The following is a 57,671-nucleotide window of genomic DNA, read 5'->3' as shown; positions in this document are numbered from 1 at the left end:
AACCGATTAATTGTACTTTGTCACCCTTTGCAAGAGCATCTTGAATTGTATCAAATACAGCTTCAACTGCTTTAGAAGCGTCTTTTTTAGAAAGACCTGCAGCTTCAGCAACAGAGTTTACTAATTCTGTTTTATTCACACCATTCACCTCCTCTCAAAGGGTCATGAACCAATTCTGTAAAAAGAGTAACACATAGAAAACCGCTACGCAACTGTATTCATACCTGATTATAACCAAAAAACCAGTTTTTCACCCCAAAAACAAAAATAACAGGACTTTTCGCATAAAAACGAAAAGTCCTGTACCCTTTTTTTGACTGATAGCCCTATAAAATAAATGTCACTAGACCACGATCTCCTTCATTGACCATACGTTCAATGGTTTGACGCATACGTTTTTTCGCAGTAGGTGGAACTGCATCCATTTTATAACGAATGCCCTCTTTTAACACCTCATGTAATGGCGTACCAAAAAGCTGTGTATTCCATAATGCATCACGATCATGTAAATACGCATGATTCAAGTCCTTGAGCAGCTGCTGACTATGGAATTCAGAACCAATTAATGGTGCAAATTCTGACTCCATATCAACGCGAATAATATGATAAGAGGGTGCTTTTGCCTTCATGCGTACACCAAAGAAATTATTTTGCTTAATCAGCTCTGGCGCAGTTGGCTCAAACTCCTGCATCATTGGTAATGTTACACCATAGCCTGTTGTATCGGCATCATGAATCGCATTTTTAAAGCGTTTTTGTGCCTCCTTTGCCTCTGCCGCCTCTTTGATAAAGAGCAGCCAATCTTTTTTCGTTTCAATCGGCTCCTCCAGCCATTCATTGCAAACCGATTTGTATAATTCCCCCTGTAAGGATACCCGAATTACAGCTGTACCCACCCCAGCATCCACATCCACAACTTCACTTTGATCGATAAAATCAATGGCTTTAAAGGCATCTGAAGCTTGTTGAACATCTCGAATTTTCATCACAGAAGACAACACTTCTTCCATCGAATCAATCAATGCCACATTCAATGGATGTGTAGCATCTAATACATCTAGCCAATCCGGTTTCTCCACCTCGATTGTACGAATCGGAAATTCAAATAATGCCTCTTGCAAAATATATTGAATATCAGTGGCTCTCATTTGATCGATAGAAATGGCAATAACAGGCACATTATAACGTTCAAATAATTCATTGCGAAGCTGAACTGTTTCTTCTCTTGCTGGCATTTGGCAATTCAGCAATATGACAAATGGTTTACCAATGTCCTTTAGCTGTGCCACAATTTCTTCTTCTGCCTTCTCTGCGGCTCGGCGACTTATGCCGTTTACAGTACCGTCCGTTGTCACAACAATACCTATATTGGCATGGTCACGAATTACTTTATCTGTGCCAATTTTAGCGGCTTCCTGGAAAGGAATGGGCTCTGTATGCCAAGGTGTATGAACATATTTTGGCCCATTTTCATCCTCATAGCCCTTTGTCCCATCAATAATATAACCAACACAATCTGCTAAACGAATTTGGAATGGCATTTCATCTTCTCCAACCACAATACGAGTTGCTTGGGCAGGCACAAACTTCGGCTCAGCAGTCATAATCACTGGCCCTGGTGAACTTTGTGGCAGCTCATCTTGTGCTCGCATTCTTTCCGTTTCATCCACAATATTTGGTAACACAACCGCTTCCATTACCTTTTTTACAAATGTTGATTTACCTACACGTACTGGACCGACAACACCAATATAAACATCGCCATTTGTGCGCTCTGCAATTTCTCTAAATACTGCTTCACTCAAGGTTTCTGCCTCCTTTATCTACGCTTTTTCACTATATGCGAGCCTGTAGACAAATATGAAAAAGCCCCTCACAAATGTAAGGAGCTTCTCTGCTATTCTTTCTTTGTTTCTGCCTCTGCTTCGGCCTGTTGTTGCTGACGTTCTTTGACCTTTTGGACATCTGCATTATAAGTATCCATATCATATATCGGTTCCCCATTATCATCAACCGTATAGGGTACAGAATAGGCAGGCACGACAGGATATTTATCGACAAGTAGCTGACGAATATCATCACCAGGCTTTACTTCTGGCTTATCTTCTTTTAAGAGCTGTCCTAAATCTACAGCATAATCTACGTGTAGTTCACCGTCACCTGTCATAAAGATCGGTAATTCGACCCCAGAATAGGGGCTTTTCACCGTAACATCTGTTTTATACCCTAAGTCTTGATAATTAATTTGATAAACATTGTCTGCTGCTGCACCCTTTATAGGCAAATATTTCGTAGAGAGCTTACGAATACCTATTTCACGCATACGCTCTGCTGCATTTAAGTCTACTAATTTAACCGTTGCCTCGTTTTCAGGGTCCCAAATAATATATTGATAAATTCCACCTTTTTCATAGGCATTTCCAGGAATCGTTGTCAAATACTTCGGCATAAGTTTCTCAAAATCAATTAAATATTTAATATAGATATCTGTATCTACCTCACTATTTTTAATTGGCACAAGCCCGCCAGTTGCTTCACGGTATTCATCAACGGCACGCTGAACGGCTGCAAGTTGGTCAACATCAGGCGTTACCTTTGCTCGTTTTTCATCTTCTGGGTATGCACATCCTACTAACAGGATGGCGGTTGCACATACCAACAGGAAAGCCCTAAGTTTTTTCATGTTAACTGACACCTCATTATTTTTTATGCTGGCCACGTGGCAACTACTAGTACCATTAAAAATGTGCCAAGACCAAACAGTATGTATGCACATAAATTGACAATTGTTCGTAAAACTACATTTGAAATCTTATGTCGACCTAAATAAATCAAGCCGACTGATATAATCATAAAGCCAATGCAATAGAATGATACCCACATGATATCTAGTGCAGGCATATGCGCTAACGGCCCCATTTCAGATAACCACCTTTCCTTCAATGTCCAGACACAATCAAAGTATATTATACTATGTGCCTTTGTGAAAAAGAAATAGCTGTCCCCTAACTATCAAGAAATGGACAACCTTTTAAGGTGCATCAGCTAATAACACATAATAAGGCGTCTCAGTACATTCCCTGAGACACCCTATTTATGTCCGTTTTATGACAAGCTTAATCAAAAATTTACGATCAATGCTTCATATCATCTATTTCTCGTTTTTTCATACGCATCATTAATGCATCAACAGCCACTTTCGGTTCTACATCATTAAAAAGTACACTATAAAGCTCTGTGGAGATAGGCATCGCCACATTGTACTTTTGTGCTAATTGATAGGCTGCCTTTGTTGTACGAACACCTTCCACGACCATGCCCATTTGCTCAAGAACTTCCTGTAGCTTCATGCCTTGCCCAAGCATATGACCTGCGCGCCAGTTTCGAGAGTGAACACTTGTACATGTTACAATTAAATCCCCCATGCCCGTAAGCCCTGAGAAGGTAAATGGATTGCCACCCATTTTTACACCTAAACGAGAAATCTCTGCAAGACCTCGCGTAATCAGTGCTGCTTTCGCATTATCGCCATAGTTCAAGCCATCTGTAATCCCTGCGGCTAAAGCAATGACATTTTTCAATGCGCCTCCTATTTCTACGCCAATCACATCTTCATTTGTGTAAACACGGAAAAATTGATTCATAAATAAATCCTGTACCTTTTCAGCAGCATCTATATTGGCACAGGCTGCTGTAACGGTTGTAGGATGATGTAACACAACTTCCTCTGCATGACTTGGCCCCGAAAGCACGACAATTTCTTCCACATACTCAGTGGGTAAGCTCTCTGCTAAAATTTCAGATATTCGCTTTAAAGAATCAGGCTCAATTCCTTTAGAAACATGAACAAACAACATTTTTCGAGTTAATTCAGCTGTCAATTTCTCACAAACTTCTCGTATAGCTTTTGTTGGGACAGCGACAACAATCGTTTCGGCATGTGTAGCTGCCTTTGCTATATCGCTTGTTGCATGTAAATTTGTTGGCAATACCGTATCTGGCAAATATTTTTTATTTGTATGCAGGCTATTTATTTCCTCTGCCTGCTCAGCTCGATGTGTCCATACAAGCGTATCATGACCATTTTCTGCTAATACCATCGCAAGAGCAGTTCCCCATGAGCCTGCCCCTAGCACACAAACTTTTTCCATCCAAAAATCCTCCCTTATTGGGTTGTCTACAATCGCTTTTTTTGTAAAAAGACGCCATCTAACAAATCTGTCAGATTGGCGTATTGTATGTGTATACTGTTCTCTTATGCACGAGCACGTGTAATTAAACGAATCGGCGTTCCTTCAAAATCAAATGTTTCACGAATACGGTTTTCTAGGAAACGTTCATACGAGAAGTGCATCAGCTCAGGTTCATTAACAAAAACAACAAAAGTTGGTGGCTTAATCGCAACCTGCGTAGCATAGTAAATACGTAAACGACGACCTTTATCGCTTGGCGCAGGATTACGTGCTACGGAATCCTCAATGACTTCATTTAAAATAGAAGACTGAATACGCATTGCATGATTTTCACTTACACGTTGGATAATTGATAAGATTTGATGCACTCGCTGTTTTGTAGTCGCGGACACAAAAATAATCGGCGCATAATCCAAAAATAGGAAATGTTCACGGATTTGCTGTGTAAAGACATTCATTGTTTTTTCGTCTTTTTCAATGGCATCCCATTTATTCACAACGATCACAACAGCTTTGCCGGCCTCATGTGCATAGCCTGCAATTTTTTTATCCTGCTCTTGGATGCCCTCTTCTGCATTTAGTACTACTAAGACAACATCTGAGCGTTCAATGGCACGTAAAGCACGTAATACTGAATATTTTTCAGTAGACTCATACACCTTACCCTTTTTACGCATACCTGCTGTATCAATAATGACATATTCCTGATCCTCATACTCGTAGGGTGTATCAATCGCATCGCGCGTTGTCCCTGCAATATTGCTGACAATTACGCGGTCTTGCCCTAAGAAGGCATTGACTAATGAAGACTTCCCAACATTCGGACGGCCAATTAAAGAGAATTTAATGACATCCTCGCCGTACTGTTCTTCATCTTCTTTTGGAAAATGCTTCGCACACTCGTCCAATAAATCCCCTAAACCTAAGCCGTGCGAGCCAGAAATTGGCCAAGGCTCACCAAAGCCAAGTGCATAAAAGTCATAAATCATTTCACGCATATCGGGATTATCAATTTTATTAACCGCTAATACAACGGGTTTTTTAGTTTTGTATAAAATTTTAGCCACTTGCTCATCTGCTGCCGTTACCCCTTCACGACCATTTGTCATAAAAATAATAACGTCTGCTTCTTCAATGGCAATTTCGGCTTGTTGACGAATTTGCTCTAAAAACGGCTCGTCTCCAATTTCAATGCCACCTGTATCAATAATATTAAAATCATGTGTTAACCACTCTGCCGAACTATAAATACGATCACGTGTTACGCCTGGGATATCCTCCACAATGGAAACACGCTCTCCAACGATACGGTTAAAAATCGTTGACTTACCTACGTTCGGACGACCTACGATGGCTACTACTGGTTTCGTCATCTGTACTTCATCCTTCCAACTTCTTGTCTTTCGCTATTATACACGAAAAACGCCATTATATCATAAGAATTCACAACTAACTGGCTTTCTTCCAGAAAAAAATCCTGCATAATTATTCAAAATGAAGCGGGAACATCACTAATTTGCCTATTATGAAAGCTGGATAGCGTTTAAACGATCAAAACAATATAAACTAAAACCCCAAACCATTACGAAACACTACTTAAAGAGTTTCATCTAATAGTTTGAGGTTTATCCTGGTTAAATTCCTTTTGGTTCATCCTTTTAAAACATTTCTTCTTTATACATAAACCTCATCATAAAAGCCCAATATCAAAGCTATCATCTGAAAAAAGCAGTAAAAACCAATGCTATCAACTTAATCTAAAAAACCTTTTACTATAAAAATCCAGCATTTATCCACTATTTTTAACCATAAATTATTTAAAACAGAAACACAATAATAAAAAAATAAACATCAATTCGTAGAAGTATGGACTTCTAAACTATTTACTTGTAATTCATAACAAATCATCTCAATATCTACAGAAAACGTTTGGACAGTAAATGCATCTGATAATAATGCATCAATCGTAGAAGATGTTATTGTTCGTAGTTTTTCCTCATAAATTTGAATAAAATGATCTATCGTTGGACACTCTACCTGTACTGCTTTTGCAATACCTTGAATAATTTTTAATCGATAATAATCTTCTTTTGGCATACGAGGGATATCTAAAAGTCCTTCGCGATTCATAAAGATTTTTCGAATAGGCACTGCTGAGAAATCAAAGTATCTACCATTACTATCTGGCTGTGAAAAAGGATCAATTAACAAGGAGGCATAACGAACATATAATAAATATTCTTGATGAATAGCTGGTAATTGCTCAAAACCTTCAATATCCTGACGAGCAATACTTTCTGGATGTAATGGATAGTTATCATCAACCATAAATTTTAAAAGGTTAAGTGGTTTTATATTTAATTTTTTAATAATATCCATAATTTCTTGCCAATGATTACATAGATGATGAATCATTTCCTGGGTAATGGGACCTTCTGGATATAATTTATAGACATATTTTGGAGTATTTGTATTATCAAATATTGCCTGTAACGAAAAGTGATTCATAAATAATGGTGGATGGACATAGAGCGAAATATTTCTTGTTTCAGCCTCTAATGGCGAATCCATCACTGTCAATTGAATGTGTAGCTGTTGATATAATTCTTCTAGTATGGCTAATCGCTCAGATTGTGCTAGTGATGACCCTATATATACCTTTTTCTTAACCCCTGTTGTTACTACCTCATGGCTTGGTTCTCCTTGCAGCCATCTCGTATCACCAAAATATGTAGAAAAACTAATCACCTCTACTGAAGGATTGATTTCCCTAAAATAATTTGCGACTAAACAATTTGAACCAAATGTTGGAGAAATTAAAAGAATTGCTGTCACCTTGCTTAATACTTTTTGATCTATTTGAGCTAAGACCGATATGTAAGCATCTGCCGTGACAGATAAAATAATTGTGTCCCATTTACCCTTAACTGTAGAATAACCTTCAAAAAGATAGTCGAGTTTACTAGTCCCTTCTACGGCATGATGCTGGCTATTTTGAATATGCACGTTCACTGTTAAATCATTATGTCGAATCGCTTTATATACTAATTTCGAACGATTGGACACTCTACCAGCTATACCAATCTCGCAATTCAAGTTATTTTTAAAGTTCACTGCCAACTGCATCGATGTAGGCCCTGTTCCTACTATTAATACTCGTTTAAAGCAAGTCATATTCTTTAGCCCCTTTCCTTTCAGCCTTTTTGTATAAAGCAATATCGAAAATTTGTTGTGGGTTGAAAATTTGTTCTACTAAATGCCACTTTGTAGGGTCTACTTTTTCCATTGGATAATTAAATAATGACTTTAAGCCATTGCCATATCGCATTGCTATTACAACATCATCATTTGTTAAATCATATAATTGCGCTAAAATATCATACTTGCAACTAACTGTTGAGCTAAAAATAATATGAGTAATATTATGGATTACACTAAGCTCCTCAACAGAGCAATGATCAATTTGTATATTGAGCTCATCACCTACTTTCCCCACTACTTGCCGTCCAAGCTGCACCGCCTCCTCATCAATATCAATACCAATCACTTGTGCACCTGTTTGTTTCGCAATTAATAATGGTGTCATAGGGAAAGAGCCTGATCCAACGAGTAATACCTTTGAACTCCCTGTAACTGCAAAATGACTAAACTCCCTCTGGATACAGCTCTCAATATTTTGGAAATAATTAGTTAACTCTTCATTATGCTGTAGCAATCGAAAAGCCCTTATTTTTTCCATAATGGTTACACTATAAGCTGATTTTTGTCGTAGCTCCTCAACCAAATGATAAACCATAGGCGAAAATTCCAAACTTTCCCATATTTTCTCATTGTACGGATCTACGATAAAAGCTGAATATTGATCTATTACCCGTTCCAACTCAACATCATAATGAAGTGTTTGATCATCATGACCTATCAACTCGGTAAATTTCTCTACAAACGATTGTAAATGAGTTACAAATTCATCAACTTTTATCAATTAATTCACTCCTTTTATTACAGCTCAATATATGCCTTGCCCTGCGCTACAATTTCAACGGCCCCTTTGATTTTTATCTCCTTTTGAGCTTCTGTGTATCGTGCCAATACTTGAATCGTACCACCCGGCTGCTTAATGTCCTCTTGAATGATTTGTTTATTTTTCCATGCTAAATACGCACCAATTGTAGCAGTCCCAGAGCCACAGCCTCGCTCCCATACCATGCTATTTAAAGATGGCACATAAATTAAAGGGGCTAATTCAGCACTGTTCTCTTGGAACAATAAAACTCCAATTAGTGGTTCCCCTAACGCGACAGCTAGTAATTTAGCTAGCTGCTGTGCTTTTCCTTTCACCTCCGCTGTAAAAGATTTGACCTTCAACACAACATGCAAAAATTGCTCATACTGCGCAAAAATAATGGCCTCATCTATATCTGAATTAGCTCTCTCTACACTTGTTTGCCAAATTTTTATAGGTGTGGGCATATTGATTTGACATTTATAGTGGTGCAAGTTTTTCTCAACTCTACACCTTACTAGCTCCTCAGTTCCTGTAGTTTCAAGTATCACCTCCTCCAAATGAGGCTGTTCCGATACCAGTAAACAAGCTAAGGCCATACAAGCATTCCCGCAAAATTCACCTCCAGCCATACAAAGTTTAGCTAGTGCTTTGTCATTTGTGGCTTTTTGTATAAATCCTACTTGCTCTGCATGTACATGATCGTAGGACATCATTTTTGCTGCAATATGTGTATGTTTATCTGTTGCATATTCTGTCTTCACTAAGATTGTCATATTCTGTGTTGGACTTAATTTAATAAACTCCACTTCCTGTTTCATACATAACCTCCATCTACCAACAATCTTTTTGTATCTATAATAATTAAACAAAAATAATAGAATTACCCATTTAAAAAATAAATGATTGTTGTAAATTACAGTTACACGCTTTTCCCTACAAATATTTTTCTTCGTTCATAGGCAAATCCAACCATCAGCAAGCCTAATATAGAGCAAATGCCATACATCCATGAATAGGAGGATGCATCCGCAACGGGTCCCATTAATGCGCTTCCTAGGGACACCCCTAAATCTGCCATGGCAATAAATAAGCCTAATCGTACATTGCGATTTTTCTCTTCCAATACAAAGCTTAAATAGGTCGTTAATGTTGGATAAATTAATGCTTGAGCAACTCCCATCAAAAGAGCGCCTAAATAAAAGAAGCCAACACCGCCCTTTACTGCCAAACTCACTGAATAGGATGCTATTGTCAGCACACACATAGCGCCCATCATAAATCCTGTATGCCATCTTCCATCTGACGGAATATACTTTCTCAAGGTAAAACGACTAATCACAACAACCGCAGCTTGCAGCATTAGATAGACACCTGCATTTCCCCGTTCAACCTCTTTTGCATACAACGGAATAAAGGTTGTAACAGCTCCAAATACAATAGAAGCAACAAGCATTAATACACTACATTTAAAAAGAAATGGATTTTTGACTAACGCACTAAATGAAGTAGCAATGCCTACGTCTTCACTTGTAGCCCGCTCCTTAGGTTGCGCCCTTACAGAGTCTATTTTTGCACTAAAGCCGACAAGACCCGTTAAAATAGCAATCCCAATCATTACAAAGAAAAAGACTTCCATCCCTTGCTGCCATATCGTTAAGGCAACAATTGGTCCGATGATACCAGGGATGTATGAGAACAATGAGTAAAGTGAAATTCCCTGTGAACGATCCTTTTCCGGTAAAGCATCAATAATGCCTATCTGCAAGGCCATCGAAAAGAAAGCTGTAGATACACCTTGCATTATACGAGCAATTAAATATCCACCTACTCCTGTAAATGTATATAGAATCAAAGCTACGCCATTGACAATTAAAATAAGCTGTAGCACTTTAATTGGACCATGCTTTTGAATAATATGACCAGCCCATGGTCGAAAGAACATTGTCGTTAATAAATAAGCCCCCATAATCAGCCCGATTGTTGTATTCGTTGCTCCCCATGCCTCCCCCTGTAAAGGAATGATGACATTTAAAATAGCATTGGCACTAAAATAAAGAAGAACTAATAGATAGAGGCGTAAAAATGGCCAAGACATAGCGCCTTTCAATATAACTCTCCCCTTTAAAATGTAATGAGATTCTGTAGTAGCTTCCTCGCATAGGATGACTGAACATTCGGTAAATTTTTAGTAGCAATTGTTTCTTGCACTTGACCATCTTTAAAGATCATCATACGATCACAAATATAAGCCGCTGCCTGAAGATCATGAGTAATAAAGATATAGCCCATATTGTATTCACTTTTTAATGTTTTCAATAAATCAAGAATCTGTAATTGAACAGACACATCAAGGGAACTAATTGCTTCATCTAATAGGATAAAGGTTGGCTCTGTGGCAATGGCTCTAGCAATACATACCCTTTGTGCTTCTCCGCCCGATAGTTCATGAGGATATTTATATTTATAGTCAGGCGATAGGCCAACTTGAAGAAGTAGTCTATCCAGTAATTCATCCGAAATCTCCTTCATCTTATAGTCCCTTAAAGGTTCTAAAATTACTTTTTCAACAGAATAAAAGGGGTTAATCGAAGAACGATAATCCTGAAACACTACACTTACATGACCCTTTCGCTGCTTTCTATCGCGAATTTGTTTGCCGTGAATCGTAATTACGCCACAATCAGGCTGCTCAATACCTATTAATAGCCGCCCTAATGTTGACTTACCGCTTCCACTTTCACCAATAATCCCAAGGCATTCTCCACGCTGACATTCAAGGTTAATATTTGTCAAAATTTTACGTCTATGCTGCTTCAAAAACCCATGTGTTTTATATGATTTATCCACATTTTCTACTTTTAACAAGGTACATTCTCCCCCATCACTTTTTTAAAATGATCGTTAATAGCCCCACGTGTTGTAATTAAATATTTCGTATAGTCATGCTGAGGATTTGCAAAAATGGCTTGTACATCGCCTTGTTCAACCACCTCACCATCCTTCATGACTAAAACTTTATCCGCAATTTTTCGCACAACGCCTAAATCATGTGAAATAAAAATAATCGCACAGTTCATCTGTTGGCGTATGTTAATGAATTGTTGGACAACCTCATATTGCGAAATTGTATCCAATGCTGTTGTAGGTTCATCAGCAATCATAATATCTGGTTCTAAGGCAAGGGCTAAAGCAATCATCATACGCTGTAACATTCCCCCAGACAACTGATGAGGATATTTATGCAAAATTTCTTGTGGATTTTTTAAATTGACTTTTTCCATTACTTGCATTAATGCTTGTTCACTTTCATTTTCACTCCATCCAAAATGCGTATGCAATGTTTCATATAAATGGACTTTTATTAAACAAGATGGATCAAAAGCTGTCATGCCATTTTGTAGAATCATGCATAAATTTTTACCTCTTTTACGCTGCATATGCTTTTCTGACAGCAAATGCAACGCCTCATTTTTCAAAAAAATTTCTCCGGTTTGCTGAAGGTTTTTATTATTTAAGCGCATGATTGCACGGCTTGTAACAGATTTTCCACTGCCACTTTCCCCTACGATGGCAAGGCATTGACCTTGTTCTAATGTAAAAGAGGTATCATGGACAATCACATTCCCTGTCTGCACCTCCCAAACCTTTAAATGCCTCACTTCTAATAGCTTCATCAATTATTTCACCACCTCTTTTTCATGCTGTGCTGGTGCCTTAAACCATTTCAGCTTTTGTTGGCTTTGGTTTGATTGGCGTAATTGAGGATGTAATGCCACTTGTAATGAATCTGATAAAAAGTTAAAAGCTAATACCACCATTACAATGGCAACACCTGGTGCAATCATTAATTCTGGTCGTGTAAACATAACCTCTCTCGCTTCACTCAGCATCATTCCCCACTCTGCATTCGGGGCTTTAATGCCTAAGCCTAAAAAAGACAGACCTGATATTTGTAGAATCATGGAGCCCATTGAACTACTCGCTACAACGGCAATATCTGAAAAAGTAACAGGCAAAATATGCTTTACTATAATACTTGGATGCGACATACCAATTGCTTGTGCATATTTTACATAGTCTAATTCAACATATTGCATCACAGATGTTCGAATAATACGTGCAAACCAAGCCCACTTCATCAAAACAAAAGCAATTAAAATATTGCCTAAGCCTACTCCTAAAATAGCAACAATCGCAATAGCAATCACATAGACAGGAAACGACAACATAACATCACAGATTCGCATTATCACAGCATCTACGTTTCCTCTAAAATATCCCGCAATAAAACCTACTATAGCTCCTATGGAGACGGATGCAGCCAAGGCAACAAACACCCACAGCACACTCGGTTGAATACCATAAAGCATTCTCGATAAAATACATCTCCCTAAATGATCATTACCTAGTAAATATTCCCAGGATGGTGATGCATAACGAAGCTGCATATTCACAGCAATAGGATCATTTGGTGCTATCAACGGAGCAAATATGCCTACGAATGTCAGCACTACAATAAAAATAAGAGAGGTGATACCAAGCTTATCTTGACTTAAGTTTTTCAATACATTCATCTCAATTACCATCCCTTATTCGAGGATTGAATGCGGCATTTAAAATATCTGACATCATATTAAAAACAACAAATGCCACAGCTACAATCAATACATAGGCTTGGATAACAGGAAAGTCCCTGCTTAAAATAGCACTTATACTTAAGCTGCCTAATCCCGGCCATGCAAAAACATTCTCAACGACTACTGTTCCACCTAAAATTATAGGGATAGCCATGCAAAATATTGAAATAGCTACTTGTAGAGAATTACGTAAAATATGCATTGTAATTTTTTTCTTTGGTAACCCTGAAGCTCGCCCATAAAGAACATAATCCTCATTTAAATTATTTAACATCGCACTGCGGATATTTCTAAAATAAAGACCAACATAACCTAAAGCGATCACTGTTACAGGTAAAATATAGCTTTTTACGCCAGCCATTCCGCTTGTTGGCAATAAATCAAGCTTGACAGAAAAAACGAAGATAAAAATAGCTCCTAACCAATAAGCCGGTACAGCTGTAAACCCAAACAATAGAGCACGTAATATACGATCTACCACTGTTCGTTCATTTAGAGCACATAGCACACCAAATAACACCGAAAAGGAAATAATAACCAATGAAGAAATCATTGTTAGTTTGAAGGTGTTCATAAATGCAGGTCCCATTAAACTCCAGACAGGCTCATTCTTTACATAGGATTGACCAAAATCTAATTGCAAACAGGCGATAAGCCAATGAAAATATTGCACAATAAATGGTTTATTAAAGCCCAATTTTTCATTTGTTTGTTCAATTAGCTCCTCTGTAATAACAGGAACCTCCTGAGCACGTAACACCACCTCGGCTGGCTCCATAGGTGAAAAGCTGATTAATACAAAGGTTAAAAAAGATACAGCAAGTAAAAGCGGCAAGGTAATCAGCATCCGTTTCATTATATAGATCCCCATTCAAGTCACTCCTTTCCAACTGTAATAGGCAACAAAAGGATAAATTGAGATGTGTTATTCAAAATACATTTGTTCAAAAGGCAGTTCATATTGTGTTTGTTTAAACGAAATACCTTGTAAGTTTTTAGGCGCAATAACTGTTACATTGCCGTTCGTAATAGGGATAAAGATAGCTTCATCATGAACGGTTGTTAGTATATCCTTATACAGTGCTTTGCGATTTTCTTCATCAGTGGATACTAAAACACTGTCAATATTTTGATAGAATTCTTCAGCATTCGGAATTCCTTTTGTTGCATATAAATAAGATGCCTCTGATGTAAAAGCAGCCACTGTACTTTGCGGATCATATGCTAACCCCCATGTTTGGTTGAACAGTAAATCATACTCTCCTGTTGATCTTCTATTAGCAATAGATGTTGATTCTTCACCAACTAATTCGAGCTCCATGCCGATCATGCTCAACGAATGCTGAATTAATTCTGACTGAGCCTTTTGTGAGGGCGAATTATTATCATAATATAGCTTCATTGATAATTTCTTCCCGTCTTTTTCACGCACTGCACCATCCGTCTCTGCGGTCCACCCCGCTGCTTCTAAAAGCTCTTTTGCTTTCTCCATATCATAGCTTCTTTCCTTTAATGCCACATTGGCATAATTAATATTAGGAGAGAATAGTGTATTGGCAACTTCTTCAGAACCATAAAAAATATCACGGCTAATTGTTTCACGATCAATAGCAAACCAAATTGCCTCTCGTACACTTTTTTCACTAACAGGATTAACACTACTACCACTATTAGCTACAATCATCTTCGTATTCATTTGCTTACTTCTCATTAATTGATAATCACCTGATTGAACTAGCTGCTCCATTCCTTCCATATTAATGCTGTCAGCGCCACGATCATCCGTAAAGATAAAATTTACTTCACCCTTTTGTAAGGCTAGTAAAGTTGTTTCACCAGCTGGAAGCACTTTCGCTGTAATTTTTTTAATTTTAGGTGCACCAGCCCAATAGTTTTCATTTGCTTCAAAAATGGCATATTGATCAACCTTATGTTCCACTAATTGATAAGGTCCTGTTCCATGGAATCCATTAATGCCATCTTTTGTTTCTCCATTTTCAAAATCTTTTGGTGACAAAAATACATATGGACGTGTCATAGATAGTTCATCTAATGTTGGATAATAAGCTTCAGATAATGTTAATTTCACCGTATGTTCATCTACAACATCTACACTTACAATTTTGGTTGATAATTTAATCCAGGCATGCTTTTCTTTATTGTTTTGTACAGCCTCAATATTTTGTTTCACGGCATCAGCATTAAATGGCTCACCATCATGAAATGTCACGCCCTTTCTTAAATGGAAAGTATAAACTGTTCCATCCTCTGATATATCCCAACCCTCTGCTAATAATGGTTTAATACCCTCTTCCGTATTTTCTACCAGAGACTCATATACCATGCCTTGCGCTGACATAGAGCCTGGATATAAATGGGGATTCATATCATTAATATCCTTTACCGTGGCATACACTAGTTCATCTGCTGCTTCGCTACCCTTTTCTTTAGTAGCAGCACAAGCTACAAGAATAGATGAAATAAATACGACAAACATAATACGATAAACTTTTTTTAACAAAATTGCTCTCTCCCTTTGCTCAATGTTTTTTAGGAACCTTCATATTTATAGGAGTATCAGAACATTTGATATGTACAAGATGGAATTTATACAGAGTTGATCGCAACATAATTTGTTTGAATGGTAAATATATTGGTTATTTTCCTTTTGTATTATTTTTAAGAATATTTTTATTTTATTTTGAATTTTTTCCAATATATTTCGCAATAATAGTATATTTATTACTCAAACAATGAAGCTTTTCTTAGAGGACGATTTGATGACAGTAGTACACGAATGAATAAATTATATATGTCGCTCCTATAAATAGTAATGATAACTATTATCATTACATTTTTAAATTTATCACATTTCTTGGTAATGTCAACCTATTAAATACATTTATTTTGGTGATTCCCATAAAAAATTACTCCATTAACTCCACCGCTCTATCCACTACTCTGGGGATTCTATCTGTCACTTTTCCCATTCTATCCTTCTGTTCAGAGCTTTCCACCACTTTCATCGCCCCATCCTTGACTCTGAGAGTTCTTATCCGTCACTTTCACCATTCTATCCTCCTGTTCAAAGCTTTCTACCAATTTCACCATGCTTGTTGCTCCCACCAGCTGCTCAACGATAAAAAAGCGAGGACGCATTATTATGCATCCTCGCTACCATTACTTATTTGAAATTTTTTAATTGATCACCAATAACATCGCCAAATGAGAAGCCGGTATTTTCTTCCGGTAATTCATAGTCCACAACTTCTTCAGCTTCAGGGTTTTCAAGTAATTCTTTAATGCTTAGCGCTAAACGACCTTCCTCTGCATTAATATCCAGTACCTTAACTTGTACCTCTTGGCCCTCTTTTAATGCTTCATGTGGCGTATTAATATGTTTATGTGCAATTTGCGAAATATGCACTAAACCTTCTACCCCTGGGAACACTTCTACAAAGGCGCCAAATGATGTAAGACGCTTTACTTTCCCCTCTAACACTGTCCCCTTTGCAGCACGTTCTTCGATATTTGACCAAGGTCCAGGAAGTGTTTCCTTGATGGATAATGAAATGCGCTCATTCTCTGGGTCAACAGAAAGCACTTTTACCTTCACTTCTTGTCCTTCTGTTAAAACCTCGCTCACATCGCTCACATGCTCATGAGATACTTGTGAAATATGCACAAGACCATCGATACCGCCAAGGTCGATAAATGCACCAAATGATGCTAAACGCTGTACTTTTCCATCCAATACATCGCCAGCTTGAATTTGATTAATAACCTGTTTCTTTTGAGAAGCTTTTTCTGTCTCTACCACTGCACGATGAGACAAGATTAAGCGATTTTTATCCTTATCAAGCTCCACAATTTTGAAGCTCAAGGATTTCCCTTTATAGCCTTCAAAATCGTCTACAAAATAGTCTTCTACAAGTGAAGCTGGCACAAAACCACGCACACCTAAATCTACAACAAGACCACCTTTAACAATATCCTTTACTTCCGCTTCGAAAACTTCTTCAGCAGCAAATTGTTGCTCGAGTGTATCCCATGCTTTTAAAGCGTCTACTTTACGTTTGGATAGTACATAATTTTCTTCTTCAACCTTTGTAATCATCAATTCTAATTCATCCCCAACGGAGATAACATCAGACGCTTTCTCAATGTGTAAGCTTGATAATTCACTAATCGGTACAATACCATCAAACGGTGCACCTGGAATTGATACAGATACTGCTTTTTCATCAACCTGCTCTGCAATACCTTTGACGATATCACCCTCGTTAAATGTTTGTTCTGCATAGTTCATTTCTTCAGACATATGTAACCCTCCTTCGCATCTTCCCTTACTATTTTATTCGATATTGAAGACAAAGACAAAAATAAATCCTTTAAATTCAAAAAATGTCTGAAATTTTAGGATTTATCGCATTCTTTCTTGGGCTAATTTTAAAATAGCTTGTGCTGCCTCATCAATAGACAAGGCTGTTGTATCTAAAAATATAGCATCCTCAGCTTGAACAAGTGGCGATGCTTCGCGCTCACTATCCTTTTTATCACGTAGGGCAATTTCCTCTTGAAGCTTTTCGAGAGAGGCGTCAATGCCTCTTTTTTGATTATCAATCAAGCGCCTTCTTGCACGCTCTTCCACTGTTGCAGACATAAAAATCTTTAACTCCGCATTTTTTAATACGTGTGTCGCAATATCTCGACCATCCATGACCACACCACCATTCGCGGCAAGCTTTTGTTGCTCTCCTACTAATAGCTCGCGCACCTTTGCATGAGCAGCTACTTGTGATACAGATGAAGTCACCTCATTTGAGCGTATTTCTGCTGATACATCCTTCCCATCTAAGAAAACAAGCTGTCCCTGCGCAGAGGGCTTTAAGTCAATCGTGCTTGCTGCGAGCATATCAGCTAATTTTTTTTCATCATCTAAATGTATGTTTTGTTGTATGGCTTTATACGTTACTGCTCGATACATGGCGCCTGTATCAATATACGTAAAGCCAAGTGCTTCCGCAACAATTTTCGCAATTGTACTTTTACCAGCACCAGCGGGTCCGTCTATGGCAATTTGAATACTTTTTTTCATCTTCATTCGGTAATTCCTCCCCTTCTTTTAAGTGAACGTATAGGGAGGAGAGGAATCACCTTCTCTCCTTTAAATTTAAACTTTACTTTGTTTTTAACAGTTGAAGCTTAGTAAATAAATACTTAAATAATCATTTCCACTTCAAGCAGTAGCGAAGTGGAGGGTATCGACACGCTTCCCCTCTACTTCTGTCTCTTCATATTGTACCATATAACCTAGAAAAAGCCCTCTGCTTAGAGAGAGCTTTCAAAAAATACTTATGAATGAAAGGGATCTGTTTCTTTCCGATGATTGACTAGCTGGCGTTCAAAGCAGAAACGTACAATATGCTGCTGATCCACATCATCCGTATCTGTTAGCTGGATTGTCACAATGCGTTTATGATCCTTTTCGAAAATCCGCACTACTGTTGCCGCTGTCAGAATGTATTTTACATCACCGTTAGCAAATGGCAGGACAATTGTTAAGTCGACCTCATCTCCCTCATTGAAAGCAACTTCTCCTTTCAGGGTAAGTGCCAAGCCACCAGCACTAATGTCTGCTGCGACAAGCTGATATTTATAATTTTGGAACTGAACAGCCACATCTACAGGTGTTTCAACACGGACATACTCACGTCGCTGAATTTTAATAAACTCCTCTGGCTTTGGACAATGCAGCATAATCATTGGAATCGTGCCTGCCTTACGACCAATCACCTCTGTATTAAAAGCAAAAGAGTGATTCGTTTCCGTACGAAAGGTCGCTCTAAATTCTGAGCCATCGATTAAAAATGCAGTTTTCTGTGTCGCCATATTAACTGGATAATCAATATAAAGAATATGTTCTTCCTGCTCGAGTACTTTACAGTTGAATTTCTCCATTTTCTCTGTATAAGTAGGTTCAAGCTGTAGTTGTGTACCAATTTTTATTTCCATGAGCATCTCCCCGCACAAAAAATATGGCTTTATTATCTCATGATACACTTATTTTGGCTATAAAAATTGGTAGTATTTTCTTGTTGCTACGTTAAATATTCCACTTTTAAAACATTATGATGTTCCGCATCAATCACAATTCTAAACGTTTCCTGTGTAGTATCATCACGCATTGCGATGACCTCATAGCAAAGACGCTGTTCAAATTGCCCATTATCTGTATAAATATTTTTTACTTCCTGTACATGCACATCATTCTGGAAAAATGTTTTCCAGTCAATTGGTTGAGCTGTTTGCGGTTTAATATTTTCTTCTTGAATATATTCCATCGCATTTGCTCCTAATAACTCACCTGTATCCTTAGCGATTTTTAATTGCACACCATCCGCATAAATAAGTGCTTGATCTTTTGGGTTTACCCGTGCAAAAGTTACATGCCATGCTTGATGATTTTCACGTGATTCTACATAAGCCACATCTTCCATGCCTAGTTTTTTCACATATGCTTGTGCTTTTTTCAAAATCTCCTCTTGGGATAGCTTCGCCTCATCTACAGGACGCTCTACTAAATACGATAATAAATGTCCACCCTTTTCTGTCAAATCAACATAGCCTAAACGAATGCCTTGATGGAATTGTATATGATAGAAAGGATATGGTGCCGTATCACTGCTTTTTGTCACTGTAAATGTAGCATCTTTTATCGTAGGGAATAAATATTTTACTTTTTCAATTGCTTCTTTTTCTGTTATCACTGCATCCTGCAATGCTTTTAACTCAATTTTTTTCTGATAATCCGATTCACTTAACGTAAGAGGGAAGTCCTTCTCTCCATAGCCCTTTAATGTATCTTTTACGGTATCAAAATTAGTATTTGGATTTTTCTGATCTACTTGCTGCACCCAAATATCCATTTTTCCATCATTTTTATAAAAATCAACGGTTGCTGCTGTCCATTCATCTGATAGAGATTGTAAATTCGTTGAAACTTGTGGCATTTTTTCACGCCACGCTACATAATCACCTGTTTTTGCTGTTCGTTTTGCTTCATCGCCTAGTCGCCCTAAATAGTTTAACCATTCACTCGACAGCTCTTGCCCAATGGGAATATTGGCAATCGAAGAACGAACTTCCGAGCTTAAACGCCAAACCGAATCAAGCTCACTGTGAATGGCCTGCTCATCTTGGAACAGTAAGGATTGTGATACCGCACGTTGAAGATGGGATAGCTTTTCAGATGCATCTGTTAGCTTATCTGTATATTGTGCGAGCACGGTACGCTGTAAATTTTCTTTATCGCCATGTAAATCAATACTGTACGCTCCTAACCCGATTACCGCAGCTGTTAGAATCACGAGCCATGTTTTCATCAATACTCCTCCTTTCTATGAACAGAAAATATGCTCTCCTATTTGTTTAATTTGTGGACGTGACCAAATCCATTTACTTGTTGCTGTTTTTGGATTGAAATAATAGAGTGCATTTTCAGAAGGGTCCCAGCCATTCATGGCATCAATCACCGCTTCTTTTGCTCGCTCATTTGGCTCCAGCCAAATTTGACCATCTGCTACTGCTGTAAATGCCAATGGTTGGAATATAATACCAGATATTGTATTCGGAAAATCAGGGCTCTCTAAACGATTTAAAATTACTGCTGCCACTGCTACTTGCCCCTCATATGGCTCTCCCCTAGCTTCTCCATATACGGCATTAGCGATTAATTGTAAATCACGCTCTGTATATTTAGGCGGAACTTGAGTTTGTGTACCGTTGTTATTACTGCTACCACTACTATTACCCCCACCAGTACCTTTTTTCACTTGCTGATCAAGGGGCTTTCCTCCATAATACGTAAATTGATTCCCTGCTTGTAATTGTGCCTTCACCCATTTTTCATCGTAATCAGAATAACCTGCTAATGCTTTTTTTGTCTTCGTACCAGCAATTCCATCTACAGGTAGACCATAATTCTCTTGGAAATTACGCAAAGCCCAATATGTGTTATAGCCAAATTTGCCATCAATCTTACTCTTGTAAAAACCTAAGTATTGTAGCCTTGCTTGTAATTCAATGACATCGTCTCCATAGGCACCACGCGTAATTTGCTGGTCGCTAAAAGCTATTGCATCATTTTGAGGAATCGCAATTATACTAATTCCTACTATCAAAGCAAAAAGTATGCTGACTAAACGCACTTTTATCACTCCTTTTTTTAATAGCTTGAAACAAAAAGAGCATTTTATACATTCAAATTTAAAACAATAAAGCGTAGAAATCATTGACGATTTCTACGCTTTAAATTTTCTTTTGCATATGCAGATGTTGCACCAGATGATAATGAGCAAGCTTCACTTTGCGCAAGCCAAACCACCATAAAAACAACATAAACGGAATCATTAAATAAACCCAGTGACCTTTAAATGATAATATTGTATTGTATAAAATGTGCAATATAATGGGTGCACATAGAGCCATCGCAATCATTTCTTTTGTTTTCACAAGCTTGGAAAACTTAGCACGCCCATAGTAGTAGCCCATTACTACACCGAATAATGCATGACTGGATACAGGCAATAATGCACGCATAAACGCTGTGTCCAAACCAAATGATAGTAAATAAAGAATATTTTCGACCGTAGCAAACCCAAGAGATATACTTGCACCATATAATATACCATCGTAAGGGTCATCAAATTCTATATGATTGTAGATGGCAATTAATAGCACAAACCATTTAAAAAACTCTTCAATGATACTAGAAAAAAGAACATCTTGAAGATAAAGATATGGAAAAACCCCTTCCTCTGTTAATACATACTGTAAAAACAGGATTGGGAACGTTAAAAATGCGCCGTATAAAAATGTTTGTAGTAAAGTTTTTCTTGGCTCCGTAGCCATCTGATTGCGCAAATAGAAATAACTAAAAAGCGCTAGACCGGGAGCAATGGCAGCAGATAATAAAATGATCATGATGCCGGCTCCTTTCAACAATAGACTGTTATTAGTATATCATGTAATGACCAAAAAATTTTTAAAAGGGGCTTTAATTTTTATGAAAAAGACGATTTTATTAATTCATACAGGTGGCACCATCTCTATGGCTATGAGTGAAGAAGGAGCTGTTATGCCAAATAAAGAAAATCCACTGATAAAGGAAAGCAATAAGTTAAATACACTCGCAACAATTATTGAAATAGAGGCTTTTAATCTGCCTTCACCACATATTACGCCACAAGAAATGCTGCAATTGCGGAACATCATTGTAGAACGAGTGTCAGCACAGTCCATTGACGGTGTTGTGATCACACATGGTACAGATACACTAGAGGAAACTGCCTATTTCTTAGAGCTGACAACGAAGTTAGCTATTCCTATTGTGTTGACAGGGGCCATGCGCTCATCGAATGAACTTGGCGCTGATGGCATTTATAATTTAGTCGAAGCAGTCCGAGTAGCAGTTGATGAAGAAGCACGTAATAAAGGTGTACTCGTTGTCATGAATGATGAAGTACATCTTGCTGTAAATACAACAAAAACAAGCACAAGTTCTGTAAATACCTTCCAATCCCCACAATACGGGCCAATTGGACTGATTACAAAATCACGTATCTTATTCCATCATGCTCCTATTCGTCGACAATATGTAGATGTTCATGATTTATCTAAACGCGTTGCCATGTTAAAAGTTTATGCTGGTATGGAAGAAGATTTACTAGATATTGTGCTTGCATGCAAATATGACGGGGTCGTCCTTGAAGGGCTTGGACAAGGGAATGTTCCTCCAGCTGTTGTCAAGGGCATCGAAAGCCTCTTAGAACGAGATGTCCCAGTCATACTTGTGTCCCGCTGCTTTAATGGGATTGCAGAAGCTGTTTATGGCTATGTTGGCGGCGGTAAAATGTTGGAAGATTTAGGCGCAATTTTTGCTACAGGTATTAATGGACAAAAGGCACGCTTAAAACTACTAATTGGGCTTAACACAACAAGCACACCGCTCAATTTAAGAGACTTTTTCCTATAAAGCTAAGGCGTTTATAGACAATGCTTGATTATGCCCCTACCACCTGTTCATAGTAATGCAAAATTTTACGCAGGCGGATAAGGGCATCATCAAAATCAGGTTGAATAGTAGCGAATTGAAGGAACCCTTTTTGTCGTAAATAATGGCTGTCACCATGAGCCAATAGCCCATTTAATGCTAGATCAATGTGTAGGTTTGCAAAGGTACTTGGCAATTTAACTGTAACCAGCATTGGATAGTGGGCTGTTGGTAATTGGTAACGCATAAATGGTAGCTGCAGTAGTGCCTCGAATCGTTGCTGTAGCTGCTTATAACGTGCGGGATAGGCTTGTAAGGACACATCCACATTATTAAGTAATACAGCAGAGAGCGTAAATGGAATAGCCCCCTGCTGATAATTGGCTAAATCGAGATAAGCGGGTAATGTAGGAGTTGGTTGTACAAGAGCTTGTGAAAAGACAAAAGCTAGTCCACTTAGTGCACCAATGGCTTTTCCACTCACAGCAGTTGCCAAATAACAATCCTTTAAAGAGAATGACATCGCACCAAACGTACTAATACTATCTACACATAATTTGATATTGTAGTGCTGCGCTAACTTAACAAGACTCTCTAAATCATTGTAGGTTCCTGTTGAAGTTTCTCCATGCACCACCAGCATCCACTGATAAGAATCCCGTTCTAACAATCGTGCCAATTCTTTGTGATCAAAGGCTGTTCCCCACTCTTGTGCCACAATATCAAAATATAAGGACCAACGGGTTGCTTGTTTATGCAGGCGTTCACCAAATTCTCCATTGATAAGAATAAGTCCCTTCCCTAATTGCTGTGCCTTTAATTGCGCAAGCATCACTTCATTTGCCAATGTTCCTGTACCCACAATGATCCCAACATGATTGGCACTCGAAAAATGGTGTAACTTTTGTTGGACCCGCTCATAAAGCGCACGGAAGCTTAATGAACGGTGTGATACATCTGAATAACTGATAGGTTGTAGTTGTTTGACAGGTCCTGGATAAAATGTAGAATGTTCTGTAGCTACTCTATGTTGTAATGTCTGTTCAAATACTTGTCTTGTTAGCACCATTGGTAAAAACTGTGCACCCTCTGCTCCCACAGCCTCTGCAAATTGGGTAAAGCCCATTTGCTTATAAAGCTTCTCTTCACGCGTTGTTCCTGAAATTACAGCAGCACTATAACCCTTTTCATAGGCAAATGTATTTAAAGCTTGTGTAAGCTTCAATAACACTCGCCCTGTTCGATAGCCTCTTTTCACGGCAAGTAAACGGATTTCACAAAGTTTTGCGCAATTTTCCCTTAGTAAAAATTGCTCCACCTTGCCAATTTTCTCATCAATTGAAAACGGACGTTGATCTCTAAATGCCACCATTCCAATTAGTTCTAATTCCTTGTACACCACGATATATGTATTTTCCTCATGGAATCGATCGACTTTTTTTCTTGATGGATGAGGCATGTGCTGCGGAATTTCCTCCACAAACGTCTCATAATTTAATTGTGCAATGGCCTCAAACTCACTAGTTGTTTGTGCTATTTTACACCAATACATCTCAATTCCCCCTTTTCCATGATTCCTTTATATTACGCCTATGTTTGAAGAGCATGCACACAATAGCAATCATTAAGCATGTATAAGGTTCTATTTTTCCTGCTTGCATAATAGCTCCTACATAGAAAATAAAACCACCAACCATCCCCAGCGTTAAACTTCTTGTCAAGGCTAGTACAATCACAGTGCCAATAATCATCCATAAAAAAAGACTCGATGATAAAGCAAGGCCAACCCCAATAAAAGTGGCTATGCCTTTTCCTCCGTTAAATTTCAACCATATCGGAAATAAATGCCCAATAATTACTAAAGCAGCACCACTAATAATTACCCATTCATCGAAATTCCAAAAACCCCCTAAGTAAACTACCAGCACACCTTTTAGCGCATCTCCAAAAAATGTCCATATAAAGGCTACCTTCCCTAGAACGCTTCCTGCATTACGTGCCCCTAAATTTTTACTGCGCTCTTCTTGTAAATTAACACCATATATCCTTCCAACGAAAAATGCCGTCATAAAGTTTCCTATTAAATAACTGAATAGCCAGTACAAGCCAATCATCCATGCCCCTCCTTACACAAAAAGCTGTATAAGCTTTTTGCCTATACAGCCTCACCCGTTATTTTTTTCTTTGAGCAATCGTTTGTGCAATACATTCCCCATGGAAGCGTCCATTTTCGATAAAGATTTCATTGGCATTATTTCCTGCTGCAATCACACCTGCAATAAACAAGTCTTCCACATTTGTTTCCATCGTTTCAGGTGTAAAATAGGGACGCCCTGTTTCCTCATCAATCGTTACACCCATTGCTCGGATAAAGGCATGATCTGGATGATAGCCAGTCATTGCAAAAACAAAATCATTTTTAATGACTTTTTCCTGACCATCTATTGCTAAAACAACCTCATGCTCTCGTATTTCTACTACATGGCTTTGAAAATGCATAGCAACTTCGCCTGTTTTAACTACCCCTTCAAATTCAGGTAATACCCACGGCTTAATGTTTGGCGAATATTCACTGCCCCGATAGACAACAGTCACTCGGGCACCCGCTTTATTTAACTCTAACGCTGCATCCACCGCTGAATTTTTACCACCAATGACCAGCACATCTGTATCGAAAAATTCATGACCCTCTTTAAAATAATGGAAAACTTTTGGTAAATGTTCACCTTTAATATTTAAGTAGTTCGGATGATCATAGTAGCCTGTTGCAATCACAACATATGGCGTTTCATAAATGTCTTTATCTGTTGTCACTGTAAACATATCCTGCTGTTTCACAACACTCTGCACTTTTTCGAAGCGGTTAACCTGAATATTTTTAATACGCACAACCTCACGATAGTAAACAAGTGCTTGATTGCGCTTTGGCTTACGTCCCTCAATAATAAAAGGTACATCACCAATCGCTAAACGTTCACTTGTACTAAAAAATGTTTGATGTGTAGGGTAATGATAAATAGCATTCACAATATTTCCCTTTTCAATCACAATCGGTTGTAATCCAATATTTTGCAAAGCTATTGCTGCTGCTAAGCCACATGGGCCTCCTCCAACAATAATTGCATCTGCTTGCTGCATTTCCTGACACTCCAATCAACTTTAGATTAGCAACAGTTGCCAATCCTTGCTTTCATCTAATAATCAAATACTTCTTTATTATACGCCTTTTAGCACATTCTGCCTGTTTATTTACTCAAAATATCAATATCAATCACATGACATTGTGGTTTTGCTCCAAGGCGTAAAGGCAATAATGTTGTACCATAGCCATTACTTACCAAGGTCATCACACCATCACGCTCTCGATACGAACCATTTGGATGCACACCATATGGACCAAATCGAATCTGGCCACCATGTAAATGGCCACCCATCATTAAATCAGCGCGAAACTTTGCTCGAACTTTAGCAAAAACACCTGGATTATGAGCAATAAAAACGACTAAATCCTGCTCTCTTACCTTGGCAAAAGCTTTGTCAAAACTATGTTCCTTGATTGTGGTATCTTCAATAGCACTGAGCCAGAAACGGTTTTTTGTTGGTAGTTGCACAGCATCATTGACAATGATTTGAACATGATATGCTTGGAAAATATCCTTTAACCGCTCTTCTCCCACTTCTCGATCATTGTTCCCCCAAACGAAATAGGTTGGTCCTATTGATGTTAAAAGCTTTAGATTTTCATGGATACGTGAGATAGGGGTACGACGATCCGCAAAATCACCACCAATAATAACAGCATCAAAATGTCCTTCCAATTGCGTAATCATTTTTTTATTAATTTTCCGTAAATGTGTATCAGAAATAAAAAATAATCGCACCTTTTCCTGCTCACCCTGCAATGCGAGCTGGTGATATAAAACATTGTTTTCATGTGCTACCTTCCACATATAAAGCAGAAAGCCAATGACTACTAAAGCCAATAGCCCTACATATAACATTCCCTCACGTCTCCTTACGACAGCAAAAAGACGATTCGTTTCTGAAAAAGAATCGCCTTTTGCTCAATCAGACATACATTTTGGTATGAACGTTTGTCAGTTATTTTATACTTACTCACTATACAGTACTAGCTGATTAAGGTAGCTTAATGACTTGCCCCACTATGACAGTATTAGAAGACATACCGTTAGCTGCACGGATTTTTGCTAATGTCGCTTCACTGCCATCACCATAATGATTCAAGGCAATGCGGTATAAATTTTCATTCGGCTTTACAGTATGTGTACTTGCTTGAGCGGCTTGCCTTGCTGCTTCTTCAGCCTTTCTAGCCTCTTCTGCTTTTCTTGCAGCCTCTGCTTGTTGCTGAGCAATTCTCGCTTCTTCAGCTTTTCGTGCCTCCTCGGCCTTTCTAGCTTCCTCGGATTTTCGTGCCTCCTCGGCCTTTCTAGCTTCCTCGGATTTTCGTGCCTCTTCAGCCTTCCTGGCTTCCTCTGCCTTTTTCGCTGCTTCTGCTTGTTTTGCTGCCTCAGCAGCCTTTTGTTCAGCCGCTAATTTTTCAGCATCTTTTTGAGACTGCTCCTGTGCTTTTTGATCATCCTTATCCTTCTCTTTATCCTTATCAGATGATGACGCTTCTGAAGGATCTAATTCCACAAGCTGTTCAGCTGAATCCTTTTCAGCCTGCTCAATCGTTTTTCCCGGCTCATAAAACTTCCAAAAATAGATTAATATTGTTAATGGAATTAAAATAAAAATCACAAACAAAATGGTCATTAACGGTGTTTTACGTTTTGAATTTTTAGGTTTTTTGTTTTTATTCCCATTTTTATTCATTCTGGAAACTCTCGATAATGCTTGTTGTTCCTTTTGCTCATCTTCAAATGATTGACGATGTTCTTCTATTTTATCACGATAATCTTCTTTACTCATTCGCCCTTCCCCCAACCTTACTACGCTTTCTATGATTCTATTATGACGAATTTTACGAAAAAAGTAAATGATCCTCTATTCACAACTACATACCTATTAAAAGCAGCTGCAGTCGACTTTCCCAAGAAACCATTTCACTTTTTTTCTCTTCCTGTAATCGCACTTTCTTGATTTTATCATAATGGATGCCACAATTTTCGCAACAGTTTTCTGGTCTTTTCTGCAATTTTTGCCCAAAATACTCGATAAGTTGTTCACGAATACAGTCTTTTGTCTGAATAAGCTTTTGCATATCATCTACTGCACGGTATTTTTCTAGGGCTAAATGATTGAATCGAGCCTTTACCTGCTCTATAGACTCCCGTTGAACCCAATAGTCCAATACACGAAAAGCTGTCTCACTTAACTCACCGTTTTTTAACATAGAAACTGGCTGTATTTGCTGGGCTAGCAGCTCCTGATAGCGATCGACATGACTAGCTGTTGGTAAATCACCTGTTACTACAAATTTTGCTAGCTCCTCATCACCCTCACAGTACAATAAAATGGCAAGCGCAGACTGACCATCACGTCCAGCACGACCAATCTCCTGCATATAATTTGCAACATTAGCTGGCATTGATTCATGAATGACCTGACGTATATTAGGTTTATTAATCCCCATTCCAAAGGCATTCGTTGCCACAATCCAATCTAGCTCATCATCTATAAATTGCTGCTGAATAAACTGACGATCCTCCGCTCCATAACCTGCATGGTATGCTGCAGTACGAATACCCATCTGTAAAAAGGCATCACAATACTGCTGTGCACGCTTACGAGAAGATACATATAAAATACCTGGTCCTGCTGTTGCTTTTATATGCTGCATAAGCCAGTTTGCTTTCTCAGCCATATCCTCTAGCAGCACTCGGCCTAAATGAATATTTGGGCGGTCTACATTATACATAAATTCAAACGGTGTCTGTAATGATAATGTTTCACGAATATCTTGCACAACCTTACTCGTAGCAGTTGCCGATAAGGCTAAAATTGGTGGACGATTGTCCTTTGCAAACCATTCGCCAATCCGCAAATAATCAGGACGAAAATCAAAGCCCCATTGCGAGATACAATGTGCCTCATCTACGACGATTAAACCTAGCTCCATCTGTGTTAGCCTTTCTTGTACCTGCTGTTGTAACAACATCTCGGGCGATGTAAAAATAAAACGGTACTGGTCTAAGAAATGAAGGACATAACGCTTTTCTGTCGGTGCTAAAAATGAATTTAAAGCGACCACTCTCTTTTCCCCAAAACGCTTTAGCTCCTCTACCTGATCCTGCATCAATGCCAATAATGGCGATACGATTAATACCGTTTTCTGCAACGCATATGCTGGGAGCTGATAACACAATGACTTACCCATACCTGTTGGCAATAAAGCAATTACGTCATGTCCTTGTAAGATCGCTTCCACAACTTCTTTTTGCCCTGGACGAAATGTTGTATAGCCAAAATGCTTGTGTAATAGTTGTTCAAGTTCCATTTACACTTCTCCTTTCGCAAGGACAAGCTTTAATTGAAAGTAGCTTATATCCTCCAATGCTTCATGTAATATTTTTAATTTTTTTGTTTGGTAGCGCTTGGATGCCTGCCAAATTTTTTCGGCTTCCTCAAATGAGACGAATGGTCCGATAGAAAAGTTCGGCTCATACATCGCTATTTCGACAAAATGATCCTCTATTGTGCTACGTTTGAGCTGACGAATTTGCGCAATCTGTTCAATGGAATAGCCCTGCTCATATAATTGTGCCGTGTGCTGTGCTGAATCCGTTAATAATATTTTAACTTTTAGTCCTACTCCTACTTGCCTAAGCAATGGATAATTATTGTGCTGAAGGACTTCATTTAATAGTATATGCAGCAACTCAATAAAGGCTAGTTGACTATCTAAAACAGATTCCTTCCGTTCACTTGCAAGCTGCTGCCATGTCCAACCTGGTAAACGATAGCCACTTAATCGGTAAAGCACTAACTGCTTATTTGCTTCTGCCACTGGAAGGCTTCTTAATGCCTGTGTGCATTCTGCTAATAACAATTGCTGTAAATGTCCTTCTTGGTAATGCTGATCCTGCAAAAATGACCGTACCCACGCTTGAATGGACGGGTCTCGACTAATCGGTGCAAAAGAATGAACCGCCGCAGTGTGATGTGACAAACTTTGCACAATTAAAGAGAGTCGTGCAAAAAATATATGCTCGTTTCCTCGATAGTGCCAGCCATCAAAGAAAAAGGTCGGTGTTTGTGCAGCACGTTGTAAACCTAGCTTTTCCATGTAAAAATGACCAGATTCCTGCACTTTTAACCAACTATATTGCATAAATAACGTAACTGCCTCATCAAATGTTGCACGAGATAGTTTTGGCAATAAGCCAAAATATTGATGCAATTGAAACAGGCCAATATCTTGAACGGTCTGGCCTGAGCGCTTCCCTTTTAAGATATGATAAGCAGCTGAAATGGTTCGTTCCTTATTGAGTTTTTGAAAGATTTGCAAGAGAATTTGATGAAACATTGACGCAAATTCCTCCAATTTAATAGTATTTAAGTTGAAATGTAAGATAAACATCTTTAAAATGAGTATGAAGCTTTGTAGGAACATAAAAGGAGAGAAAAAAATGGCTAAATACACAATAGTTGATAAAGATACATGCATCGCTTGTGGCGCATGTGGAGCCGCAGCACCAGATATTTATGATTATGATGATGAAGGTATTGCCTTCGTTATTTTAGATGATAACATGGGAACTACTGAAGTTCCAGAAGATCTATTAGAAGATATGCAAGATGCTTTTGAAGGCTGTCCAACTGACTCTATCAAAGTAGCAGATGAATCTTTTGATGGAGATGCACTAAAATACGAATAATTGTATTGATCCTTTTAAAGGCATCCTTAAATGGGTGCCTTTTTTATCAAAAAAATCCTATAGTTCACCGCTAGACACACCAATCCTTCGAGGAGTGCTCATGTTTGAGCGGTTATAACTAGAACATAGTTTACTTCATATCACCAAAAACCATATGAATCAACTTAACCAGCTTACTGCAAAATGGCAAACGTTTCTCCCCAATGTTCATGCAAAATGCCTAAATGAGCTAGATTCATGTGCTGCTGTTTTAAATAACTGGTTTTTCTTAAAATCCAAGTATCGTGTTGAACTCTATAAAAGCCTTTGATTATTCCATTAATACATTTTTAATTGATGAGCTCCAAAGAATTTGAATAATTCCAAAAATAAAGAACTATAATGACGATTTACATTACTTGATCGCCTTCCACTTGGGTACCCCGGGTGTTATAATACTGTCGAAAAAAGCACTGAGGCTGATGTATTAGCAGCACAAGCTCAGAAACCTTATTTTCTTGCTTATCTCAATGATGGTGTTCAAATACAAAATGCTTTCTTTCACAAAAGCCAAACAAGAGCCATGAAAATACTTGCGCAAACAATTCGCACACAAAATTGTTTTAAAATTACTGTGCATAGTGCAGTACATCAAGCAATGGATGAATATGAACACTATTTAACTTTTTACAAGTTTAGTCGCTACACTTTTCATGTTATGATTGCAACACTATTTTAGGTATGATACTATTTTAGTAGTTGGTACTAATAACAGCTATCATCTCATAAAGGAGAGTTCTTTCTAATGATGGATAATTTATTACAATTAAAAGATAAAAATATTGTTGTGATGGGTGTAGCAAATGATCGCAGTATTGCTTGGGGCATCGCAAAACGCCTATTTGATGTTGGGGCAAATGTGATTTTCACCTACCGTCAGGAACGTTCACTAAAAAAATTACACAAGCAATTAGATGCAATCGGGCAAGCCGAATCGTTTATTGTCCAATGTGATGTAAATAGTGATGACAGTACAAAGGCGGCTTTTGACGAAATAGGGGCAAAGGTTGGGGTTATTCATGGTATTGTTCACTCCGTAGCTTTTGCACATGCGGAAGATTTACACAATCGCTTCCTCGAAACAACACGTGAGGGCTATGCATTCGCACAAGACACAAGTGCTTATTCATTAATTTCAACAGCAAAAGCGGCACACCCTTATATGACAGAGGGTGGCTCTATTGTGACAATGAGTTATTTAGGTGCAGAGCGCGTGCTTGATGGCTACAATGTAATGGGCGTAGCAAAAGCTGCATTAGAGGCTTCTATGCGTTATCTTGCTGCTGATATTGGACAGGATAATATTCGTGTTAATGCGATTTCAGCAGGAGCAATTCGCACACTTGCGGCAAAAGGCGTTCCATCCTTTAATACGATTTTACACAAAATTGAGGAAACAGCTCCTTTAAAACGTAATGTTCAACAAGATGAAGTAGCAGATATGACGCTTGTGATGCTCTCTCACCTATCACGTGGTGTCACAGGTGAAACAATCTATATTGATGCCGGCTACAATATTATGGGTTAACAACAAAGAAGTATGGAAGATGCGTCATCTTTTCCATACTTCTTTTTGTTATTTATAGCATTGTCCATATACTTTGTATCAATAAAATTAGGCCTGCTGCTATTAACAGAAGATAAATTAATGATCTAAACAGCCTTTGATTTAATCTATTAAATAGTATTTGTCCCAAGATTAGACCAATGAAAACAATTGGCAAGGCATATATACTATACATCCAAACCATTTTACTTGTGCCTTCAATTATGATTTGAGATAGTAAACTAATAAGATAGATAAAAATATAGTAGGCTATCGAAACAGCTCTAATTGTTTCTTTATTTCTATGTGTGCTCGCAAAATACAGTAACAATGGCGGTCCTGCCATTCCAATACTTGTTGTCAACATGCCTGAAATGAAGCCAACACCATAATCTCTACTGCCTGTTTGGTGAATAGAGAAATTTTTCATTAAGAGAATCGTAAGCCCTACTAAGAGGATAGCGATAAGTAGCTTGAATGTCGTCACATCGACTAAGGCAAAGAGTAGGCTACCAAACGGGGCGCCTACAACACTGCCGATCATCACCTTCTTAAGCAAAGCTATATCAATATCCTGTCTTACCTTCCATATCAGAGAAAATGAAATAACAAGGGATAGTAGGATATTAATTTGCATTGCCTCCTGTGGTAAAAAAAGCAACAGTAGAAAAGGCGTGGCCATAATAGAAAAACCAAATCCTGTACTTGTTTGCAAAATAGAAGCTGCTAAGATAATGAAAAAATATAAAAGTAATTCCTGCAAAACGTCACCTCACATCAAAAGCTATCGAGTCGTTGCTGCGATACGTTGTCTAGCAATGATCCCCTTTAATAAGAACGATAGTACACAAGCAACTAGTAAAAATACAGTAATCATGGCTATAACACCCATCCAGCCGTACTTCATCCAAAATACGCCCCCCACTGTTCCACCAACACTAGAACCAGCATAATAGAAAAATAAATAGAGGGAGGAGGCTTGGGCTTTATCATGGGACGCTCGCCTACTCACCCAGCCGCTTGCGATGGAATGTGCTGCAAAAAAGCCAAAGGTAAAAATTGTAATACCAATAATTTTTAAACTAAGCAGCCCATTTAACGTCACAATCGCGCCTATAAACATAATGGCTATGGCCAATAATAGCATAGGCTGGCGACCATAACGATCAGCTAAGCTGCCAAACCAAGCGGAGCTAAATGTCCCCACTAAGTAAATTACAAATATCCAACCTACAATCGTGGCACTCAAATAATAAGGAGACGCCATTAATTTAAAGCCAATATAGTTATACAGTGTAACAAAGCTCCCCATTAACACAAAGCTGATACCATAAAGACATAACATGGAGGGGTCTTTCATATGTTGCCGAAGCGTTCTCGTCAATGCTTTTATTTGCAATGGGCGAGCGTTGAAATGCTTAGAATTAGGTAGCATCCAGACAAACAATACACTAATAACAAGACTAATGCCTCCTAGCATTAACATACCTATATGCCAATTATAAAAATCGGTTAATGTACCAATAATTACGCGTCCACTAAGCCCACCAACAGAATTCCCACTGATATATAAGCCCATGGCTATACCTAAGCTCGCTGGCTCTATTTCCTCTCCTAAATAGGCCATCGCAATCGCAGGTAAACCTGCAAAAACAGCACCTTGCACTACACGCAATAGTAAAATCATTTCAAAATTAGAGGCAAATGCAAGTGCAAGTGTAAGGATAGAAGCGGCAAAAATGGATATGGTCATCAATGATTTTCGTCCCCATGCCTCTGACAACGAGCTAACAATAATTAAGCTTACTGCTAAAGCAAAGGTCGTCACTGAAAGAGATAAACTAGCCATAGCAGGTGTTACTTGAAATTCTTCTGCAAATGTAGGGAGCAGTGGCTGGGTATTATATAAATTAGCAAACGTAATAAAGCCTGCTAAAAATAAGGCCCAATTTGCTTTATGAAATGCGCTTGTCCCTTTTTTTATATATGCCATAGCACTCTCTCCTTCATTTTTTCACCGTGTAACTATTATTCTAGTACACTATTTGTGAAAACACACGCACACTTTGTCAACAAATAGACAAATTTGCTTCAATGTTTAGGTAGCAGCACTAGACGATTATTATTGATTTACCTGTATCTTCGCTAAATATCACAGCAAATTGTACCCAACTTTTAGTAATTTAGTATTTTGAGTTATCAAATAGTATGCTACAGTAAAAGTAACCATCTAGCACCATTGTTATCATCCAGTTATTTTTATTTATGAACTAAATTTGGGGGAATTATTATGAAAATTATTGAAGCATTGACTCTTGCAGCACCTTACATCCACCTTGCCTTAAAAGAAGAAGCCATTGTAGGTGTCGTTGACAAGGAAAGTGAAATCGTTGTTAAATATTTAGCAGGTAAACGAGTAGATTCAGGTTATCGAGATGGACAAAAGGTTAATCCCAATGATCAAAATGTTTTTATTGCCTTTAGTGGCAAAAATGCAGATGTCGTTATTCCAAAGGATGTATATGGTGTAGCCATCAATGCTTTTTCATTCCCAATTCGCGAAAATGGCAAAGTCGTCGGTGCGTTAGCTTTTGGTTTGCCGATTGATAATGAGCTAAAACTTGAGGATTATATGGGTACAATGGATAAAATCGTCAATAACCTCCAAGATAAAGTACATACCATCGCTTCCCATTCAGAGGAATTAGCCGCTACAAGTGAGGAAATTAATAAGCAGGCACAGCACGCTTTAGAGGATTCTGAAAAAACAAATGAAGTGACAGATTTAATCAAAAGTATTTCTCGTCAAACCAATTTACTAGGCTTAAATGCATCTATTGAGGCTGCTCGTGCTGGACAGCATGGTGCTGGTTTTAATATCGTAGCACAGGAAGTACGAAAATTATCTTTTGAGACTTCAAGCGCTACTGAAAATATCGAATCATCCTTACGCAATATTAATAGAAATCTTGACAATCTGAAGCAAAATATGGGACAAATCAATGATGCGACAAATGAACAGGCTCAACTCGTTCAAGATTTTAGTGAAATTATTGAAGAATTGACTGTACTTAGTCGAGAAATGAAGGGCTTTATGCACAACGCCTTAAAATAATGAGGGGAAATCCATGATAATCACTACTGATAATGACTTAACTTTACGTACAATTACTTTAGAAGACGCAGCAGCCGTTTTTGCCTTAACCGATGCTTCCAGAGATTATCTGAAAGAATGGCTACCTTGGCTGGATTATACAAGGAATATAGCAGATACAACAGCCTATATTGAGGGCTGTATCAAAGGACATGAAACTAATAGTAGCCTTTCCTTTGTTATTCTTTTTAAAGGAGATATTGTTGGCATCGCTGGCTTTAACAGCATTAATCCTAACAATAAAACTGGCACAATTGGCTATTGGCTTAGTGAAGGTGCACAAGGTCATGGCATTATGACCGATACGGTAAAAGCCTTATTACAATATGCCTTTGAAGTATTACAGCTTCACAAAGTTGAAATCCGTGTAGCAGAAGGCAATCAGAAAAGTCGTGCCATTCCTGAACGTCTTGGCTTTGTAAAAGAGGGAACGATTCGCGCAGCAGAATGGCTCTATGATCATTATGTGGATCATGTTGTATATGGCCTACTTGTGAGCGAATGGCAGCAGCGAAAATAATAACTAAAAAGAGCGACCTGACAACTATAAATTGTCAGGTCGCTTGCTTATTATTGAGCATACTCTCCTATGAATTGAGCGATTTCGCACTATTATTGAGCGCATTCTCTTATGGATTGAGCGGTTTCGCACTATTATTGAGCACACTCTCCTACGAATTGAGCGGTTTCACGTCATTATTGAGCGCATTCTCCTGTGGATTGAGCGATTTCGCATTATCAATATCTTTCTCAAGACTTGCTGCAATTTGCTCAAGCTCAGGACGTAGTGTATGTTTACCAGCATAGCTTTCAATTAATTCCTTGACATCAATACCAGAGGTTTCCTTCAATGACTCCTGTAAGGTAGACATTAGATTCGTTGCATAGGCTGTCACCTTATTAGCGCCACCGCCGCCTTCACCACCACCAGTGTCCACTACTGTAATCTTATCAATATTGCCAAGTGGACTCGCTAGCTCTTTCGCATATTCTGGCATCATGCGAACAATCATATCAAGCACAGCCGCTTGACCATAATGCTCAAAGGCTTCGGCAATTTTACGTTTCGCCTCGGCTTCAGCAAGACCACGCAAGCGAATAATTTCTGCCTCTGTTTCCCCTTTTGCACGCTCAGCATCTGCTTTAGCCAGACCATCTAAGCGAATTTTCTCCGCTTCTGCCTTTGCCAAGGACTCGATACGATATTTTTCAGCATCTGCCTGTGCAAGCTCACGCATTTTTTCGGCTGAAGCATTTTGCTCAATGGCATAACGGTCAGCATCTGCTTTCTTTTTCACCTCGGAATCATATTGCTTCTCACGACGTAAAATCTCTTTTTCCTCTAATTCAATTTGCTTTTGACGCTCAATAATACGAATTTGCATTTCTTGTTCTGTTACTTCCTGCTTGGCACGGGCTGTTTCAAGTTCATAGGCTTGGTCAGCACGAGCTTTAGCAATATCTTGCTCACGGCGGAATTCAGCCACCTTTAATTGGTTTTCTTTTTCCGCTTCAGCAATCTCTGTTGCACGCTCAAGCTCAGCTTTTTGCGCTTCCTTAGAGGCTTCTGCACGCTTAATACGTGTTTCTTTTTCCGCATCAGCCGTTGCAATATCAGCATCACGTTTCACTTGCGCAATACGAGGCTTACCAAGTGACTCTAAGTAACCATTTTTATCACGTACATCCTTAATCGTAAAGGACACAATCGTTAAACCCATTTTAGCTAAGTCTTGAGAAGCCACTCGCTGTACTTCCTGAGAGAACTTATCACGGTTTTTATAAATTTCCTCTACTGTCATTGAACCTAAAATGGAACGTAAATGACCTTCTAATACTTCACGTGCCTCATTTTCACGCTCATCCTTCTGCTTGCCTAAAAATTGCTCTGCCGCTGTAGCAATTTCAGAAATAGAGCCACCAATTTTAATAATGGCTGTTCCATCAGCCATTACCGGTACACCCTGCTCTGTATAAACCTCAGGTGTTGTTACATCCAGCTTACTGGATAATAGGCTTAATGGTTGTGCTTGCTGGAAAATCGGGAATACAAATGTACCGCCACCGCGAATAATTTTTATACGATTTCCTGACTCATCCTTATGTACATTTTTGGAGCCAAGATAGCTACCTGTAACAATCAGTGCCTCATCGGGACCCGCAGTACGATATTTTGTGACATACAAGCCAATAAGTGCGATTAAGATAAATACGACAATACCGATTGCAATTAAAATCTCTATCGACATAAATCAATCTCTCCTTTATATAAATTTTTTCTCATAGGATTTTACAAGAAGTGTGCCATCCTTTACATCGACAACAAGTACCGTAACATCGTAGTCAATGGCTTCATTATCATAGCCTGTTGCCCTTTTCGAAATCATACCGCTTGCCGTTTCAATCACAACCTCTCCAAAGCCATCTACTGGAATTGGCACGATGACCCTTCCTAATTGACCACCTAACGATTCCTCTGTATAGGCGAGAGAAACATCGGCTGATCGAAGCGGCACAAGTACAAATAAATAAAAGATGGCACTTAGAATAGCTCCGATGATACATGCAGCAATAATGTTCCAAACGCTAGAAAACAAGGCTAGTTTCTCCAAAATAAATCCTGCTGCTGACATCAACGTTAGAAATGATAGAATCACACTCGGATTAAAAATAGGCAGTCCTTCCCCAATACCTTCGACAGCATCGCCAAAAAACATTAGCAATATTGTAGCAAGACCAGCGAAAATTAAAACTACCAAAAAGATCTGCTCGAGTGAATAGCCAAATAGCGTCAAGTTGCTCACCCCTTTTCATCTTGTTACCTACTATACGGATGTCTCCTATAAAAAGTTTCAAAAATTTTCAAAAAAAGAGGAGCATCTCAAGAATGCTCCTAACTAATATGTATAAAATTCTTCCTTATTTTATGATTAATAATTGCACATCATGTCTGCCATATTGAGCAGCAATCCGTTCAGATTCCACCAGTATATCTAATCTATGTCCTTTAATCGCACCACCTTTATCCGCAGCAATTGCCTTAAACCGTTCATAGGGAGTTTGAATTTCAACAATGGTCCCTAATGGAATAATGGTTGGATCGACTGCTACAATTCTTAAATGATTAAAATAAATACGATTCCGAACATTTATGCCAGTAGCAGTAATACCACTACAGCCTCTACAATCATGACCATAATAGGTTGCATGAAAATTTACCCACTCATTATGACTATTCTCTGAACGTGAATGTTGTATTTGTTTCTGCTGTTCTTTATGGAGCTCCTGCTCGACTCGTAATTTTTGTAATGCTAATTGCTTAAGATATTTTTCTTTTTTTAACTGCTCCGCTTTACTATTAATAACTATTACAGCTTTTTCATATTTATACTTGGGTGCATTTTGAAAAACCTCTCGATAATCTAAACTATGATTATCATATCTAGTATGTTCTAGTAGGATAAACCAACAAAGGGTCATAAAATATACAACTAAAATACCTTTATAATTCATCATTTCTTAAAACTCCAATATCAGCTCTTTTATGTATAATTATTAAATATCTAGTATTTTTATTTTTTCTAAAAAACTTTCTAAAATTTTATGTGCCTCCCATTCTAAATAATCCATTTCCCTAGAAATATGTAAATTTAGCTCACCCATTTCTTTATAAGCGAGTGCCATAGCGCGACTATCAATTTTTAAATGATAGATATGTTCATCTTTTAGAATGTTCATTTCACTCATTCCCTTCAATGAATTTTAATTATTTATACTTATAATATTTCCAATTAATTTATCTAAATATTTTTGTGCAGCCCTCCTTGAATGGAATTTTTTCGTATAAATAAAGTCATCCTCTAATTGTACTAATCCTCCATTTATTATTTTTATCATCTTTTAGGACACTAACTCCATATTTTTCATAGATAGCGTTTGGATGCTTCGTATAAATCGTTCATCACCCCTTTCATTTTCTAAAAATAGTTATACGTCTTTTTAGTTCTCTATGATTTCTTGGGCTGCCCATTTCAGGCAAGGAGTTGGATTAAATTTTTTCATCTTTGCCAAGTAAACAATGGCTAATGCTTCAGCATCTATTATGCTTATTCTGCCTTTTGATTGTTCAACTATGGCAGATGCAAATTCCTTCACTAAAAACTTCTCCATTCAAATACCTCTTATTTTTTCATTAATTAACCTATAAAGATTCTATACTCCATCCATTCTTTCTAAAACTTTATGCTTTGGGTAGTAAAGCATTAAATAATTTTTAAGACTTTTTAAACATGTAATGCGGGTATCGATAATAGATTTTCGTTGAAGTCCATTATATAAATAAATAATTTTTTGGAATTCCACCACACAATAAATATTCTCTTTACTCTCATCTAACTGCACTAAACTATCGAAATAGATATCCATGTCCTGAGCTTTTTTATAAATAAATTTGGTATCACCTACCCCTTTTATTAGTTCAACCTCATCCTCATTCCATTTATCCATCACAACTAAACTTGAAAAAGAGCTATCCATACATTCACATGCAAGCATATTACCTCCTTCATCCTTTAAAATGACATTCGATATGCTGCCATAGAAATTATTCATTAACGCTTCAGACACATCACTATCTTTATAGATAACTAGCTCAAGTATTGCTGTTGTTTCTTTGTCATTCATGCAAATCCCTCCTTAGCCTACAAGATCACATTAAAGATATTTGATTTTATCTTAACACGAACAAACGTTCTTTTTCAAGTTCATTTTTAGAGAATATTTACAGATTTAAGCTTTTTATGATTTCTCAATCTAGTAGAAGCCTGCTTTTCGCGCTCCTCCTATGCTTTTTCTCTTACATAACTCTTTATTTTTTAGCAAATAAAAAAACTGGTATTTCACCAGTTCTACAAGTCTATAAGAAAGAAACCATAATTTTCTTGTATAAAATCAAAATCTAACTTATGCTGCAGTATAGAATAGCTTACATACTTACTATCCTTGTTGACATAACCAGTATCATACTTATTAGCAACTTTCTCTAATACTTCTTTATTCAGCAATTTTTCTTCTTTATCCTTGAGTAGTTCCCATATATACCACATCATACCTGAGACTTGAATGGTACTTGCAATCAAATTACGATTGTCGAAAATAGTTTTCGCCAAATTTAGGGCTCTATTTCCAAATGATGCTTTAAGCTGAATATCTTCACCCTTCGCATTTGCTTTTTTGAATATATAGGTACTATCTGAAAAGTACTTTTGTCCCTGCTTGGCTTGTCCACTAGTTGAAGATACCTTATCTAGCCTCTCCAATCTCCAATATAAATCTTCCGAGATTTCAATTGTTCTCGTATAGCCCTTGTCGTTTCTCAATCTAGCATAGCAAGCGCCATGTTCGTGTTTCAAATCTTCCATTTTTAAATTTAAAATCTCACTATAGCCCTCCCCCTTAATGCCCTCAAATAAACAAAGCAAAAATACTGCATGTCTTTGGTCATCAAACGACTGCATATATGTTACTAATTGCGCTCTTGTATAGCGCACAATGGAGGCTTTATAAATAAATTGATGGCAATAGTCCATATCAATAACGCTAGGAAGCCTTTGAGAACGATTATTTGTATAACCGTTCATAATGGCCCAATCAATATATCTGGCAATAAAACCAATAGAGGCGCTAATAGACTGTGGGCTTGGGGACTTAAAACTATAAAATAATTCTTCCAATTCTACCTTATTCATATCAAAGATATCTTTATTTTTTTGATTTTCTAATAATGCTGCTTTATTCAATAATGATAAATAAGTGGTCAAGCTATTTTCCTGGACATCTAATGATTTGAGATACCATTCCTTAATATCCTTATTTAAAACATTTTCTTTCAGCATCTTTTACACCTCATTCTTAAATTAGTTGTTGAAACACCTGTTGAATTTTTGCTCTGTTACGTGCACTAATACTACCATATTTAAGAATTCCAACTTCCTCCCATAAAGGATTATCAATAGCAAAGTCAATTTTATCTAAATATTTATGGACGTTTTCAAATGGAATATGATGCTCAAACATACGAGCAGCTAATTCTATATGGCCAATAAACATCCGGCTTTTAAACATTAATGAATGTTTATCAAATAAATTCGGCTTATAATAGGCAAATACATACATCATATAATCATTGATCACTTTCGCTACCTTTATTACTGCTAGACGGTTTTCTAAATGAAAGCTGTTATCGATAGCATTCGATAATTCCGAAAAGGTAATGACCTCCCCATACGAATATTTAATAGTGGAATTGGATGTAATTTTTTCTTTTAATTCCCCTTCAGCCTTTAATTCAATCACAACCTCATCCGATAATTTATTTTTTGCCAGCTCCTGTAGTCTTGGCTTTGGAATGGGATTAGCCTTTGCCATATCTACCTGCACTCGTTTACACTGAGCCTCTGTCATATTGGAAAAAATAACAATCATACTTCCTGCCAAGTCTACCTTTTTCATATAGGCATTGTAGAGAGAGAATGTACGATGGGCACCATCCAAAATATCCACTAAAGTACCTGTTAATAATGTAAGTGTTTGCTCTCTTTCATTATAATCAAGTTCAATCCCATCCGCTCCAGAGCCTACTTTGGCATTATAGCGTAATGTAGAGGTTATTAAATCCCCCTCCAAGGCTTGCTTTTCAATAGCTTGCAAAGATTTAGGATTCAGATTCATCACCTCTATAATTCCATTTTTCACCTTTTTCTTTTTTGCTTGACGCTGAATATTTGGGTTATACATAGTAATTCCGCTCATCCAAAGCTTACCAATCATTGAATTAGGAATGACTGCAACATACTCATTGCGTCCTACTTGCAGAACATTCTCAAATGTATAGGGTAATGTGATCGTTTCCTCATAGGGCGACTCTTTTATGTACATTCTTAATTCTTTCACCTCTGACGGATTAAGCCATTCTGCTAACCAATCCGCTTCACTATCAGCAAATTTTAAATGAAGCTGTTCTCCAAGCAATAATAGCTCCTGTAAATTCGCCTCATTTAAATTGTTTTTATCATTTATTAATGCAAGAATATGACCTATGCTCATATGATGTTGATGAAGCTGCATAGAAACTTCTTCTAAAATTGAATCATGTTGCACTAATAAAGGAATTTTTTTTTGAATCTCCTTTATTAATAATTCTCTCGTTTTGCCGACCTTCAATTTTCATCACTCCCTTATTTTACCTTTTTAAAGTTAATCAATTTAATAGTAACATATACTATTTTAAAAAGTAATAAATTTTAAATTAATTAACTTAAAAATATCTGTGTTTTTTAAACCAATAGATAAATTAATTCAAAATTTTGATTGATTTATTTACTAATAGGATTATAATAAACAAAAGCATAAATATGGAAGGTTTAAAGGAGATGAACAGATGATGGCTTTTCAAACAAGTAAAGATACAAAGTATAACCAATTAGTATTATCCGATACAGCTGTTATTAAAGAATTATTAACATTTAGAGGGTCCGTTGATGATACAAACTTCAATCAGGGTGTTTGCGCGACCAATTCTTTAAAAATGAATACAGATGTCATTGCTTTATTTGCTGATTTAGATAAATTAATTGAAAAATCTTTAAATAAAGAACAAACTACATTACTCTCATATATTGCGAGAGACTATTCTTATTATACGATTGGCAAACTATTAGGGATACCCGTTAAAACTGTAGGAAGTAGATTTAATACAATTTGTCAAAAAATCAAACAAGAGAATGATCGCCAATGGAGAAAAGTTACCTATATTCAAAAACTACAGCTAAAAACAAAACGATGCAGTAAATGCCATGATATTTTGCCAGCTACAGATGAATTTTTTAGTGTCAATAATAGTAGTAAAGATTTGTTTCATTCACAATGCAAAAAATGTAAAAATAAATAGAACATTCGTTTGGGCAGAAAAATTGGATTTATAGCTACACTAGCCACCCTAATAAGTAGAAGGAGCGTACATATGAAATTACAATTACCTCACACGATCATCGAATTAAATATAGAGCTTCCTATAGCGGAGAGAGTTCAATACATACAATCAATTTTAGAAAATGAAAAAATCACTTTTAGAGGAGAGGAAATCTCTTTAGAAATGTATTTAACAGCAACCTCTCAAACTTACAAGACGATTATTTTATTAGATATGCTTGGCTACTACATAACAAAAGGCTATTTCACAAGAGAAGAACTTTTATTAGAGGAAGAAAATTTACACTATATTAAGGAAGCCAAGAAACGTCATAAAAGACGTAGAACATTAACAAAATTACTGAAAAACCAGCGCTCACAACATCGATTACAAGATAATTATGTACTCTCCCACTATAAGCAAAAAGAAATTCAAAAAGGCTCCAGCAGACATAATACATTTTCCAATACTTCCTATTTTGAAGCTTTGGCCTTTGGGATTGAAGATATAGATGAGGATTCCATTTAATAAGTGAATTAATTTAAAACACATACTAATAAATGAGGTATTCTAATAGGTCTGTACACTTTTCACAGACCTATCATGAAGGTTTCATTTTAATAAAAGATATTTTAGGCAAACTCGTAAACCCAGCATGATTATCTCTATGAAATGAAAGAGGGTGATGACCATTGTATGTATGAATTAATGTAAAATTATGATCTTTTATTAAGACACCTTCAACATTACACTCTTCTTTAGGAGGATAAAGGAGAATGAAAATTGTAAAAAACCTAACTGAATTTTATCACACATTGGTAAATAATGAAAAACTGCTTCGGTTGCTCTACTACATACCAATGGATCCATCAGATGATCCACTGGACCCATTAAAAATGGATGTCTCTCAATTGCCTGAGAAAGATCATATACTTAGCAAATTAATCGTTATTGGTGATAAAACAAATGATTTAGCACCTGAAACACATTGTAGAATCTGCTTATATACAGGTCCTCGTATGCCTCAAAAAAATTATGTAAAAAGCCAAAATCAATATACGGATAACCCTTATTCAAGTACACAACACTATATTTTTGATATTTATACCCCTGTGTCTATTACTCCTATTGATTTTCGTCTCGATTGGCTTGGTGAAATATTAAATGAACTATTATTTCAAGAGAGTATTGAAGAATTTGGAGATTTAAGATTCCATAGTGGACTGCCTATTCCCAATGTCCCTCAAGATTTTATAGGCTATCGCTGGATTTATAGCATGTCCTCAGGTCAGCTGCCTACAGGTTATCGATTATGAAGTACACTACTAACAAGGCTTTTGGAAAACCCTTTCTCTATAAAGGGTTAAATATTTATCCTGTCAAAATGAAGGATACTGATGAATTTTATGATGCCGTGCAATGCTTGCTTTTACCAAAGAATGATTTTCAACAGCCAGAGATTATTCGAATGTCGTATCTCCTTTTTTTACTGACTGTGTCTCAAAGTAATGATGAGCATCGAGTGCTAGAGAAATTACTAGCATTATATCGTTTAGTGTTTAAAACCGAGGATATACAAATTTCAATCAATGAAAAGGGTATGGCTTTTGTAATTGTGAATGGTATCACATTACATGAGCGCGATTTTGATACTATCAAAACCATTATTAGTGAACAAAATCTTATTGATTTAGATGATGAATTTATTGATCCTGACACAAAAAAGGCTATTCAGGAAGCACGTGCCTTTATGGCTAAAAGAAAAACAAAGCAGGCTGATTTAGAGCAGCAAATCATCGCCTATCATTGTAAATCGGGCCTACCCTATCATGAAATTGAGCAGTTAACTTTATATCAATTCCATAAAGGGCTCCTCCGTATGGACTATATGGTAAGTAGCAATGCCATTCTTCATGCTCGCTACTCTGGAATGATCGAATTTAAAAATGACCAAGACCTTCCTCATTGGCTAGGTCATATTGAAGAACCAAAGAAAAATGAGGATGTCATTATCACAAAATCAGCATTTGATCAACAAATGAAAAAACTAGGACTTGAGCCTAGTTCAAATAAAAAATAACAATTAAAAAGGATGGTAATTTTTATGTCACAACAAAATCAATTTTTAACTTCAGTCGCAAATGTTCGTTTATTTGATCGCTTAACAGATGAATTAATTTTAAATGGGAAAACGTTGCTTAACTCATCTATGACACAGGCTATTCAAACACAAGCTATTTATGCTGGTAAAGGCTCTAAAAAGGTATATGAGCTGAATTATCAAAAGGAATTAACATTCTCTATTGAGGATGCAGCTTTTGATACTGCCTATATTGCCTTACAAAACGGTGCAGAAATCAATCATCAGCTAGCGGAATATTATACAGATGAAATTATTTTACTTGATGCAAATGGTAAAGGTACATTAGCTGAAACACCTATTGGAAAGGTGCATGTAGAGCAGCTAAATGGTACATTCGCACAATATACGGCTACTGGTAAAGAGATTACGGTTCCTGCATTAGCTGGCAAAGAAGTTCAGGTAGTCTATGTTGTACAAGAAATGATGGATACAATTGAAGTTTCTGCGGATTCCTTCCCTAAAGCAGTTCGTATGGAATTAAATGTAGATATTCGTTCGAATAACGGCAAAACAGGCGAAGTCATTATCGAAGTGCCAAATTTCAAACCAAATGGAGCTATTGAAATCTCCATGACACATGAAGGTGTTGCATCCTCTTCTCTAGCTGGTAGCTCACTTGCCGATAAAAAAGGAAATTATGCTTATATCAAACTTCGTAACCTATCCGAGGAAAAAGTACAGTTTACGACACTTGCTGCAAGCCCTTCTCATGTAGTCCTTGACTCTACTGTTGCTGGTGATTCACAACCTATTACCGTATTAGGTATTCGTGGTGCAGGCTATGCCAACGTTCTTTTACAAAATAATGAGCTAGCTTGGACATCTAAGGATCCAGCCATTGCCACGGTCAGCGCAGATGGGGTTGTGGCTTTAGGAGCTTCTGCAGCAGTCAATGATCAAACAATTATTGAAGTCACTGATGGTACATATACTGAAAAGCTTGTTGTCGATATCATTTAAATAAATTAATTTAAAATGGGTAGAAAATAAACTTTCTACCCTTTTACTTTTTAGTAGTGGAGGTTGAACATGGCAAAACGTGAAACAAAACTAACATTAGCAGATATTCAAAAAAACGCTGAAGTCGTTAATACAAAGCAAAAATTTTATATTGATAAAGACCAAGAAAAATTTATTTATTATTACCCCAAATTTAGTAAACGTAAAATAACGATTTTAATTAATGATCTATCCCATACAATGTCCTATGTCGAGCAGCATAAGCTTGACTTTTTCAACAACGATGATGAATTACATCATTATATTTTATTTTTAATGATTAAACATTTTACTGACCTACAAGCGGAATTAAAAGATAAATCCATTGAAACACATTTTGCGACGATGCATCAGCTCGTCGATATTGGCTGGTATGAGTTGTTCCTAATGGACATGTTCACAATCGCCGAAGTATCTAATGCATTAGCTGAAATTAGTAAGCGACTCAATTTAAGCATTAAATATGTAGAGCTTGAAAAAGAGCTTCAACAACAATTACAAACAGGAAACACCCCTACATAATACGAAAACTATGAAAATCTCATAAAATAATAATGTTCAATTGATTATCCAGCTATTCGTTTCAAACAGTAGCTGTATTTTCATTTGTCTTAATTAGGAGGGAAAATCGATTGAGTACTGGTGGTGAACAAAAAAAACCAACAGAGCTATTGATTGCTCTAGGTATCAATGAGAAAATCTCAAAAAAAAATATCCATACCTATCTAAAACAGTTAAAAAACATACCAAGTCTAACAATCAACTTAGATGTTAAGGGCTATAATAGCCAATTGTTTATTGATTATGGTAAACAAATTCAAGCATTAGAGCAGCAATTAGATACACTGAATGGCAAGCTACAAAACATTGGTGCTGAAGCATCCGCTCCCCTATCAATTTTTGAAAATGTTAAACAGCAAATAACCGATTCTATCAAATCTATAGATACATTGAATAAAACATTTAAGGATGCAAAAATAAATGTAAACTCCTTCTATAAGCAACTGACAAAAGTCCCAACAAATGACCTACAAGCTCTTAAAAAATTAGTATCACAGCTAAAAGCAGAAATTGAAACGGCTACTATTGATCAATTTAAGCTAAATGGTATTCAAAAAGCACAGCAAGATTTGCAAACCTTTGAAACCAATCTATCTAGCATATATGAGCTACAAACATCCTATATAGATACATCCAGCTTTGAACAATTAACAGCCCAAATCACTGATTTAAACAATCAGCTTAGCGATATCCAGCTTGGTGAGGGTTTAAACATTGCAGATATCTCGAATGTTTCAGCTCAAATCGAAAAGATGAATCAAGATATAATCGAATTTGGGCAAAATACAGGTCAAGCAGCCCAAAGCTCCGCTTCATTGGGATCATCTATCATGGACAGTCTAGCTCTCACATCTACCCTTAAAACCATTGGCGAAGATATTTCCGGTGGATCAGCCCCTATTAAATTGTTGCGTAATCTTCATGGCATTGGAATCGTAGGTGGGCTTTTTTTCGATATGTATACGGAAGAACAACAAAAAATTAACCAAACAGTTGCGGAATTTGAGGCTAGCCAAAAAGCAATGCTAGGCCTATATAGTCAAAATGCAGAAACTATCGATAGCCTTATTCCAAAATATGAAAGATTAAGTAAGATAGTTAATGATGGCAATGCCGACAATAATACTTTAAAAGAACATGAGAATATTCAAAATCAATTAGCTAATCTGCTCCCTTCCTTAGCTGCTAGTGAGGATGAATATGGCAAAAAAATAGTAGGTTCAGCAGAAGCCATCAAAATAAAAACACAGCTTTTAAAAGAACAACAAGCAATAGAAAATAAGGCTGCTTCTGCTAAAGAAGTGGAAGCTAGAAAAGCCACAATAACTAAGAATGAAGAAGAACTCAATAAGTTACTTAAAAAAAATGAAGACGAGTTATTACGGTTTGCTAGAGGTAATAATAGAAGAAATGCTGGTGTTAGTGCTGAATACAAACAAAAAGTATTTGATAAAAGGGATTCTTCTGCGGGTGGAAGGCAGCCCTCTTCTGTAGAAGAAGTGGTAGATTCTTTCTGGGGTTTATTTGAAGGGAAACCTATTTACGACTCTGTAGAAAAATTACAAAAATTTTTACCTGAGCTTCGAATAATGCTGACTGAAGCTAAAAAATCAGGTACTGATACAGATGTTCAATATTTAGAATCCTTAATACGTGATGCTGAACGCACTTTAAAGTTAACTAAAAATCCCTTAAATGAAATCAACAATTTATTGCCTGAAATAAAAACTAATTACATCAATAATTTAGAAGCTATTATTGAGAAAAATAATGCTTTAACGGGAAGTACAGAAGAGGTTGCACAAGCTCTAAGTGCACAGTTAATCTCCACAGCTAATGCTGATGAAATTCAAAATTTGAATTCTGCATTGGAAGCTTTATTTAAAGATAAAAACGCACCAAAGTTTGTAAATGATATTAATAAACAGCTTAATCAATTATACTATGCACCACCTGAAGAATTCGAAAAAATGCAAAAGGATGCTTCTAGTTATATAGAAAATATACAGAAAAAATTTAAATCTGCCTATCCAGATATGGATGATGCTACACTTACAAATCTTCAAAGTGGTATAAAACAATATCTGGCAAGTATCACAAAAGACTATGAGAAATATGGAGAGACAATGAAGGCAACAGGATTGTCACTTCATCATTTTACCTCTTCATCTGCAGCATCTGGCAATGAACTTGAAAATCTAACCACTAAAATGAAGAATTATCAAAATGTAGCAGAAGAAGAAATAGGTATTTCAAGTTCTTATGTGGATGCTCTAAATAATTCTCTATCTTCCTATCAAGAAATCTCAATGCAATTAGATGAGCACTCTCAACAAACACTAAACGATATTTTAAATAAAGAACATTTAACTACACAGGAACAAAATATAAAAGACCTTTTAGATGCTCGTTACGCAATCATGCAAGATTTAGCTACTGTCTATCCTGATTTATTAAAAAATGACTCTATATTAATTGGTCTTTCAAAAGAAAAAATAAATATGATGATTGCGGAAAATAATGCAAACGAGGTATTATTAAAAGCCTACAAACTCTTTCGTGATGGAAAATTAACTGCTGAGCAAGAGGCAACATTAGCATCCGCTTTGGGTACTAAAGCTCGTATTGAAAACCTGAAAAGTGAACTTGAAGCCATTCAAAAAGTAAGTAGCTCTACATTTAATAAATATGAAGAAATACAAGCTAAATACAATCGCGGCGAAGAACTAACGGACAGTGAAGGTAGATTCTTACTAGCTGCTTCTCAATCTCGAGGGGACTACGTTGGCTATGGGGAATACTCAGAGAAGCTTAAAGCACTAGATGATCAAATAAGTCTATTAAATACTGACATTGGTAAAATTAATGGCTTTACCTCTGTTATTAAAAAAAATGAACAAGCTACAAATAAATCCACTACAGCCCAAAAAAATGCCAACACTGAAAAAGAAAAAGCTATCTACATAACTGATAAATACAAGAAAAAACTAGAAGAGTTAAATGTTCAAATTGCCAAGCAACAAAAGTCATTATCAAAGCTACCTGAACATTCTAGTGAATATCGGCAAGCTTTAGAAACGCAGATTAAATTTGAAAAAGAAAAACTGAAGGCAATGCAGCAGCAAGAAACTTCCTTAAAAAACCAAATTGCCTCAGGGAAGATTCAAAAAACTGGTACTATCACAGGTAGCTCCTCTGCTCAAACAACAACAAGTAATCAAAAATTAAATGGTTGGTCTGGCACAATAACGAGTGGCTACCGAGCAACACGAATAATTAATAATAAAACTGACATTCATCGTGGCATAGATATTGCCTCCCCTCTTGGTACTCGTTTAGATGCTAATATTAGTGGGAAAGTTATCGCTAGTGGCGATGCTAAGGCTAATAATATGGATTCATCTTATGGAAATGTTGTTGTTATACAAGATGCTGATAATAGGAAGCATATTTATGCTCACCTAGACAAAGCAATTGCTAAACTGGGCGATACCCTTGTGGCTGGTACGCAAATTGGGACAATCGGTTCTTCTGGAACATCATCAGGGTCACACCTCCATTATGAAATAAACGTCAACGGACAACCTGTTGATCCATCAGCATTCTTAAAAGATGCTCAGAATGGGAAAATTTCTATAGTTTCTTCATCAGCTAGTAGTGCAGTTGAGACAACACAGGCAGCGATCGATCAGACTATATCTGAGGTACTGAACTTACAACAGCAAATATTAGATCAACAAGAGAAGATCGAAAAGCTAGAACATGATATTATTGAAAGCTATTTAGCAAAATTTGAACATCAAAAGACTAATTTTGATAATCAATTAGAAACTAGTGATAATCGACTGAAAAGGCTAACTGTATCTTCTGAGTCCTATCGTAAAGAATTAGATAAACAGGCGTCTTTATTAAAGGATAAGAGGAAAGTTAATCAAAATGAAATCGCCTACCTTGAAGGTGTTATTAAAAGTGGAACTGTTTCCAAAAAAATTGTTGCCGAATATACGCAACGCCTACATGAATTAAATCAAGTTAATAGTGAAATTGATTTTACTATTTGGGATGTTGGCGCTAAAAAGCTGGAATCCTACATGACAAAGTTTGAAGAACAGCGTCAAGCTCCAAATAATACGATTGCGTATGAAAAAGCGAAAAGCGAAGAATTAGATACCTCTTCTCCTAGATATATAAAAACTTTAGCCAATATCAATAATGCAATGAAAGAGCAGCAAATTGCCAACAGTCATGAACTAACGCAATTAAATACTTTAGTTAATGGCAATAAATTATTTGGTGATAGTTTAGATACTGCTAAACAACGTATTAAAGACCTAACCGTTGAGATGAAAGAATTGCAAATTGCGATTCAAAATGGCGATTATGATATTTTAATCAATATCAAAACACAATCAGATGAGAAAGTAAAAAACATAGAATCTGAAATTAATCGAGCTGAACTAATTCGTAAAATGTTTGATGAAGGTTCTAGTGACTATGAAAAATATACAGATATTATGATTGATGGGCAAAAAAGAATTGCTCAACAACATTTGCAAACGAGAGATAATTTACTAGAGGAACTACAACAGCGCGATATTACGGCCGAGCGTATCAAAGAGGTCATAGACTTAATAAATAATGAGTATAATGCCTATTTAAATGCGACTGTAGCCATCAAAGAATATAATAAACAAAAAAATGATGCGAAAGAAGCCCAGTTAAAGGACATTGCTGATAAAGTTATTAATGCCTATAAAGATTACTATCAAGAGCTGAAGGATGAGCATATGAAGCAACTTGATGAGGAAATTGAGCGCGAAAATAAAAAACATGAAACCATCATGAAAAATCTTCAAGATGAAATGGACTTATTTAGAAAAAGTGTTGAAGATAAATTGCGTTTACTTGACCGTCAAGAAGCTCAAAGAAGCTATGATATGGAAATTGAAGATTTAGAAACGGAACGTGCAGATGTTCAGAGTCAATTTAATATTTTAGCATTAGATAATTCTCATGAGGCGAAAGCTAAGCGTAAAAAACTCCAAGAACAGTTAGATGAAATTGATAAAAATATTGCTGAAAAACGCCATAACCGAGAAATTGAATTACGTAAAGAGTCTTTAAATGATGCATTAGAGGCTAAAGAGGAAGAAACAGATGAAAAAATAGAGCTCCAAGAAGCAGAGCATGAAAATTTAATTAATAAAATTGAGCGTGAAAAAGAATACTGGGAATCATATTATAATGATCTACTTAATGATGAACGTGAATTTGCGAAAATGAGAGAAAGTATCATTGACGGTCACTTGGAAAATGTCGAAGCTGATCTTAAACAGTTTCAGGATAAAATGAAAGCCACACTACCAGATATGGGAAGAACATTAGAAGGAACTATGGATGCCGTTGGTCTATCCATTAAAAATAATGTAATTTTCAATTTGGAAGAGGCCCTGGCATTAATAGATAAATTTAATATTAGTCAAAAACCATCTGATAAAGGCTTATTTGAAACAACCCCCCATACTAAGCAAAACACGCAGACATCTACAGGTAATTTATCTGAGGGCGACTTGCAAGTGCTATTAGGTAAATTTTTATTTGACAAAGTATTACCAAACGCTTCGGGAACAGATAAGAATACCATTCGTCAAAAGGCAACACAATTAGCAGACCAAGGCCGCAAAGATAGCAAAAATCCGCAATTTACTAAAGATGGCGTTAATTTCGAAAATGCATTTAACACACTAACTCATGCTGATAAGGATGCAGTATATGAGTATTTTAACAGCAATAAAGGTATTTTAGGGGGAAAATATAACCATGTTATCGAGCAATTTATTAGCAGTATTTCTGGTAATAAATATGAAGCTACAAATAGCAAAAACAATCAAGCTGCTAGCTTATCTACAGCCGATATGCAAGTTATGCTAGGTAAATTTATTTATGAAAAGCTCATTCCCGACGCAACCTTAAATGCTAACACGAAAACGGCTCTTAAAAACAAAGCGGACTATGCTGCGGCACAAGGAAGAGCTGATGACTCAGAGATTTCTAAAGATGTGACGTTTGATTCTGTTAAAAATACATATACTTCAGCTCAGATTGATCAATTAAAATCATTCTTTAATGCCAATTTAAATCTTATTGATAACACTACAACACGGGAATTAATGAAGAACAAGATTGCTTCTCTCAATACTGGTGGTTTTATGAATTGGACTGGCATAGGCATTGATGGTAAAGGTGGAAAAGCGATTATTGCTCATCCTCATGAAATTATGCTAAATAAAGCCGATACAAGAGGTTTATTTAATTCAATCAATATTATGGATAGAGTGATGTCCAGTTTGGCTCCTTTCTTCTCTAAATTTGTACCCTCCGCTAAAACCTCTCCCCTTTCTGGTGGAGATACTTATGGGAATATAGAGATTCATTTTAATGTTGATAAAATGAACGGTGACAGCAATGATTTAAAAAGATTTAGTAAAATGATTGATGATGATTTATTACGTAGGAAAGGAATGAGAATATAGATGTTAGAGTCCATTCATTTTATGTATGACAATATCTCATCAAAAGATATGGGTGTCAACATTGCTTGGTCTAAGGGTGGATTATTTGAAGAAAATTTTCTTCCTAGCCGTAAAATTATTGAAAGAAAAGTGGCTAATAATGAAAAACCTTACTTTCAGAGAGTGGAACATGAGCCACTCTCTTTTCAGTTATCTTTTTATCTGGAAAATTGGGTGGAAGATAAAGATATACGAAAAATCGCTAGGTGGTTATTTCAGCCTTACTACAAGCCATTAGTTTTTGATAGTAACCCCAATAGAGTGATCCATGCGCTGATAGAAGGGAACTCCGCACTATTACATAATGGTTTAAAGCAAGGATATGTTGAATTATCTATTAGATGTGACTCTCCTTATACCTATTCACAGGAACAAAGTTTTACTAATTTAACGTTTAGAGATGCTAACACAGGCTATCACATTATTGACGATAGTCATACATTTGCACAAGGAGAATTGATAAACACAAAAGTGACATCGAATGGATTAACGATTGACAACGTCAATAACTCTTGGGGAATATTATATGCCAACACTAAAAAATGGGGTGAATTGTAAGATGGAAACCACAAATCAACTTGAACTAAATATTACCACAGCAGCAACGTTTGAGGACGATGATATTAAACAAACAATTATTGAATATGGAAATAATTTCAAAGCATTAGAGCAATATGTAAAGAATGCTACTGATTCAATTGATGAATTAGATGATAATCGGCTTTACAAAGTTGGACATATTTTATGGAATAAGACCCCTGTTAGCGGTTCATTTGCTGGATGGATTGTCATAAGAGAAGGCATTCAAGCAAAACAATGGCTAGCCAATAAAAAGTATAGTATAGGAAATCTTGTTAAGCCTCCAATAGATAATGGAGGGCTCTATGAATGTGTTGTTGAAGGTCAAAGTTCAACTACTTCCCCTGTCTTTCTAAATACGTTAAACCAGGAATTTTATGATGTAGCAGGTGCAACTTGGAGAAGTGAATTCAATTATGAAGTAGGCGACTTAACCTTTCCTACAAATGGAAGCAAACTATACTATTATATTTGTGAAACAGCTGGCTACTCCTCCACAACTGAACCTATATGGTCCTCTATTCAAAATGATACAGCTTTTATAGACGGTACTGTTGTTTGGAGAAAAGCTAAAAATATTATCTGGAAAAAGGTTGGAACAAATTGTGAATTTAGACCATTCGGAAAAATAGAATAGGAGTTTTATTATGAAATGGGGTTCTTTAATATATTCTACAGGCTCTTACGTCTCTAAAAGCTATGCAATATCCAATGTTTCGTCAAAATACCTAACAACGATCCTTGCAAATATTATCAATATACATCATCAAAAAGTTGAATTTTTCTATTCTCTTTCCAATGACTATAGTCATTGGACTAAATGGAAATTAATAAATTTCAATGACAAAACCTTATTAAATGATTATAAATTAGAAGGATTAATTTTTAGATACAAAATTGTACTATATGCCGATAAAAATGATAAAAAACCATATATACAATCCTTCTCTATTGCCTTTGATCCTTGTGAATTAGTGGAAAACTTAGGTGATTGCATAATCAAGCCTAAACTCTGGATTCGAAAAAAGAATGGTAACGGTGATATTGAACTTACTAATCTAATGTCCAATCAAACCTTAATAATGAAAAACCTGATTGATAATGAAGAAGTTTTTATTGATTGCCAAAAAGAAGATATCGTTTCGAACAGACAGCATTTAGGGGTTTATAGATATGATGACCATAACGATGAATATTTAGAATTAGCAGTCGGTCATAATTTCTTAAAGGGGAAAGGAGATTTTGATATGGATATGAGGTACCAATATATTTTTATACAGGAGTGAGGTGAAATTCATTGAAATTAGGTGAAATAAACTATAATTTAAAACCTGATGATGCAAGAATCTTTCTATGTAGACCAGATAAGAAAACCATTGCTAGAATTGGGGAGGCTTATGATATTCTTTATAATACCAAAGTTTCTATCCTAAACGAAATTTCTTTTAAAATCCCTACTACCCTAATTGAAGACGGCGTTCCTGTTGATAACAAAAATATTGATAAAATTAAAAACCGTTATCTCTTTAAATTGAAATATGGACATATTACAGAGTATTTTTTATTAAATGAATCCAACAAGGCATATAGCGATGATGAATATATTCAATACTCTGCCCTATCCTTAGGCATTCAGTTAAGTGATAAAAATATAAGAAATTTTGAAGTTGTCAGTAAGACATTATCTCAAATTACTACTGAAATTTTATCTTCAGTAAATACAATATGGAAATTAGGCTATGTAGATAGCTACTTTGAAGAAATTTATCGAAGCTATGAGGTGGCTTCAAATAATATATTAGAAATTATTTATGACTTAGCCAAGCTTTGGAATGCCTTAATTGTTTGGGATTCTATTAAGTGTGAGATCCATTTCTATAGACCTGAAAATATAGGCAAGGATAAGGGATTTTATATACGAGATGGTAAATATTTAGAGTCATTTAATTTAGCGATCAATACAATTGACACAATTACTCGATTAAAAGTATACGGCCAAGATGGCTTATCCATACATCGATTAAATCCTACAGGCCAATCATATCTCGAAGATTACAGGTACTACCTCTACCCTTTCAAACGTGAAAATGGGCTGGTTGTTAGTCACTCAAAATATTTAACAGATAGCCTATGTATGGCACTAGAGGATTATCAAGCATTAGTAGAATCACTATCTGAGAAATTCACGAATTTAACCACAATGGTCACTACACAAAATTCGATTATCCAGACCGAGGAACAAAAACTAAGTGCTCTAAATACACAAAGGATCGTCATTGAAGATGAGCTAGATTTGTCAAATGCTAGCTTTCAATCCTCCACCCTTAATCACCAAGACATTATTCAACGATTAGAGGCAAAGCGGTTAGAAATATCTAATCAAGAGGCTTTTATAAGAAGCTTAAATTATCAGCTTTCTGATTATGAAAATGACTTAAATGATTTAAGAGAAAAATTAGCAAGAGAAAATAACTTTACGGTTGAGCAGCTAGCAGAGTTATCAAATTTTGAAATTGAAAAAGAATACATTAACGATTCCATTATTGATGATGAAGATTTAATGGAAGAAGGCCAAGAAGTATTTAGAACATATCTTGAACCTAAAATTAAGCTTGATATGAATTTAATTGATTTCCTCTCTATCGTTGAATGTCAAAATGATTGGGATAAGCTAGGTTTAGGAGATATTGTAAGGGTTAGATACGACCGTTTACAAGTAGATATAAAAGCTAAAATTACTGAGATTGCACATAATTTTGAAAATGAAAGCATTTCTGTTGTGATTGAAAATGAATTTGATGAAGAGAATAACTGGCTAGAGCAACTAAATAAAGCGGGTAATACGTCCACTATTGTTCAAATGGATAAATGGAAATGGAATTTGTCTGAAAAAAATAATGGTGCCATCAATGATATTATCAATAATAAATGGGATGCCTTAAAAAATGCAGTGATGGCAGGATACAATCAGAAAATTGAAATCAGTGAACGTGGAATTATTGTAAGAGATTTAGAAGACCCTTTAAGCTGGTTAGTGATCCAAAATGGATTTCTAGCAATTACCAATGATAACGGTGAGTCTTGGAAACATGCTATTTCTAAGGATGGTATATTTGGTGAACGTATTTTTGGAAAGATCATATCAGGTGTCAACCTAATGATTGAGGATGAATCGGGTATATGGATCACACAAGGCTCGAGAACGACGATTTATAACCGTCAAGGTGATGAGGTAATGTATGTAGGCCTAGTTTCTGAGAATCAAAAAGATAGCGCAGGAAACCTAATACCTCAAGACAATGAATGCTTTGGACTTGTCTCTTGGAATCATATCACAAGAGTTGCCCTAACAACATGTGAAGGCTTCTCAGTTAGTAA

Annotated in this window: 55 protein-coding genes (2 of these 55 only partly in view); 16 read left to right on the top strand and 39 right to left on the bottom strand. The window is 36.6% G+C overall.

Annotated features, from left to right (window positions below; genetic code table 11):
- The 22 genes from MHB44_RS07960 to prsW all read right to left on the bottom strand — a co-directional run.
- A protein-coding gene (locus MHB44_RS07960; RefSeq protein WP_053994313.1) for an HU family DNA-binding protein crosses the window boundary here: on the bottom strand, positions 1–139 show its 5' portion. It extends 134 nt beyond the left edge of the window; 139 of the gene's 273 nt are visible here — the first part of the coding sequence; the start codon lies at positions 137–139; its stop codon lies beyond the left edge, outside the window.
- A gap of 187 nt (positions 140–326) precedes the next feature.
- Positions 327–1,805 (bottom strand): stage IV sporulation protein A, encoded by a 1,479-nt coding sequence (gene spoIVA, locus MHB44_RS07955; protein WP_341302284.1) that lies wholly within the window; start codon positions 1,803–1,805, stop codon positions 327–329.
- 92 nt (positions 1,806–1,897) lie between these two features.
- Positions 1,898–2,683 (bottom strand): hypothetical protein, encoded by a 786-nt coding sequence (locus MHB44_RS07950; RefSeq protein ID WP_341302283.1) that lies wholly within the window; start codon positions 2,681–2,683, stop codon positions 1,898–1,900.
- Between the two features lie 23 nt (positions 2,684–2,706).
- Positions 2,707–2,919, bottom strand: coding sequence for a DUF2768 domain-containing protein (locus MHB44_RS07945; protein ID WP_341302282.1), 213 nt, complete (start codon positions 2,917–2,919; stop codon positions 2,707–2,709).
- Between the two features lie 215 nt (positions 2,920–3,134).
- On the bottom strand, positions 3,135–4,151 hold the full coding sequence (locus MHB44_RS07940) for an NAD(P)H-dependent glycerol-3-phosphate dehydrogenase (RefSeq protein ID WP_341302281.1): 1,017 nt from the start codon (positions 4,149–4,151) through the stop codon (positions 3,135–3,137).
- Positions 4,152–4,255: 104 nt separating this feature from the next.
- Positions 4,256–5,566: a ribosome biogenesis GTPase Der gene (der, locus tag MHB44_RS07935; protein WP_341302280.1), complete on the bottom strand. Its 1,311-nt coding sequence runs from the start codon at positions 5,564–5,566 to the stop codon at positions 4,256–4,258.
- 478 nt (positions 5,567–6,044) lie between these two features.
- The gene (locus MHB44_RS07930) at positions 6,045–7,367 is read right to left on the bottom strand and encodes an opine metallophore biosynthesis dehydrogenase (RefSeq protein WP_341302279.1); all 1,323 of its coding nucleotides are present in this window, start codon (positions 7,365–7,367) and stop codon (positions 6,045–6,047) included.
- Positions 7,354–8,175, bottom strand: coding sequence for a nicotianamine synthase family protein (locus MHB44_RS07925; protein ID WP_341302278.1), 822 nt, complete (start codon positions 8,173–8,175; stop codon positions 7,354–7,356). Before MHB44_RS07925 ends, MHB44_RS07930 begins: the two co-directional genes overlap by 14 nt.
- Positions 8,176–8,192: 17 nt before the next feature.
- The gene (locus MHB44_RS07920) at positions 8,193–9,017 is read right to left on the bottom strand and encodes a diaminopimelate epimerase (RefSeq protein WP_341302277.1); all 825 of its coding nucleotides are present in this window, start codon (positions 9,015–9,017) and stop codon (positions 8,193–8,195) included.
- A 101-nt stretch (positions 9,018–9,118) separates the two neighbouring features.
- Positions 9,119–10,306, bottom strand: coding sequence for an MFS transporter (locus MHB44_RS07915; protein WP_341302276.1), 1,188 nt, complete (start codon positions 10,304–10,306; stop codon positions 9,119–9,121).
- 14 nt (positions 10,307–10,320) lie between these two features.
- Positions 10,321–11,064, bottom strand: a complete 744-nt coding sequence (locus MHB44_RS07910) for an ABC transporter ATP-binding protein (protein ID WP_341302275.1) — start codon at positions 11,062–11,064, stop codon at positions 10,321–10,323.
- Positions 11,058–11,873 (bottom strand): ABC transporter ATP-binding protein, encoded by an 816-nt coding sequence (locus tag MHB44_RS07905; protein ID WP_341302942.1) that lies wholly within the window; start codon positions 11,871–11,873, stop codon positions 11,058–11,060. Before MHB44_RS07905 ends, MHB44_RS07910 begins: the two co-directional genes overlap by 7 nt.
- Before the next feature lie 3 nt (positions 11,874–11,876).
- Positions 11,877–12,773 carry a nickel/cobalt ABC transporter permease gene (opp1C, locus tag MHB44_RS07900; RefSeq protein ID WP_053994302.1) on the bottom strand — a complete coding sequence of 299 codons (897 nt, stop codon included), beginning with the start codon at positions 12,771–12,773 and terminating at the stop codon, positions 11,877–11,879.
- A gap of 1 nt (position 12,774) precedes the next feature.
- Positions 12,775–13,707, bottom strand: a complete 933-nt coding sequence (opp1B, locus tag MHB44_RS07895) for a nickel/cobalt ABC transporter permease (RefSeq protein ID WP_341302274.1) — start codon at positions 13,705–13,707, stop codon at positions 12,775–12,777.
- 54 nt (positions 13,708–13,761) lie between these two features.
- Positions 13,762–15,333 carry a nickel ABC transporter substrate-binding protein gene (gene nikA, locus MHB44_RS07890; protein ID WP_341302941.1) on the bottom strand — a complete coding sequence of 524 codons (1,572 nt, stop codon included), beginning with the start codon at positions 15,331–15,333 and terminating at the stop codon, positions 13,762–13,764.
- A 506-nt stretch (positions 15,334–15,839) separates the two neighbouring features.
- Positions 15,840–15,995 carry a hypothetical protein gene (locus tag MHB44_RS07885; protein WP_341302273.1) on the bottom strand — a complete coding sequence of 52 codons (156 nt, stop codon included), beginning with the start codon at positions 15,993–15,995 and terminating at the stop codon, positions 15,840–15,842.
- A gap of 25 nt (positions 15,996–16,020) precedes the next feature.
- Positions 16,021–17,157: a 30S ribosomal protein S1 gene (gene rpsA / locus MHB44_RS07880; RefSeq protein WP_053994299.1), complete on the bottom strand. Its 1,137-nt coding sequence runs from the start codon at positions 17,155–17,157 to the stop codon at positions 16,021–16,023.
- Between the two features lie 102 nt (positions 17,158–17,259).
- Positions 17,260–17,934 carry a (d)CMP kinase gene (gene cmk / locus MHB44_RS07875; protein ID WP_341302940.1) on the bottom strand — a complete coding sequence of 225 codons (675 nt, stop codon included), beginning with the start codon at positions 17,932–17,934 and terminating at the stop codon, positions 17,260–17,262.
- A gap of 257 nt (positions 17,935–18,191) precedes the next feature.
- Positions 18,192–18,851, bottom strand: a complete 660-nt coding sequence (locus tag MHB44_RS07870; RefSeq protein WP_341302272.1) for a flagellar brake domain-containing protein — start codon at positions 18,849–18,851, stop codon at positions 18,192–18,194.
- An 86-nt stretch (positions 18,852–18,937) separates the two neighbouring features.
- Complete coding sequence (locus tag MHB44_RS07865) at positions 18,938–20,221, bottom strand: PepSY1/2 domain-containing protein (RefSeq protein ID WP_341302271.1); 1,284 nt, start codon at positions 20,219–20,221, stop codon at positions 18,938–18,940.
- Between the two features lie 15 nt (positions 20,222–20,236).
- On the bottom strand, positions 20,237–21,046 hold the full coding sequence (sleB, locus tag MHB44_RS07860; RefSeq protein ID WP_341302270.1) for a spore cortex-lytic enzyme: 810 nt from the start codon (positions 21,044–21,046) through the stop codon (positions 20,237–20,239).
- A gap of 100 nt (positions 21,047–21,146) precedes the next feature.
- Entirely contained in the window at positions 21,147–21,821 is a 675-nt protein-coding gene (gene prsW / locus MHB44_RS07855; protein WP_341302269.1) for a glutamic-type intramembrane protease PrsW, read from the bottom strand.
- A gap of 82 nt (positions 21,822–21,903) precedes the next feature.
- On the opposite strand from prsW, the gene MHB44_RS07850 reads away from it, so the two are divergent.
- Positions 21,904–22,872, top strand: a complete 969-nt coding sequence (locus MHB44_RS07850; protein WP_341302268.1) for an asparaginase — start codon at positions 21,904–21,906, stop codon at positions 22,870–22,872.
- 28 nt (positions 22,873–22,900) lie between these two features.
- Here MHB44_RS07850 and MHB44_RS07845 read toward each other — a convergent pair whose 3' ends face one another.
- From MHB44_RS07845 to MHB44_RS07815, 7 genes are all read right to left on the bottom strand, one after another.
- Positions 22,901–24,442 (bottom strand): aminotransferase class V-fold PLP-dependent enzyme, encoded by a 1,542-nt coding sequence (locus MHB44_RS07845; protein WP_341302267.1) that lies wholly within the window; start codon positions 24,440–24,442, stop codon positions 22,901–22,903.
- Position 24,443: 1 nt separating this feature from the next.
- Positions 24,444–25,004 carry a glycerol-3-phosphate acyltransferase gene (locus tag MHB44_RS07840; protein WP_341302266.1) on the bottom strand — a complete coding sequence of 187 codons (561 nt, stop codon included), beginning with the start codon at positions 25,002–25,004 and terminating at the stop codon, positions 24,444–24,446.
- A 58-nt stretch (positions 25,005–25,062) separates the two neighbouring features.
- On the bottom strand, positions 25,063–26,028 hold the full coding sequence (locus MHB44_RS07835) for a YpdA family putative bacillithiol disulfide reductase (RefSeq protein ID WP_341302265.1): 966 nt from the start codon (positions 26,026–26,028) through the stop codon (positions 25,063–25,065).
- A 107-nt stretch (positions 26,029–26,135) separates the two neighbouring features.
- The gene (locus tag MHB44_RS07830) at positions 26,136–26,891 is read right to left on the bottom strand and encodes a metallophosphoesterase (protein WP_341302264.1); all 756 of its coding nucleotides are present in this window, start codon (positions 26,889–26,891) and stop codon (positions 26,136–26,138) included.
- Between the two features lie 136 nt (positions 26,892–27,027).
- Positions 27,028–27,822 carry a LysM peptidoglycan-binding domain-containing protein gene (locus MHB44_RS07825; protein ID WP_341302263.1) on the bottom strand — a complete coding sequence of 265 codons (795 nt, stop codon included), beginning with the start codon at positions 27,820–27,822 and terminating at the stop codon, positions 27,028–27,030.
- A gap of 85 nt (positions 27,823–27,907) precedes the next feature.
- Positions 27,908–29,350, bottom strand: a complete 1,443-nt coding sequence (locus MHB44_RS07820; protein WP_341302262.1) for an ATP-dependent DNA helicase RecQ — start codon at positions 29,348–29,350, stop codon at positions 27,908–27,910.
- Positions 29,351–30,379, bottom strand: coding sequence for a helix-turn-helix domain-containing protein (locus MHB44_RS07815; RefSeq protein ID WP_341302261.1), 1,029 nt, complete (start codon positions 30,377–30,379; stop codon positions 29,351–29,353).
- 103 nt (positions 30,380–30,482) lie between these two features.
- Between MHB44_RS07815 and MHB44_RS07810 the strand changes: the two genes are divergently transcribed.
- Together MHB44_RS07810 and MHB44_RS07805 are read left to right on the top strand one after the other, a co-directional pair.
- Positions 30,483–30,731: a ferredoxin gene (locus tag MHB44_RS07810; RefSeq protein WP_053994288.1), complete on the top strand. Its 249-nt coding sequence runs from the start codon at positions 30,483–30,485 to the stop codon at positions 30,729–30,731.
- Between the two features lie 784 nt (positions 30,732–31,515).
- Positions 31,516–32,298, top strand: coding sequence for an SDR family oxidoreductase (locus MHB44_RS07805; RefSeq protein ID WP_341302260.1), 783 nt, complete (start codon positions 31,516–31,518; stop codon positions 32,296–32,298).
- A gap of 52 nt (positions 32,299–32,350) precedes the next feature.
- On the opposite strand, the gene MHB44_RS07800 is transcribed toward MHB44_RS07805, so the two are convergent.
- Positions 32,351–33,079: a sulfite exporter TauE/SafE family protein gene (locus tag MHB44_RS07800; protein ID WP_341302259.1), complete on the bottom strand. Its 729-nt coding sequence runs from the start codon at positions 33,077–33,079 to the stop codon at positions 32,351–32,353.
- Positions 33,080–33,100: 21 nt separating this feature from the next.
- Entirely contained in the window at positions 33,101–34,309 is a 1,209-nt protein-coding gene (locus tag MHB44_RS07795) for an MFS transporter (RefSeq protein WP_341302258.1), read from the bottom strand.
- A 297-nt stretch (positions 34,310–34,606) separates the two neighbouring features.
- Between MHB44_RS07795 and MHB44_RS07790 the strand changes: the two genes are divergently transcribed.
- Both MHB44_RS07790 and MHB44_RS07785 read left to right on the top strand, forming a co-directional pair.
- Positions 34,607–35,431, top strand: a complete 825-nt coding sequence (locus MHB44_RS07790) for a methyl-accepting chemotaxis protein (protein WP_341302257.1) — start codon at positions 34,607–34,609, stop codon at positions 35,429–35,431.
- A 13-nt stretch (positions 35,432–35,444) separates the two neighbouring features.
- Entirely contained in the window at positions 35,445–35,990 is a 546-nt protein-coding gene (locus tag MHB44_RS07785; RefSeq protein WP_341302256.1) for a GNAT family protein, read from the top strand.
- Between the two features lie 151 nt (positions 35,991–36,141).
- Here MHB44_RS07785 and MHB44_RS07780 read toward each other — a convergent pair whose 3' ends face one another.
- From MHB44_RS07780 to MHB44_RS07745, 8 genes are all read right to left on the bottom strand, one after another.
- The gene (locus MHB44_RS07780; RefSeq protein WP_341302255.1) at positions 36,142–37,719 is read right to left on the bottom strand and encodes a flotillin family protein; all 1,578 of its coding nucleotides are present in this window, start codon (positions 37,717–37,719) and stop codon (positions 36,142–36,144) included.
- Between the two features lie 15 nt (positions 37,720–37,734).
- Positions 37,735–38,265 (bottom strand): hypothetical protein, encoded by a 531-nt coding sequence (locus MHB44_RS07775; RefSeq protein WP_341302254.1) that lies wholly within the window; start codon positions 38,263–38,265, stop codon positions 37,735–37,737.
- Positions 38,266–38,389: 124 nt separating this feature from the next.
- Positions 38,390–38,986, bottom strand: a complete 597-nt coding sequence (locus MHB44_RS07770) for a 3D domain-containing protein (protein ID WP_341302253.1) — start codon at positions 38,984–38,986, stop codon at positions 38,390–38,392.
- A gap of 39 nt (positions 38,987–39,025) precedes the next feature.
- Positions 39,026–39,208, bottom strand: a complete 183-nt coding sequence (locus tag MHB44_RS07765; RefSeq protein WP_053994279.1) for a hypothetical protein — start codon at positions 39,206–39,208, stop codon at positions 39,026–39,028.
- A gap of 261 nt (positions 39,209–39,469) precedes the next feature.
- Complete coding sequence (locus tag MHB44_RS07760; RefSeq protein ID WP_341302252.1) at positions 39,470–39,640, bottom strand: hypothetical protein; 171 nt, start codon at positions 39,638–39,640, stop codon at positions 39,470–39,472.
- Positions 39,641–39,682: 42 nt separating this feature from the next.
- Positions 39,683–40,153 (bottom strand): hypothetical protein, encoded by a 471-nt coding sequence (locus MHB44_RS07755; protein WP_341302251.1) that lies wholly within the window; start codon positions 40,151–40,153, stop codon positions 39,683–39,685.
- 224 nt (positions 40,154–40,377) lie between these two features.
- Positions 40,378–41,364: a hypothetical protein gene (locus tag MHB44_RS07750; RefSeq protein ID WP_341302250.1), complete on the bottom strand. Its 987-nt coding sequence runs from the start codon at positions 41,362–41,364 to the stop codon at positions 40,378–40,380.
- A gap of 16 nt (positions 41,365–41,380) precedes the next feature.
- On the bottom strand, positions 41,381–42,691 hold the full coding sequence (locus tag MHB44_RS07745; RefSeq protein WP_341302249.1) for a hypothetical protein: 1,311 nt from the start codon (positions 42,689–42,691) through the stop codon (positions 41,381–41,383).
- Positions 42,692–42,908: 217 nt separating this feature from the next.
- Between MHB44_RS07745 and MHB44_RS07740 the strand changes: the two genes are divergently transcribed.
- The 11 genes from MHB44_RS07740 to MHB44_RS07690 all read left to right on the top strand — a co-directional run.
- Entirely contained in the window at positions 42,909–43,418 is a 510-nt protein-coding gene (locus MHB44_RS07740; RefSeq protein ID WP_341302248.1) for a hypothetical protein, read from the top strand.
- Between the two features lie 72 nt (positions 43,419–43,490).
- Positions 43,491–43,967, top strand: a complete 477-nt coding sequence (locus tag MHB44_RS07735; protein WP_341302247.1) for a hypothetical protein — start codon at positions 43,491–43,493, stop codon at positions 43,965–43,967.
- 248 nt (positions 43,968–44,215) lie between these two features.
- Positions 44,216–44,755, top strand: a complete 540-nt coding sequence (locus tag MHB44_RS07730) for a hypothetical protein (RefSeq protein WP_341302246.1) — start codon at positions 44,216–44,218, stop codon at positions 44,753–44,755.
- Complete coding sequence (locus tag MHB44_RS07725) at positions 44,752–45,519, top strand: hypothetical protein (RefSeq protein WP_341302245.1); 768 nt, start codon at positions 44,752–44,754, stop codon at positions 45,517–45,519. The genes MHB44_RS07730 and MHB44_RS07725 overlap by 4 nt, the downstream gene beginning before the upstream one ends.
- Positions 45,520–45,543: 24 nt before the next feature.
- Positions 45,544–46,542: a hypothetical protein gene (locus MHB44_RS07720; RefSeq protein WP_341302244.1), complete on the top strand. Its 999-nt coding sequence runs from the start codon at positions 45,544–45,546 to the stop codon at positions 46,540–46,542.
- A gap of 69 nt (positions 46,543–46,611) precedes the next feature.
- Positions 46,612–47,103, top strand: coding sequence for a hypothetical protein (locus MHB44_RS07715; protein ID WP_341302243.1), 492 nt, complete (start codon positions 46,612–46,614; stop codon positions 47,101–47,103).
- A 110-nt stretch (positions 47,104–47,213) separates the two neighbouring features.
- Positions 47,214–53,675 carry a peptidoglycan DD-metalloendopeptidase family protein gene (locus MHB44_RS07710; RefSeq protein WP_341302242.1) on the top strand — a complete coding sequence of 2,154 codons (6,462 nt, stop codon included), beginning with the start codon at positions 47,214–47,216 and terminating at the stop codon, positions 53,673–53,675.
- Entirely contained in the window at positions 53,676–54,272 is a 597-nt protein-coding gene (locus MHB44_RS07705) for a phage tail domain-containing protein (protein ID WP_341302241.1), read from the top strand. It begins immediately after the preceding gene.
- A 1-nt stretch (position 54,273) separates the two neighbouring features.
- Positions 54,274–54,930 (top strand): hypothetical protein, encoded by a 657-nt coding sequence (locus tag MHB44_RS07700; protein ID WP_341302240.1) that lies wholly within the window; start codon positions 54,274–54,276, stop codon positions 54,928–54,930.
- Positions 54,931–54,940: 10 nt separating this feature from the next.
- Entirely contained in the window at positions 54,941–55,579 is a 639-nt protein-coding gene (locus MHB44_RS07695; RefSeq protein WP_341302239.1) for a hypothetical protein, read from the top strand.
- A gap of 11 nt (positions 55,580–55,590) precedes the next feature.
- Positions 55,591–57,671, top strand: the 5' portion of a protein-coding gene (locus MHB44_RS07690; protein WP_341302238.1) for a phage tail protein. The gene runs 1,732 nt beyond the window's last position; 2,081 of the gene's 3,813 nt are visible here — the first part of the coding sequence; it begins with the start codon at positions 55,591–55,593; its stop codon lies beyond the right edge, outside the window.

This window comes from Lysinibacillus sp. FSL H8-0500 (genome assembly GCF_038051955.1).
GTDB classification, from domain to species: domain Bacteria; phylum Bacillota; class Bacilli; order Bacillales_A; family Planococcaceae; genus Lysinibacillus; species Lysinibacillus macroides.
The sequence above is the reverse complement of the archived record's forward strand: the minus strand, read 5'-3'. Positions and strand labels throughout refer to the sequence as shown.

Bases quoted from the DNA above. Each gene is read 5' to 3' on its own strand.
- nikA (WP_341302941.1), bottom strand. From the start codon at position 15,333: ATGTTTGTCGTATTTATTTCATCTATTCTTGTAGCTTGTGCTGCTACT.
- MHB44_RS07930 (WP_341302279.1), bottom strand. From the start codon at position 7,367: ATGACTTGCTTTAAACGAGTATTAATAGTAGGAACAGGGCCTACATCG.
- MHB44_RS07870 (WP_341302272.1), bottom strand. From the start codon at position 18,851: ATGGAAATAAAAATTGGTACACAACTACAGCTTGAACCTACTTATACA.
- MHB44_RS07790 (WP_341302257.1), top strand. From the start codon at position 34,607: ATGAAAATTATTGAAGCATTGACTCTTGCAGCACCTTACATCCACCTT.
- MHB44_RS07695 (WP_341302239.1), top strand. From the start codon at position 54,941: ATGAAATGGGGTTCTTTAATATATTCTACAGGCTCTTACGTCTCTAAA.
- cmk (WP_341302940.1), bottom strand. From the start codon at position 17,934: ATGAAAAAAAGTATTCAAATTGCCATAGACGGACCCGCTGGTGCTGGT.
- MHB44_RS07785 (WP_341302256.1), top strand. From the start codon at position 35,445: ATGATAATCACTACTGATAATGACTTAACTTTACGTACAATTACTTTA.
- rpsA (WP_053994299.1), bottom strand. From the start codon at position 17,157: ATGTCTGAAGAAATGAACTATGCAGAACAAACATTTAACGAGGGTGAT.
- MHB44_RS07805 (WP_341302260.1), top strand. From the start codon at position 31,516: ATGATGGATAATTTATTACAATTAAAAGATAAAAATATTGTTGTGATG.
- MHB44_RS07815 (WP_341302261.1), bottom strand. From the start codon at position 30,379: ATGTTTCATCAAATTCTCTTGCAAATCTTTCAAAAACTCAATAAGGAA.
- MHB44_RS07820 (WP_341302262.1), bottom strand. From the start codon at position 29,350: ATGGAACTTGAACAACTATTACACAAGCATTTTGGCTATACAACATTT.
- MHB44_RS07885 (WP_341302273.1), bottom strand. From the start codon at position 15,995: ATGCGTCCTCGCTTTTTTATCGTTGAGCAGCTGGTGGGAGCAACAAGC.
- MHB44_RS07725 (WP_341302245.1), top strand. From the start codon at position 44,752: ATGAAGTACACTACTAACAAGGCTTTTGGAAAACCCTTTCTCTATAAA.
- MHB44_RS07715 (WP_341302243.1), top strand. From the start codon at position 46,612: ATGGCAAAACGTGAAACAAAACTAACATTAGCAGATATTCAAAAAAAC.
- MHB44_RS07740 (WP_341302248.1), top strand. From the start codon at position 42,909: ATGATGGCTTTTCAAACAAGTAAAGATACAAAGTATAACCAATTAGTA.
- MHB44_RS07840 (WP_341302266.1), bottom strand. From the start codon at position 25,004: ATGATTGGCTTGTACTGGCTATTCAGTTATTTAATAGGAAACTTTATG.
- MHB44_RS07755 (WP_341302251.1), bottom strand. From the start codon at position 40,153: ATGAATGACAAAGAAACAACAGCAATACTTGAGCTAGTTATCTATAAA.
- MHB44_RS07905 (WP_341302942.1), bottom strand. From the start codon at position 11,873: ATGAAGCTATTAGAAGTGAGGCATTTAAAGGTTTGGGAGGTGCAGACA.
- MHB44_RS07770 (WP_341302253.1), bottom strand. From the start codon at position 38,986: ATGATGAATTATAAAGGTATTTTAGTTGTATATTTTATGACCCTTTGT.
- opp1C (WP_053994302.1), bottom strand. From the start codon at position 12,773: ATGAATGTATTGAAAAACTTAAGTCAAGATAAGCTTGGTATCACCTCT.
- MHB44_RS07810 (WP_053994288.1), top strand. From the start codon at position 30,483: ATGGCTAAATACACAATAGTTGATAAAGATACATGCATCGCTTGTGGC.
- MHB44_RS07765 (WP_053994279.1), bottom strand. From the start codon at position 39,208: ATGAACATTCTAAAAGATGAACATATCTATCATTTAAAAATTGATAGT.
- MHB44_RS07700 (WP_341302240.1), top strand. From the start codon at position 54,274: ATGGAAACCACAAATCAACTTGAACTAAATATTACCACAGCAGCAACG.
- MHB44_RS07780 (WP_341302255.1), bottom strand. From the start codon at position 37,719: ATGTCGATAGAGATTTTAATTGCAATCGGTATTGTCGTATTTATCTTA.
- MHB44_RS07730 (WP_341302246.1), top strand. From the start codon at position 44,216: ATGAAAATTGTAAAAAACCTAACTGAATTTTATCACACATTGGTAAAT.
- MHB44_RS07845 (WP_341302267.1), bottom strand. From the start codon at position 24,442: ATGTATTGGTGTAAAATAGCACAAACAACTAGTGAGTTTGAGGCCATT.
- prsW (WP_341302269.1), bottom strand. From the start codon at position 21,821: ATGATCATTTTATTATCTGCTGCCATTGCTCCCGGTCTAGCGCTTTTT.
- der (WP_341302280.1), bottom strand. From the start codon at position 5,566: ATGACGAAACCAGTAGTAGCCATCGTAGGTCGTCCGAACGTAGGTAAG.
- MHB44_RS07850 (WP_341302268.1), top strand. From the start codon at position 21,904: ATGAAAAAGACGATTTTATTAATTCATACAGGTGGCACCATCTCTATG.
- MHB44_RS07720 (WP_341302244.1), top strand. From the start codon at position 45,544: ATGTCACAACAAAATCAATTTTTAACTTCAGTCGCAAATGTTCGTTTA.
- MHB44_RS07830 (WP_341302264.1), bottom strand. From the start codon at position 26,891: ATGTTATATGTAGGGCTATTGGCTTTAGTAGTCATTGGCTTTCTGCTT.
- MHB44_RS07750 (WP_341302250.1), bottom strand. From the start codon at position 41,364: ATGCTGAAAGAAAATGTTTTAAATAAGGATATTAAGGAATGGTATCTC.
- MHB44_RS07835 (WP_341302265.1), bottom strand. From the start codon at position 26,028: ATGCAGCAAGCAGATGCAATTATTGTTGGAGGAGGCCCATGTGGCTTA.
- MHB44_RS07825 (WP_341302263.1), bottom strand. From the start codon at position 27,822: ATGAGTAAAGAAGATTATCGTGATAAAATAGAAGAACATCGTCAATCA.
- MHB44_RS07950 (WP_341302283.1), bottom strand. From the start codon at position 2,683: ATGAAAAAACTTAGGGCTTTCCTGTTGGTATGTGCAACCGCCATCCTG.
- MHB44_RS07760 (WP_341302252.1), bottom strand. From the start codon at position 39,640: ATGGAGAAGTTTTTAGTGAAGGAATTTGCATCTGCCATAGTTGAACAA.
- MHB44_RS07735 (WP_341302247.1), top strand. From the start codon at position 43,491: ATGAAATTACAATTACCTCACACGATCATCGAATTAAATATAGAGCTT.
- MHB44_RS07945 (WP_341302282.1), bottom strand. From the start codon at position 2,919: ATGGGGCCGTTAGCGCATATGCCTGCACTAGATATCATGTGGGTATCA.
- MHB44_RS07865 (WP_341302271.1), bottom strand. From the start codon at position 20,221: ATGAAAACATGGCTCGTGATTCTAACAGCTGCGGTAATCGGGTTAGGA.
- MHB44_RS07940 (WP_341302281.1), bottom strand. From the start codon at position 4,151: ATGGAAAAAGTTTGTGTGCTAGGGGCAGGCTCATGGGGAACTGCTCTT.
- opp1B (WP_341302274.1), bottom strand. From the start codon at position 13,707: ATGGGGATCTATATAATGAAACGGATGCTGATTACCTTGCCGCTTTTA.
- MHB44_RS07705 (WP_341302241.1), top strand. From the start codon at position 53,676: ATGTTAGAGTCCATTCATTTTATGTATGACAATATCTCATCAAAAGAT.
- MHB44_RS07795 (WP_341302258.1), bottom strand. From the start codon at position 34,309: ATGGCATATATAAAAAAAGGGACAAGCGCATTTCATAAAGCAAATTGG.
- MHB44_RS07920 (WP_341302277.1), bottom strand. From the start codon at position 9,017: ATGAAACAGGAAGTGGAGTTTATTAAATTAAGTCCAACACAGAATATG.